53 protein-coding genes and 1 pseudogene (2 of these 54 cut by a window edge) are annotated in these 57213 nt (G+C 60.3%); 29 read left to right on the top strand and 25 right to left on the bottom strand.

Going from position 1 to position 57213, the window contains the following annotated elements; genetic code table 11:
* The 5 genes in view from FHT97_RS09985 to FHT97_RS10005 are tightly spaced (at most 13 nt apart) and all read left to right on the top strand, a layout consistent with a single transcriptional unit that may run on beyond the window.
* Nucleotides 1-446, top strand: the 3' end of a protein-coding gene (locus FHT97_RS09985) for a carnitine 3-dehydrogenase (RefSeq protein WP_183861781.1). 1060 nt of this gene lie to the left of the window's left edge; the window shows 446 of its 1506 coding nt (coding positions 1061-1506); the start codon falls outside the window, past its left edge; the stop codon is at nucleotides 444-446.
* An 11-nt stretch (nucleotides 447-457) separates the two neighbouring features.
* Nucleotides 458-1414 carry an ABC transporter permease gene (locus FHT97_RS09990; protein ID WP_183755463.1) on the top strand — a complete coding sequence of 319 codons (957 nt, stop codon included), beginning with the start codon at nucleotides 458-460 and terminating at the stop codon, nucleotides 1412-1414.
* 13 nt (nucleotides 1415-1427) lie between these two features.
* Nucleotides 1428-2261: an ABC transporter permease gene (locus FHT97_RS09995; RefSeq protein WP_183861783.1), complete on the top strand. Its 834-nt coding sequence runs from the start codon at nucleotides 1428-1430 to the stop codon at nucleotides 2259-2261.
* 3 nt (nucleotides 2262-2264) lie between these two features.
* A complete protein-coding gene (locus FHT97_RS10000; protein ID WP_183861785.1) occupies nucleotides 2265-3890 on the top strand; it encodes an ABC transporter ATP-binding protein in 1626 nt (541 codons plus the stop codon).
* On the top strand, nucleotides 3887-4825 hold the full coding sequence (locus tag FHT97_RS10005) for an alpha/beta hydrolase (RefSeq protein ID WP_183861787.1): 939 nt from the start codon (nucleotides 3887-3889) through the stop codon (nucleotides 4823-4825). Before FHT97_RS10000 ends, FHT97_RS10005 begins: the two co-directional genes overlap by 4 nt.
* Before the next feature lie 30 nt (nucleotides 4826-4855).
* Here FHT97_RS10005 and FHT97_RS10010 read toward each other — a convergent pair whose 3' ends face one another.
* The 7 genes from FHT97_RS10010 to FHT97_RS10040 form a co-directional block, all read right to left on the bottom strand.
* Nucleotides 4856-6079 (bottom strand): cyanate transporter, encoded by a 1224-nt coding sequence (locus FHT97_RS10010; protein ID WP_183861789.1) that lies wholly within the window; start codon nucleotides 6077-6079, stop codon nucleotides 4856-4858.
* A gap of 27 nt (nucleotides 6080-6106) precedes the next feature.
* Nucleotides 6107-6826 (bottom strand): aspartate/glutamate racemase family protein, encoded by a 720-nt coding sequence (locus tag FHT97_RS10015; RefSeq protein ID WP_183861791.1) that lies wholly within the window; start codon nucleotides 6824-6826, stop codon nucleotides 6107-6109.
* A 71-nt stretch (nucleotides 6827-6897) separates the two neighbouring features.
* The gene (locus FHT97_RS10020) at nucleotides 6898-8340 is read right to left on the bottom strand and encodes an amidohydrolase family protein (protein WP_183861793.1); all 1443 of its coding nucleotides are present in this window, start codon (nucleotides 8338-8340) and stop codon (nucleotides 6898-6900) included.
* A 12-nt stretch (nucleotides 8341-8352) separates the two neighbouring features.
* Nucleotides 8353-10077 (bottom strand): ABC transporter ATP-binding protein, encoded by a 1725-nt coding sequence (locus tag FHT97_RS10025; RefSeq protein ID WP_183861795.1) that lies wholly within the window; start codon nucleotides 10075-10077, stop codon nucleotides 8353-8355.
* The gene (locus FHT97_RS10030) at nucleotides 10077-10976 is read right to left on the bottom strand and encodes an ABC transporter permease (RefSeq protein ID WP_183861797.1); all 900 of its coding nucleotides are present in this window, start codon (nucleotides 10974-10976) and stop codon (nucleotides 10077-10079) included. The genes FHT97_RS10025 and FHT97_RS10030 overlap by 1 nt, the downstream gene beginning before the upstream one ends.
* Nucleotides 10976-11941: an ABC transporter permease gene (locus FHT97_RS10035; RefSeq protein WP_183861799.1), complete on the bottom strand. Its 966-nt coding sequence runs from the start codon at nucleotides 11939-11941 to the stop codon at nucleotides 10976-10978. Before FHT97_RS10035 ends, FHT97_RS10030 begins: the two co-directional genes overlap by 1 nt.
* Before the next feature lie 204 nt (nucleotides 11942-12145).
* Nucleotides 12146-13717, bottom strand: a complete 1572-nt coding sequence (locus FHT97_RS10040) for an ABC transporter substrate-binding protein (protein WP_183861801.1) — start codon at nucleotides 13715-13717, stop codon at nucleotides 12146-12148.
* Between the two features lie 159 nt (nucleotides 13718-13876).
* Here FHT97_RS10040 and FHT97_RS10045 point away from each other — a divergent pair, with 159 nt between their 5' ends.
* The 4 genes from FHT97_RS10045 to FHT97_RS10060 all read left to right on the top strand — a co-directional run bounded on the left by FHT97_RS10045 (nucleotide 13877) and on the right by FHT97_RS10060 (nucleotide 18811).
* A complete protein-coding gene (locus tag FHT97_RS10045; RefSeq protein ID WP_183861803.1) occupies nucleotides 13877-15241 on the top strand; it encodes an amidohydrolase family protein in 1365 nt (454 codons plus the stop codon).
* A 48-nt stretch (nucleotides 15242-15289) separates the two neighbouring features.
* On the top strand, nucleotides 15290-16486 hold the full coding sequence (locus FHT97_RS10050; RefSeq protein WP_183861805.1) for an amidohydrolase: 1197 nt from the start codon (nucleotides 15290-15292) through the stop codon (nucleotides 16484-16486).
* Nucleotides 16476-17948 carry an amidohydrolase family protein gene (locus FHT97_RS10055; protein ID WP_183861807.1) on the top strand — a complete coding sequence of 491 codons (1473 nt, stop codon included), beginning with the start codon at nucleotides 16476-16478 and terminating at the stop codon, nucleotides 17946-17948. The genes FHT97_RS10050 and FHT97_RS10055 overlap by 11 nt, the downstream gene beginning before the upstream one ends.
* 146 nt (nucleotides 17949-18094) lie before the next feature.
* Nucleotides 18095-18811: a GntR family transcriptional regulator gene (locus FHT97_RS10060; RefSeq protein WP_183755450.1), complete on the top strand. Its 717-nt coding sequence runs from the start codon at nucleotides 18095-18097 to the stop codon at nucleotides 18809-18811.
* 73 nt (nucleotides 18812-18884) lie between these two features.
* On the opposite strand, the gene FHT97_RS10065 is transcribed toward FHT97_RS10060, so the two are convergent.
* The 6 genes and pseudogenes from FHT97_RS10065 to FHT97_RS10090 all read right to left on the bottom strand — a co-directional run bounded on the left by FHT97_RS10065 (nucleotide 18885) and on the right by FHT97_RS10090 (nucleotide 24698).
* Nucleotides 18885-19769 carry a DUF2971 domain-containing protein gene (locus FHT97_RS10065; protein WP_183861809.1) on the bottom strand — a complete coding sequence of 295 codons (885 nt, stop codon included), beginning with the start codon at nucleotides 19767-19769 and terminating at the stop codon, nucleotides 18885-18887.
* A 136-nt stretch (nucleotides 19770-19905) separates the two neighbouring features.
* Nucleotides 19906-20952, bottom strand: coding sequence for an AI-2E family transporter (locus tag FHT97_RS10070; RefSeq protein ID WP_183755448.1), 1047 nt, complete (start codon nucleotides 20950-20952; stop codon nucleotides 19906-19908).
* 14 nt (nucleotides 20953-20966) lie between these two features.
* Nucleotides 20967-22408 (bottom strand): annotated as a pseudogene (locus FHT97_RS10075) (amidohydrolase family protein).
* 200 nt (nucleotides 22409-22608) lie between these two features.
* Complete coding sequence (locus FHT97_RS10080) at nucleotides 22609-23088, bottom strand: BON domain-containing protein (RefSeq protein ID WP_183861811.1); 480 nt, start codon at nucleotides 23086-23088, stop codon at nucleotides 22609-22611.
* Nucleotides 23089-23151: 63 nt separating this feature from the next.
* The gene (locus FHT97_RS10085; RefSeq protein WP_246712590.1) at nucleotides 23152-23955 is read right to left on the bottom strand and encodes an anti-sigma factor; all 804 of its coding nucleotides are present in this window, start codon (nucleotides 23953-23955) and stop codon (nucleotides 23152-23154) included.
* Entirely contained in the window at nucleotides 23952-24698 is a 747-nt protein-coding gene (locus FHT97_RS10090) for a sigma-70 family RNA polymerase sigma factor (protein ID WP_183862019.1), read from the bottom strand. Before FHT97_RS10090 ends, FHT97_RS10085 begins: the two co-directional genes overlap by 4 nt.
* A 304-nt stretch (nucleotides 24699-25002) precedes the next feature.
* Here FHT97_RS10090 and FHT97_RS10095 point away from each other — a divergent pair, with 304 nt between their 5' ends.
* On the top strand, nucleotides 25003-25977 hold the full coding sequence (locus FHT97_RS10095) for an MBL fold metallo-hydrolase (protein ID WP_183861813.1): 975 nt from the start codon (nucleotides 25003-25005) through the stop codon (nucleotides 25975-25977).
* Nucleotides 25978-26005: 28 nt separating this feature from the next.
* Nucleotides 26006-26449 carry a tetratricopeptide repeat protein gene (locus FHT97_RS10100; protein WP_246712602.1) on the top strand — a complete coding sequence of 148 codons (444 nt, stop codon included), beginning with the start codon at nucleotides 26006-26008 and terminating at the stop codon, nucleotides 26447-26449.
* A gap of 92 nt (nucleotides 26450-26541) precedes the next feature.
* Here FHT97_RS10100 and FHT97_RS10105 read toward each other — a convergent pair whose 3' ends face one another.
* From FHT97_RS10105 to FHT97_RS10115, 3 genes are read right to left on the bottom strand one after another with little or no spacing between them, the layout of a single operon-like run.
* Nucleotides 26542-27477, bottom strand: coding sequence for a DUF2950 domain-containing protein (locus tag FHT97_RS10105; RefSeq protein WP_183861817.1), 936 nt, complete (start codon nucleotides 27475-27477; stop codon nucleotides 26542-26544).
* Nucleotides 27478-27511: 34 nt separating this feature from the next.
* Nucleotides 27512-28978, bottom strand: coding sequence for a DUF3300 domain-containing protein (locus FHT97_RS10110; RefSeq protein ID WP_183862021.1), 1467 nt, complete (start codon nucleotides 28976-28978; stop codon nucleotides 27512-27514).
* A gap of 46 nt (nucleotides 28979-29024) precedes the next feature.
* Nucleotides 29025-29339 (bottom strand): hypothetical protein, encoded by a 315-nt coding sequence (locus tag FHT97_RS10115; RefSeq protein ID WP_183861819.1) that lies wholly within the window; start codon nucleotides 29337-29339, stop codon nucleotides 29025-29027.
* Between the two features lie 293 nt (nucleotides 29340-29632).
* On the opposite strand from FHT97_RS10115, the gene FHT97_RS10120 reads away from it, so the two are divergent.
* From FHT97_RS10120 to FHT97_RS10145, 6 genes are all read left to right on the top strand, one after another.
* Nucleotides 29633-29974, top strand: coding sequence for a DUF3302 domain-containing protein (locus FHT97_RS10120; RefSeq protein WP_183861821.1), 342 nt, complete (start codon nucleotides 29633-29635; stop codon nucleotides 29972-29974).
* Complete coding sequence (locus tag FHT97_RS10125; RefSeq protein WP_183755441.1) at nucleotides 29974-31131, top strand: HlyD family secretion protein; 1158 nt, start codon at nucleotides 29974-29976, stop codon at nucleotides 31129-31131. Before FHT97_RS10120 ends, FHT97_RS10125 begins: the two co-directional genes overlap by 1 nt.
* Before the next feature lie 100 nt (nucleotides 31132-31231).
* Entirely contained in the window at nucleotides 31232-32902 is a 1671-nt protein-coding gene (locus FHT97_RS10130) for a SulP family inorganic anion transporter (protein ID WP_210296665.1), read from the top strand.
* Nucleotides 32903-32936: 34 nt separating this feature from the next.
* A complete protein-coding gene (ppk2, locus tag FHT97_RS10135) occupies nucleotides 32937-33773 on the top strand; it encodes a polyphosphate kinase 2 (RefSeq protein ID WP_183861825.1) in 837 nt (278 codons plus the stop codon).
* Between the two features lie 53 nt (nucleotides 33774-33826).
* Nucleotides 33827-34966 carry an AI-2E family transporter gene (locus tag FHT97_RS10140; RefSeq protein WP_183755438.1) on the top strand — a complete coding sequence of 380 codons (1140 nt, stop codon included), beginning with the start codon at nucleotides 33827-33829 and terminating at the stop codon, nucleotides 34964-34966.
* Between the two features lie 210 nt (nucleotides 34967-35176).
* Nucleotides 35177-36955, top strand: coding sequence for a hypothetical protein (locus FHT97_RS10145; RefSeq protein WP_183861827.1), 1779 nt, complete (start codon nucleotides 35177-35179; stop codon nucleotides 36953-36955).
* 55 nt (nucleotides 36956-37010) lie between these two features.
* On the opposite strand, the gene FHT97_RS10150 is transcribed toward FHT97_RS10145, so the two are convergent.
* The 5 genes from FHT97_RS10150 to FHT97_RS10170 form a co-directional block, all read right to left on the bottom strand.
* Nucleotides 37011-37943 (bottom strand): hypothetical protein, encoded by a 933-nt coding sequence (locus tag FHT97_RS10150; RefSeq protein WP_183861829.1) that lies wholly within the window; start codon nucleotides 37941-37943, stop codon nucleotides 37011-37013.
* A gap of 188 nt (nucleotides 37944-38131) precedes the next feature.
* Nucleotides 38132-38914 (bottom strand): enoyl-ACP reductase FabI, encoded by a 783-nt coding sequence (gene fabI / locus FHT97_RS10155; RefSeq protein WP_183861831.1) that lies wholly within the window; start codon nucleotides 38912-38914, stop codon nucleotides 38132-38134.
* A 33-nt stretch (nucleotides 38915-38947) separates the two neighbouring features.
* A complete protein-coding gene (locus FHT97_RS10160) occupies nucleotides 38948-40120 on the bottom strand; it encodes an acetate/propionate family kinase (RefSeq protein ID WP_183861833.1) in 1173 nt (390 codons plus the stop codon).
* 4 nt (nucleotides 40121-40124) lie between these two features.
* The gene (locus FHT97_RS10165; RefSeq protein ID WP_183861835.1) at nucleotides 40125-41093 is read right to left on the bottom strand and encodes a phosphate acetyltransferase; all 969 of its coding nucleotides are present in this window, start codon (nucleotides 41091-41093) and stop codon (nucleotides 40125-40127) included.
* Between the two features lie 56 nt (nucleotides 41094-41149).
* A complete protein-coding gene (locus FHT97_RS10170; protein WP_183861837.1) occupies nucleotides 41150-43399 on the bottom strand; it encodes a DUF3141 domain-containing protein in 2250 nt (749 codons plus the stop codon).
* A gap of 469 nt (nucleotides 43400-43868) precedes the next feature.
* Between FHT97_RS10170 and FHT97_RS10175 the strand changes: the two genes are divergently transcribed.
* Complete coding sequence (locus FHT97_RS10175; RefSeq protein WP_183861839.1) at nucleotides 43869-45494, top strand: bifunctional aspartate transaminase/aspartate 4-decarboxylase; 1626 nt, start codon at nucleotides 43869-43871, stop codon at nucleotides 45492-45494.
* A 50-nt stretch (nucleotides 45495-45544) separates the two neighbouring features.
* The gene (gene aspT / locus FHT97_RS10180) at nucleotides 45545-47236 is read left to right on the top strand and encodes an aspartate-alanine antiporter (RefSeq protein WP_183755430.1); all 1692 of its coding nucleotides are present in this window, start codon (nucleotides 45545-45547) and stop codon (nucleotides 47234-47236) included.
* A 61-nt stretch (nucleotides 47237-47297) separates the two neighbouring features.
* Here aspT and FHT97_RS10185 read toward each other — a convergent pair whose 3' ends face one another.
* Both FHT97_RS10185 and FHT97_RS31545 read right to left on the bottom strand, forming a co-directional pair.
* Entirely contained in the window at nucleotides 47298-48335 is a 1038-nt protein-coding gene (locus tag FHT97_RS10185) for a hypothetical protein (RefSeq protein ID WP_183861841.1), read from the bottom strand.
* Nucleotides 48336-48339: 4 nt separating this feature from the next.
* Nucleotides 48340-48837, bottom strand: coding sequence for a DUF982 domain-containing protein (locus tag FHT97_RS31545; RefSeq protein ID WP_348649617.1), 498 nt, complete (start codon nucleotides 48835-48837; stop codon nucleotides 48340-48342).
* Between FHT97_RS31545 and FHT97_RS10195 the strand changes: the two genes are divergently transcribed.
* A complete protein-coding gene (locus FHT97_RS10195; protein ID WP_183861845.1) occupies nucleotides 48829-48996 on the top strand; it encodes a hypothetical protein in 168 nt (55 codons plus the stop codon). The two genes, FHT97_RS31545 and FHT97_RS10195, sit on opposite strands and share 9 nt — an antisense overlap.
* Complete coding sequence (locus tag FHT97_RS10200) at nucleotides 48996-49190, top strand: hypothetical protein (protein ID WP_016555129.1); 195 nt, start codon at nucleotides 48996-48998, stop codon at nucleotides 49188-49190. Before FHT97_RS10195 ends, FHT97_RS10200 begins: the two co-directional genes overlap by 1 nt.
* Before the next feature lie 61 nt (nucleotides 49191-49251).
* Here FHT97_RS10200 and FHT97_RS10205 read toward each other — a convergent pair whose 3' ends face one another.
* Nucleotides 49252-50619: a GAF domain-containing protein gene (locus tag FHT97_RS10205; RefSeq protein WP_183861847.1), complete on the bottom strand. Its 1368-nt coding sequence runs from the start codon at nucleotides 50617-50619 to the stop codon at nucleotides 49252-49254.
* The gene (locus FHT97_RS10210) at nucleotides 50616-51101 is read right to left on the bottom strand and encodes a pyridoxamine 5'-phosphate oxidase family protein (protein WP_183861849.1); all 486 of its coding nucleotides are present in this window, start codon (nucleotides 51099-51101) and stop codon (nucleotides 50616-50618) included. Before FHT97_RS10210 ends, FHT97_RS10205 begins: the two co-directional genes overlap by 4 nt.
* A gap of 288 nt (nucleotides 51102-51389) precedes the next feature.
* On the opposite strand from FHT97_RS10210, the gene FHT97_RS10215 reads away from it, so the two are divergent.
* The 8 genes from FHT97_RS10215 to alkB form a co-directional block, all read left to right on the top strand.
* The gene (locus tag FHT97_RS10215; RefSeq protein ID WP_183861851.1) at nucleotides 51390-51851 is read left to right on the top strand and encodes a cupin domain-containing protein; all 462 of its coding nucleotides are present in this window, start codon (nucleotides 51390-51392) and stop codon (nucleotides 51849-51851) included.
* A 56-nt stretch (nucleotides 51852-51907) separates the two neighbouring features.
* Nucleotides 51908-52753, top strand: coding sequence for an arylamine N-acetyltransferase (locus FHT97_RS10220; protein WP_183861853.1), 846 nt, complete (start codon nucleotides 51908-51910; stop codon nucleotides 52751-52753).
* 39 nt (nucleotides 52754-52792) lie between these two features.
* A complete protein-coding gene (locus FHT97_RS10225; RefSeq protein ID WP_183861855.1) occupies nucleotides 52793-53407 on the top strand; it encodes a YceI family protein in 615 nt (204 codons plus the stop codon).
* A gap of 204 nt (nucleotides 53408-53611) precedes the next feature.
* Nucleotides 53612-54061, top strand: a complete 450-nt coding sequence (locus FHT97_RS10230; protein WP_183861858.1) for an ester cyclase — start codon at nucleotides 53612-53614, stop codon at nucleotides 54059-54061.
* Between the two features lie 228 nt (nucleotides 54062-54289).
* Complete coding sequence (ada, locus tag FHT97_RS10235) at nucleotides 54290-55387, top strand: bifunctional DNA-binding transcriptional regulator/O6-methylguanine-DNA methyltransferase Ada (RefSeq protein WP_246712592.1); 1098 nt, start codon at nucleotides 54290-54292, stop codon at nucleotides 55385-55387.
* Between the two features lie 16 nt (nucleotides 55388-55403).
* Nucleotides 55404-55916 (top strand): DNA-3-methyladenine glycosylase 2 family protein, encoded by a 513-nt coding sequence (locus FHT97_RS10240; RefSeq protein WP_210296666.1) that lies wholly within the window; start codon nucleotides 55404-55406, stop codon nucleotides 55914-55916.
* 149 nt (nucleotides 55917-56065) lie between these two features.
* Entirely contained in the window at nucleotides 56066-56689 is a 624-nt protein-coding gene (locus tag FHT97_RS10245; RefSeq protein ID WP_183861860.1) for a hypothetical protein, read from the top strand.
* An 8-nt stretch (nucleotides 56690-56697) separates the two neighbouring features.
* Nucleotides 56698-57213, top strand: partial view of a DNA oxidative demethylase AlkB gene (gene alkB / locus FHT97_RS10250; protein WP_183861862.1) — the 5' portion only. Its footprint extends 135 nt past the window's final position; the window shows 516 of its 651 coding nt (coding positions 1-516); the start codon lies at nucleotides 56698-56700; the stop codon falls past the right edge of the window.

Consider the following 57213-nt stretch of genomic DNA (forward strand, 5'->3'; position numbering starts at 1 on the left):
GGGTGGATTACAACGGCCACATGACCGAAAGCCGCTATCTGCAGGTCTTCGGGGACGCAACCGATGCCTTCCTGCACTTTATCGGCATGAACAAGCATTATCTGGCCAGCGGCCGTTCGCTCTACACGGTCGAGACGCACATCAGGCACCTGCGCGAGGTGAAGATGGGAGCTCCGCTGCGTGTGGAAACGCTGTTGCTCGGTTTCGACCAAAAGAGAGTAAGAATCGTGCACGAACTCTACGGTGGACCCCAGGACGAACTCCTGGCGACGGGCGAGCATATGCTGCTGCACGTCGACACCGCAAAGTCGGCTGCTTCGCCGATCGACCTCGCACTATCGATCAAATTGGGAGAGGTGTGGAAACACCATCGGCATCTGGAGGCTCCGGCCTATGCAGGCAAGCCGGTGCGTGAAATCATGATGGAATCCGCCGCCGCCAGCTAAGGGATATCGCAATGGGGCCCATACCGAAGCTGATACTCAAGAGGTTTTCGACCGGTCTGCTGACGCTCTTCCTGGTATCGATCATCATTTTCTTCGCGATCGAACTTCTTCCGGGCGATGCCGCTCAGCAGCTGCTCGGCCAGAGCGCAACGCCAGAAACGCTTGCGGCCCTGCGCGAACAGCTCGGATTGAACCAGCCAGTGGTCATGCGCTATGTGCACTGGCTAGGCGGCGTCGCCACCGGCGACTTTGGCATGTCTCTTGCCAACAACCGCCCGGTGGGGGAACTGATCGCCGGGCGGCTTGGCAACACGCTGTTTCTCGCCGCCTATGCTGCAGCACTTGCCATTCCCCTGTCACTGACGTTGGGACTTCTGGCCGCCCTCTGGCGCAACAGCCTGTTCGACCGCCTCTCGAGCCTCCTGACGTTGACCTCGATCTCCTTTCCGGAGTTCTTCGTCGCCTATATCCTCATCCTGTTTCTGGCTGTGCGAACGAGCCTATTCCCATCGCTCGCCACCGTGGACGCCACGACCTCGCTCATTGAGCGGCTTTACATCTGTTTCCTGCCGGCCATTACCCTCACCCTTGTCATCGCCGCACACATGATGCGGATGACACGAGCGTCGATCATTAACCTGCTCGCCAGCCCCTATATCGAGACTGCGCGGCTGAAAGGACAATCGCGCTTCAAGGTGATAAGCCGTCACGCCCTGCCCAACGCGCTCGCCCCGATCGTCACGGTCGTTACGCTCAACCTCGCCTATCTCGTAACGGGCGTTTTGGTGGTCGAGGTCGTCTTTGTCTATCCGGGCCTCGGACAATTGCTCGTCGATTCCGCTGCCAAACGCGATCTCGCGGTCGTTCAGGGCTGCTGTCTGATCTTCGCTGCGATCTACATTTTCCTCAACATGTTTGCGGACATCATCGCGATCGCGACCAATCCGCGCTTGCTGCATCCGCGATGAGGAGAGAGCACGCATGACTGCCATTGTAAAATCGCTCCGCCTCTCGACCGTCCCATGGTCGGCGCGTCTCGGCCTTCTTATCATCGCCTTCTACATCGTCGTCGCGGTCTTTGCGCCGTGGCTTGCTCCCTACGGCGAAGCTGAAGTTGCCGGCGGCGAGTTTGAACCATGGAGTTCCATGTTTGTGCTCGGAACCGACGGCCTGGGGCGCGATATGCTCTCCCGGCTGATCTTCGGTGCCCGCAATACGATCGGCGTGGCTTTCGTGACCACCGTCCTTGCCTTCCTGATCGGCGGCGCAGGCGGAATGCTGGCCGCGACTCTGGGAGGCTGGACGGATGAGGTGTTGTCGCGCATCGTCGATGTGATCATGGCGATACCGCGGGTGATCTTTGCGTTGTTGTTGCTGACCATTTTCGGCACCGGAATGGTCAATCTGATATTCATCATCGCCATTCTCGACTCGACCAGCGTCTTTCGTCTGACACGTGCCGTTTCGATGAACGTGGTCGTCATGGAATTCGTCGAAGCGGCGAATCTGCGAGGCGAGAGCCTATGGTGGATCATCCGTCGTGAGATTTTGCCCAACATCCTTCCGCCGCTTATCTCGGAATTCGGCCTGCGTTTCTGCTTCGTCTTCCTGAGCATTTCTGCCCTGTCCTTCCTCGGACTCGGGTTGCAGCCACCGACTGCGGACTGGGGCAGCATGGTCAAGGAAACGGCCTCCCTGATCAGCTTCGGCGACATCACGCCGCTGTTGCCGGCCGGGGCCATCGCGCTGCTCACAGTCGGGGTCAACTTTGTCGTCGATTGGATGCTGCATCGCTCCAGCGGCTTGAAGGACTAGACGATGGGCAACGCAAAACCGCTTTTGGAAATTCGCGGCCTGAAGATGGAAGCACAGATCGACGGTGCGTGGACCGAGATCGTCCATGGTGTCGATATCGATCTGAGGCGAGGCGAAGTGCTGGGCCTGATTGGCGAATCCGGCGCCGGTAAGTCGACGATCGGACTTGCGGCCATGGGCTATGCCCGCAACGGCTGTCGTATCAGCGCCGGCTCGGTCTGTTTCGATGGAGAGGAACTCGTCGGCCGCAGCGAAGCTTTTCTGCGCAAGCTTCGGGGCCGGCGCATCGCCTATGTTGCGCAGTCGGCGGCAGCGAGCTTCAACCCGGCGCATCGCCTCATCGATCAATATGCCGAAGCGCCGGTGACACATGGCCTTCTGACCAGGCATGATGCGGAACGGCAGGCCGTCGACCTCTATCGCCGCATGCGTTTGCCCGAACCCGACATCATCGGCTGGCGCTACCCGCATCAGGTTTCCGGTGGCCAGTTGCAGCGCGCCATGACCGCGATGGCGATGGCCTGCAAGCCTGATCTCATCATCTTCGACGAGCCCACAACGGCGCTCGACGTGACCACGCAGATCGAAGTGTTGGCCGCGATCCGCGATGCAGTCCGCCAGTTCGGTACGGCTGCGATTTATATCACCCACGATCTGGCCGTTGTGGCGCAAATGGCGGATCGAATTAAAGTGCTTTTGCACGGACGCGAGGTGGAAGACCAATCCACACGCGACATGCTCACGGAGCCGAAGGAAGCCTATACCAAGAGCCTGTGGTCAGTCCGCTCGATGGAGGCGGAAGATAAACCTTCGCCGGCAATCGACGTCCAGCCGTTGTTGAAGATCGACTCCGTCACAGCATCCTACGGCAGATTGAAGGTACTGCAGGATGTTAGCCTCGAACTCCATCGCGGTCGCACGCTTGCACTCGTTGGCGAATCCGGATCAGGCAAATCCACCACTGCTCGCGTCGTGGCTGGCCTTCTGGAGCCTAACAGCGGCCAGGTGTTGCTGGACGGGCAACCTCTTCCCCCGAGCTTCAAGCAACGCAGCCGGGATATGTTGCGGCAAATCCAGATCATCTATCAGAACGCCGACACCGCGCTCAATCCGCGCCAACGGGTCCGTGATATCATCGGCCGGCCGATCGAATTCTATCTCGGCCTCACGGGCGCCGCGCGCAACCACAAGGTCGATGAGCTGATGCACCGGATGGAGCTCGACCCCGCCAAGTTCGCGGATCGCCTTCCGTCAGAGCTATCAGGAGGGCAGAAGCAGCGCATCGGCATTGCGCGCTCCTTGGCGGCCGAACCCAAGATCATCATCTGCGATGAAGTGACGTCGGCACTGGATCAGCTCGTCGCCGAAGGCATACTGCGGCTGTTGAGAGAGATCCAGGAAGTGACCGGCGTCTCCTACCTGTTCATCACTCACGATCTGGCGGCGGTTCGCGCCATTTCGCACGACTGCGCCGTCATGCAAGGCGGACGGGTTGTCGAACAGGGGAAGGTCAGGGATGTGCTGCAACGGCCGGCGCAAACCTACACAAAGACCTTGCTGGCCTCGGTGCCGGACATGGATCCGGATTGGCTGACCCGCCGCCTGGAAGCAGGAGCATCTCCGAAATGATCGACGACCCTGAAATCCTGGCCTTCATCGCCAAGACGGAAGCATCCTATCCCGCGGATTCGAATGTCGCTTCGGCCGCGGACAACCGCCGCCATTATGATGCGATGTGTGCTGTCTTTCGCCAGCCTCGTCCCACGGATATCAGCGTCATCGACACTGCCGTCAATCATGTCCCGGTGCGGCACTACATACCGGCTCATGCCAGCGATGGCCGGCCTTCAATTCTCTATTGTCATGGCGGCGGATTCGTCGTCGGTTCCCTGGAAAGCCACGACGACGTTTGTGCCGAAATCGCAAGCAGCACCGGCATGCATCTGACCGCCGTCGACTACCGTCTTGCGCCGGAGCACCGCTATCCCGCTCCGATCGATGACGTTGAAACGGTCTGGCGTCATCTTGCGGTGAAAACGCCGCGACTGATTACGGTCGGCGACAGCGCCGGCGCCAATCTCTGCGCGGCGCTCGCCCTGCGCATGCGGCGCCTCACCGGCCCGATGCCGATAGCGCAGCTCTTGATCTATCCCGGCCTCGGAGGAGACCACTCCTGGCCGTCCTACATAGAGAACGCGGAAGCACCCTTGCTGCGCACTTCCGATCTCGCCGGCTATCGCGTCGCCTATTCCGGCTCCGAGCAGCCATCGGATCAGGAGTTGGAGGAAGTATCGCCTCTCAAGGCCAAGGACTTCTCGGGCCTGCCCCCAACACGGGTATTCACCGCTGATGTCGATCCGCTGCGCGACGACGGGAAGGTCTATGTCGAGCGCCTGATAGCCGCAGGCGTCGATGCCGATTGGCGCAACCACGAGCAACTCGTGCACGGCTATTTGCGCGGCCGCATCATGAGCCGCCGAATTCGCGTTGCATTCGAGGAAATCTGCCGCGCGCTACAAGAGATGGCAAAGAACGTTTCCCTCACGCCCGACTTTGCCGGTTAGGCGAGGCTCGTTGCGAGCACACCTTCGGTCCTATGCCGAGCCAATGCTGGCATGGGCCGGAAAAGTCAGGCCGATGGCGTCCTCGTAGCTCCGGGGACTGAAGCGTACGTAGAGAGCAAATACGACCACGAGGCACGCCAGGTGCATGATCCACCCGCTGGCAAAGCTGCCGGTCATGCCGTGGAGGAAGGATGTGGCAAAGGGTCCAAGCGATGCAATCAGAAAGCCACCTCCTTGCATCAGGGAGACGAGAACGCCGGCCTGCTCCGGCCGTGGCAGATGATCCAGCGCCGTGACAATGGCAAGGGAGAAACTTCCCCCGAGCCCAGCGCCGCAAATCGCCACCCACAGGACCGGCAGCATTCCCGAAAGAAATGCCAGCCCCGCAAAACCGATGGCCTGCATCAGAAGGGTCACCAGCAACCAGCCGCGGCGATCGATGCTGCGGCGCGCCAGGTTGGGCAGAAGAAGGGCTGAGACGGCCTGGCTGACCGCCATGATCGCGACCAGATTGCCGCTCTCAGCGTTCGACCAGCCGTGCGCTTGATAGTAGGGCGCGAGCCAAGCGACCATCGACGAATACCCGCTGTTTACCAGACCAAACGCGATCATCAATGTCCAGGTGCGCGGACGGCGCAGCAACAGACCTGTCAGATCCTTGTCGGGTTTGGACGCCTTGGAGTCCGACAGCACAAGGAATGCCACACAAAATGCGATCGCAGCGGGTACCGCCAGCCAGGCAAGCGCGGTCCGCCAATCGTATCCATTGTTGACGAGGGCCGGCGTCAGCCGCGCACCGACCGCGCCACCGCCCATGAGCATACCCGAATAGAGGCCGGTGACAGCAGGCACGCTGCCCGGGAATTTTGCCTTGATGATGCCGGGGAACGCTGCCTGAATGAATGCCACCCCGACGCCGCAGAGCGCCGCCGTCAGGATGAACGAAAGGCCCCCGGGTGCGACGAGCCTCAGCAGAGAGCCTACCGTCAACAACGCGAGGGCGGCAAGGATGCCGCGGCGTGTGCCGATCGCAGCTTGGATGCCAGGCGCCACGAATGCGCCGACGCCCATCAGCAACATCGGCAACAAGGTCAGCATCGCAAGCATGCTGTAGCCCATTGCCGTGTCGGCCACGATATTCGCAACGACCGGCGCCGGCGCGGTGAGGAATGGCCGCAGGTTCACTGCAATCAACATGACAAGGAGTAGCATCGGCCAATGCCGATCGCCGGCAGCCTGGGTGACCTTCAGCATTTGATGTTCCAATATTGCAAAGACGCTTTACCTCGGGCCGACATCGTGACTGCAATGTGGGGTAGCGCCGTGTGGAGTCGCTCGCGGCTGCAATTCAAGGCTTGTCAGCAGCTCCGCGAGTCGGACCGCCGCGGATACGCCTTCTACCACCGGGACCGAATGACGGTCGGATAGTTGCTGCGCCATGTCGGCCATACCGGCACATCCCAGAACGATCGCACCGGAGCGGTCCACGCGAAGCGCATCACGGATCCCCTCGCCTATGGTCGAGAGTGCCGCACTCGGATCCGCCTCCAGTCCCAGTACCGGAATGCCGCACGCCCGTACTGTCCCAACCGATGCAAGGCCGTAGCGAACGAGGTTGTCTTCAAGCACAGGGATCGAGACCGGCAGCGTCGTGATGATGGTGAAGCGCCTGGAAATCATCGCGGCGATCCGCGCGGCAGCCTCGCCGATGCCAATGACCGGCTTGCGGGTGAGCATGCGCGCGGCATCAAGGCCGGTGTCGTCAAAACAGGCGATGATATAGGCATCCATCGCGCCGCTGCGTTCGGCCCGTTCAATGCAATCGAGAAGGCCGGGGACAGCCCTCGCCCCATCGACGGCGCCTTCGATGGAAGCCGGGCCCCGATCGTTCTGCATAGCAATGATTTCAGTCGTCTTATGCGCGGCCCTCAAGGCCGCAGCGCCGATTGCGGTCGTCATGGACGATGTCGAGTTGGGATTGATAATGCCGATGCGTGTCATGAGAGAATTCCTGATGTCGCTCAAGCCAGAGACTGCCGTCGCCAACCCGTCGAACGGACTGCCGAGGCGCCCTATTCGATGAGGCTAGTATCGCGGCTGTGGCGCCAGAACATGTCAGGTGTCACCAAGAGATCCCGCAGCCCCAACCGGTCGATCAACATCTCTGTCTCGCGCTGCGCGGCATCGAGAACAGCATCCTGGTCAATGCCTACGGGGTTGCGGTCGCGGAGCAGCACGCGACCGCCAACCAGAACGGTGTGGACATCGTTGCCGTTGGCAAAATAGGTCACCCGGAACTCCGGCATGTTCGCCGGATAGAGGTGTGGGCGCCGCAGATCGACGAGAATGATATCCGCCTTCTTGCCGGGCTCCAGCGATCCGATCTCATGGTCGAGACCAAGAACGCGTGCCGCATCGATCGTGCACATTTCCAGGACCTTGCCCGGCGGTAGCCAGCTCGGATCGTGGAAATGGGTCCGATGGTAATGCATGCATTGCTGCATGTGCCGGAACATGTCCGCAGAACGATCAGGCGCCGTCGCATCGGAGCCTATTGCAACGACGACACCGGCATCGAGAAGCTCGGGAACCGGACAGCGCGCCAGGATAGAAGCAACCGCGCTTGGATTGTGAACGATGCGCGTCTCTGTCTCTGCGCAGATTGCGATTTCGCCGTCATCAACTCCTGTGGCGTGAGAGAGAAGCGTGCGCGGCCCGAGAATCCCGATCTCGCGTGCGATGCGAACGCTGCCTCTGGTATGACCGTCCTGGGTGAAGAGCAAACCGCGCTCGTCGGCCAGGCGCTTGACCTTGCGCGATTGCGCGATCGCATCCTCGGCGCCGCGAGCATCGAGGTGTTCCTGATGCAGCGTTGGCGTCAGCAGCGCGACATGCAGACGATCCTCGTGAGTGCGATGCCAGCGATCAACGAGGGTTTGGCACGTTGAAAGCTGCTGTTCGAACGAGACAGCATGGTCGAAGCGAACGGAGTCTTCCCAGCGCGCATAAGTCAGAGGTTGCGGCGGCCTTGTCGTGCCGACGGCAACGACCGAGCGCGTGCCGACGCCAAGCACGCCCTCCATATGGGCGTCGCCATAGACCGGCTCATCGGTGCGCATGACAGAATCGCCGCCGCCGAGCAAAGAAACGCCCGTCGTCACACCGAAGCGCAAGCGCTCCAAGGCCGCAAGCTGCGCCTCGGCAAACCAGAATTCCGGCGTCGAACCGACCGTGTAGGCGCCCTGGCATGCGCGATACCAGAGGTCGCTTCGCCCGCCGCCCATCGTCTTGATGAGGCCATGCCCGGCATGCGCATGGCTGTCGACCAGCCCGGGCATGATTGCCATACCACCGGCATCGATCGTTTCCCGCGCCGGATGATCCCTTGCAACCTCCTCCGAGGGGCCGACAGCGACGATGCGGTCGCCCTCGATGGCCACGGCCCCATCGGGAATGATCCGCCGCTCGTTGTCGATGGCGATCACGGCGCCGTTTCTAATCAGAATGTCTGCCATTGTTTCAAATTCTCACAGACTGGCGACGGCATTCTCTTTGGAGAGAATGCGATCAAGGGAAGGAGCCAGGCGCAAAAGTTCGCGCGTGTAGTCGTGTCGCGGTGCCGAAAACAGGGTCTCCGTATCGGCCAACTCGACGATCTCTCCCGCCTTCATCACGGCGACGCGGTCGCACATCTGGCGGATCACCGCCAGATCGTGACTGATGAACAGCATAGAGAGGCCGGCGAGATCACGCAGATCCTTGAGGAGATTGAGGATCTGCGCCTGGACCGAGACGTCGAGTGCCGAGGTTGGTTCGTCGCAGATCAGCATGGATGGCAACGGCCCCAACGCTCTTGCGATGGCTATGCGTTGCCGCTGGCCTCCCGAAAAGGCATGCGAGAACCGGGCACCGGCGTCTCCCGGCAAACCGACCGCTTGCAGCAGAGTCTTCGCGTCAAGGCGCGCTTCCTCCGCCGTCGAGGCGAGCTTGTAGAACAGGATCGGCTCAGCGATGGCCGCATTGATCCGCAGCCGCGGATTGAGCGCCGAGTACGGATCCTGAAACACCATCTGCAGCGACTGGCGAACCGACTTGTCACGGCGCGCGCCAAGCTCGGTGCCCTGGAACTCGATCTTGCCCGAGGTTTGCGTGACGAGCCCGGCGATCGTGTTCGCGACGGTGGTCTTGCCACAGCCGGATTCGCCAACGAGGCCAAATATCTCGCCCCGGCGAACATCGAATGAGACGTCCTTGACCGCACGGAAGACGGACGACTTGCTGCCAGGCATAAAGGAACGGCTGCCATATTCGACGCACAGGTTACGAACGTCGAGAACGACGTCTGTCTGCTTGGCGCCGCCGCGGCTTGTGCTCTTCGTGCGGACCGCCTCGCGGGCCTGGAGCGTGGTTTCGGTCTCCTCGCTCGGAACCGGCAGACGCTTCAGCCGCGTGTCGATCGGCGGTACGGCCGATATCAGCGTGCGAGCATAGGGTGCCTTCGGCGATGTGAGCACATCGCGCGCTGGTCCGCTTTCGATGATATGGCCGTTCTGCATGATCGTGACGCGATCGGCGATCTCTGCAACCACGCCCATATTGTGCGTGACCAGCAGAATACCCACCCGACGCACGTCGGCGAGATCGCGGATCAGCCTAAGGATTTGAGCCTGCACAGAGACATCGAGCGCCGTCGTCGGCTCGTCGGCAACGATCAGTTGCGGATCGCAGGCGAGCGCCGTGGCGATGACCACACGCTGCCGCTGGCCACCCGACAGCTGATGCGGATAGCTGCCGAGCCGGCGCTCCGGCTCCGGAATGCCAACGGCCTTCATGAGGCCGAGGGCCTTGGCGCGTGCCTCTCGCCGGCCGATTTTCAGATGTGTCAGCATGCCCTCGCACAGCTGGCTCTCGACCGTGAAGAGCGGGTTGAGGCTCGTCATCGGATCCTGGAAGATCGCGCCGACATCGCGGCCGGGAATGATGCCCGCGGTACGACCGGTACGAACATCGATCGGCTTGCCGGCGATGGCGATCGAGCCGGATGCGATCCTGCCGGGAGCCTGCAGGAGGCCCATCAGCGCGTTGCCGACGGTCGTCTTGCCGGCGCCGGATTCACCGACCAAGGCGTGAATTTCGCCGGGCTCGATCGTCAGATTGACGTCGTTGACGGCTGCGAGGGTCTCACCGTTGGCGAGCGGATATTCGACCCGCAGGTTCCTGATCTCCAGGACAGGTTGCGTAGCGTTTCTCATCAGCGTGCCATCAGTTTGGGATTGAAGCGATCTCGCAGGTAGTCACCGATGATGTTGACTGCCAGAACGAGAATTACGAGGACAGTGGCCGGCATCACGGCGATCCACCACAGGCCGGAAAACAGGAACTGGTTGCCGATGCGGATCAGCGTGCCGAGCGACGGATAGGTCGGCGGCATGCCGGCGCCGAGAAACGACAATGTCGCCTCCGTCAGGATCGCGCCGGCGAGATTGATCGTCGCAATGACCATCACCGAGCTCATCACGTTGGGCAGGATATGGCGCAGCATGATACGGCGTGGCGGCAGGCCGATGACCTTGGCAGCGCGGACATAGTCCCTCGATATCTCGACCATGCTGGAGGCGCGCACTGTGCGGGCATATTGAACCCACTCGTTGATCGCGATCGCGACGATCAGGATGAGCGGCGCCCAGGTCAGAACGGTATCTGCGTCCAGCTGTGCGCGTGCGATACCGCTGATCAGAAGCGCCACCAGGATCGTCGGGAAGCTGACGAGAATATCGGCGATGCGCATTACGATGCCGTCGACCAGGCCGCCGAAGAAGCCTGCGATGAGGCCGAGCGCGACGCCGACGGCAGCAGCGAACAACACCGCCCCGATACCAATGAGGATCGAGATCCGCAGGCCGAAGAGGATGACGGAAACCAGGTCGCGGCCCTGGTTGTCAGTACCGAGCAAGAAGCGAGGGTCGCCGCCCTCCATGAAGATCGGGGGGATTTCCATGTCCATCAGCGAGTAGGACGAGACATCGCGGGGATCCATTGGCGCGATCATCGGCGCGAAGATCACAAGCACCAGCATGATCGCCAGAACGAGGCAGGCAATCATCACGGAAACCGGCGGGAGCCTATGCAGTAGACGAGCTTGCGTGGCCATTATCGTGTCCTCAAGCGGGGGTCGATGAAGGTGTAGAGAATGTCGACGATCATGTTGATCAGCACGAACAGGAAGCCGACAAACAGCAGGTAGGCCGAAAGAACGGGAATGTCCGGATAGCCAACGGCATTAGTGAACAACAGGCCCATGCCGGGCCACTGGAACACCGTTTCCGTGACGATCGCGAAGGCGATGAGCTGGCCGATCTGCAGGCCAGTCACTGTGACGACAGGCATCAGCGCGTTGCGCAGCGCCAGACGCCCATAGATGTAAGAGCGCGGTAGTCCGCGCGCGAAGGCGAAACGAATGTAGTCCGACGAGAGCACGTCGATCATCTCGGAGCGGACGAGACGCATGATCAGGGTCAACTGGAACAGGGCGAGCGTGATCGACGGCAGGATCAGGGACTTCAAGCCGGAGATCGTCAGGAAGCCGGTTTGCCAGAAGCCGAGATCGACGAGATCGCCGCGCCCCGATGAGGGCAGCCAGCGCAGATTGACCGCGAAGATGAGAATGAGCAGCAACCCGGTGACGAAGGTCGGCATGGAAATGCCCACAAGCGTCAGCGATTGGGTCAGCCGCGACCAGAAGCCGTTCGGCTTCAGCGCACAGACGACACCGAGGGGGATGCCGACCGCAAGCGACATGACGGTGGCGACAAGCACGAGTTCCAGCGTCGCCGGAAGCCTGCTCAGCAGCAGGACGCCAACCGGTTGTTGGTAGCGGAAGCTCGTGCCGAAGTCACCTTGCAGCACCCGACCGACAAACTCGATGAATTGCACGACGAGCGGCTTGTCGAGGCCGAGGGTGGCGCGAAGCGCGTCCTTCTCGGCCTGGGTTGCGCCTTCCCGAACCATCGCGGCGACAGGATCGCCGACGAACCGGAACATGATGAAAGCAATGGCCGTGACGGCCACCATCACCAGAATGGCCTGAAGCAGCCTTACCGATAGAATCCTGAACATCAGAAAGTACCTTGCAGGAGCGCGCTCGGCCGATCGGCTAAACTGCGCTGCTTTGCGTATTCCGTTCCCTCGTCCGAACGCGGAACGGATCGAACCGGCCTGACGAACGCCATCGTGCGTCGTCCCATTGGATAGGGCTTATCACCCAATTCAACGCGTGATCCCGAGGTCCTTGCGTCACTCGGGATCACGGAAGCGGCTGGTTTACTTCAGCTGTGCGAACCAGGGGCGCACGTACTCATCAGCGAACTGCGGAATCTCCACCTTGTCGCTCATCGCCCAGGCAACCGGCTGCTGGTGCAGCGGCAGGTAAAACGCCTGGTCATGGGCGATCTGGAAGGCGGTCTTCAGCATACCGACGCGCTTGCCTTCATCGAGCTCGACAGACGCTGACTTGGTCAGGGCATCGATCTTTGCGTCGGAAAGGCCGTTCGGGTTGCTGCCGCCGTAGTTGCCGTCGTTGGTCGCCAGGAGCGCCTGCAGGACGCTATAGCCGTCCATCGGAGGCAGGGAGGCCCAGCCGAGCATGTAGACGTCGAGATCGCCCTTATCCATACGCGGAAAATACGTTGTCTTGCTTTCGACAGCGACATCCGCCTGCACGCCGACCTTGGCCCACATGGACGCGATCGCCAGGCAGATCTGCTCGTCGGCGATGTAGCGGTCGTTCGGGCAGGCCAGGCCAACCTTGAAGCCGTCAGGATATCCCGCTTCCGCGAGCAGAGCCTTCGCTTTCTTGGCATCATAGGGCAAGGGCACGTCGATCGACTGATCGTAACCGGTGACTTCGGGGGCGACGAGCATGCCGGAGACGCGTGACTTGCCACGCATCAATCGCTTCTGGATCGCATTGACGTCGACCGCGTGCCAGAGGGCCTGTCGGACCTTCACGTCGAGCAGCGGATTGGGCTTGCCGGGTGCGGCATGCAGTTCCGGCCGGAAATTGAAGCCAAGGAAGATCTCGCGAAGCGACGGGTTCTCGACGACCTTCAGACCCGGGGTGCTACCGATCCGGTCGATGTCCTGCAAAGGAACCGGCGCGATCATGTCAAGTTCGCCGGAAAGCAGAGCGGCCACGCGGGTTGCGTCCGACGCGATGGGGCGGAACTCGACGCCGGTCAGGTTATGCTGCGGCTTGTCCCACCAGTTTTCGTTGACGGCAAAGACGGAACGAGAATCAGGCTCGTAGGTCACCAGCTTGAAGGCGCCGGTGCCGTTGGCATGGTTGCTGGCATAGGTCGTGACGCCAGTGGAGGCATTGCCGGGCTTCAGCGCCTGATGTTCTTCCATCCACGGCTTGCTCATGATGTAGATTGCCGCAAGATCGTTAAGCAGAAGCGGATATGGGCCGCGCAGGATCAGGTCGACCGTGTAGTCATCGACTTTCTCGACGCCGACGACGGCGGAGAGGTTCTCGCGGTTGCGCGCGCCGGGATCAATCTGGCGCTGGATCGTCGCAACGACATCGTCAGCATTGAAGGGCTGCCCTTCGTGGAACTTCACGCCCTGGCGAAGGTGGAAGCGCCAGCGTGTTGGCTCGACGACTTCCCATGACGTTGCGAGCGCGGGCTCGAGCACGAGATCCTTGTTACGGCGCACCAGCGGATCGAACACCATGTGGTGCACGCTCTGCGTGAAGCTGTCGACCTGTGCGTTCGGATCATACGAGATGACATCGCCGGCCGACGACCAACGCAGGGTCTTTGCAAGCGACGGCGTCGCCAATGGCACCAGGATTACCAACCCTGCCAGGAGGGTCTTCAGATAGTCTTTCACATCAGTCTCCCATTTTTGGTATACATATTTGTCATCTTATTGGATACGATTGTTCCCGAGCATTAAAGTACATATGATGTGCACAATATCAAGCGCAATATTCGATTTTGCTTGATTGTGTACAAAATGCTCGCAAATATTCTTGAGGGAGGAGCCGCAATGGCGAAGGTTTTGCTGATCGAGAACGGTGTCGTCATCACCATGAACCCGGAACGGCGTGTCCTGGAAAAGGCACATCTGCTGATCGAAGACGGACGAATCTCGGCCATATCGGACGGCGCGATTGCCGCGCCCGCAGACGCTGAACGCATGGACGCCACGGGCATGGTGGTCATGCCAGGCCTCATCGACACGCATGCGCATGCCGGCCACACCTTGACCAAAGGGCTGGGCGATGGCTCTGAACAATGGATGGATACGACCGGACGCGTCTACGCGCAGGCGACGGATACCGAATTCTGGGCCGCCGAGGCGGCGTTATCGGCCCTGGAGCGGATAAAATGCGGGACCACCACGGCCGCGCTCCTCTTCGGCGGCGGCCCGGATATCATGCGCACGGAGGCGCCCGAAGCCGCCCGTGCTCATCTTGCCACGATCCTCGACATGGGTGTGCGCGAGGTCCTCGCCATCGGGCCAAACCGACCGCAACGGCACGTCTATCGCACATACACCGGAGATGCGTTCGTTGAGACCCCGGTCTCTACCGAGGCGCAATTGGCCGTATGTGCGGAGCTAGCCGAGGAGTGGGCAAAACGCGACGATCGCATTCGGATTGCAATGTCCCTTCCCGTCTTCGATGCCAGCGAGTTGCAGAATCAAACTGTATACAATCTATCAAGACAGTTGCGAGATCTTGCACGCGAGAAGAGTACACTGCTCGTTCAAGACGGTCATCGCTCCGGCTCCATTGCTGCCAATGCAGCTGCGCTAGAGCTTTTCGATGAACGCTCGCTTCTTGCCCACTGCATCGACCTGACAGAGGAAGACATCGCCGTCTTGAAGCAGAGCGGCGCGAAGGTGGCCCACAATCCGAGCGCACTGATGTCTGTATCCGGTCGCTGCCCTGCCCCGGAGTTGATCGAGCAGGGGATCACCGTGTCGCTGGGTACGGATGCCGCCGCCCCCGACCGTTCGTTCGATATGTTCCGGAATATGTTTCAGGCTCATCGCTACCATGCACGGCACTTCCGGGACGACCGTGTCCTGCCACCGATGCAGCTGCTGGAAATGGCAACGATCGAGGGCGCGCGAGCACTATCGATGGAACACGAAATCGGTTCACTTGAGCCCGGCAAGCGCGCCGACATCATCCTCGTCAACATGCGTCAACCACACCTCTGGCCACCTGCGCATCCCGTGCAGAGGATCGCACGCTTCGCAAACGGCGCTGACGTGGACACAACGATCGTTGGTGGTCGCGTTCTGATGCGCTCACGCAAGCTCGTCGATCATGACGAGGACGCGATCCTCCATCGTGCAGGTAGGGCTTTCCGGACGATGATGGGACGAGCGCAGCTTGCCTGACGGCGAAGAGGCAATATCGGCAATGGCAGGCAGACCAGGGAGACGACCGTGACTGCAGACATTCTTATCCGCAACGTCAGCCCACTCGGTGGCGCACCGGCTGACCTCTATATCCGTGACGGTTGGCTTGCGCAGAACCCCGCGCAGAAGCCGGCAATTGAAATTGACGGGAGCGGCCACATCGCGCTGCCCGGTCTAGTCGAGGCGCACACCCACCTCGACAAGACGCTGATCGGCATGGACTGGTTCGAGAACAGCGTCGGCCCGACCCGCAACGACCGGATTCTGGTCGACCGGTGTGCCAAGCGGGAGCTCGGCATTGATGCACGCCGCCAGTCTGCACGCCAGATCATGCAGACTTTGGCGTTCGGGGTCATGCACATCCGCAGCCATGTCGACGTGGACACGGAAATCGGCATCGCCAACATCGAGGGCGTCATCGAAACCCGCGACAGGCTCAAGGACCTTGTCGATGTACAGATTGTCGCCTTCCCGCAAAGCGGCATGCTGGTTCGCGAGGGCACGCTTGCTCTGATGGAAGAGGCGCTGAAAGCCGGTGCCGACGTCGTCGGCGGGATCGATCCGGCAAGCATCGACCGCGATCCCGTGCGCCATCTCGACGCGATCTTTGCCCTTGCCGAACGCTATCAGAAGCCAGTCGACATTCATTTGCATGAACCGGGAGACCTGGGCGCCTTTTGCCTCGAACTGATTCTGGAGCGCACGCGCGCACTTTCCCTGCAGGGCCGGGTAATGGTGAGCCACGCCTATTGCCTCGGCATGCTCGACGGCCGGCGGCAGCGTTCGCTCATCGATGCGTTGGAAGCGGAGCGTATAGCGGTGATGACAGTCGGAAGCCCGTCGGCGCCGGCGTTGCCACTCCGCATCCTGCGCCAGTCCGGCGTTGTCATCGCCTCCGGCTCCGACGGTATCCAGGGCACCTGGGAGCCGTGGGGCAACGGCGACATGCTGGAGCGCGCCAAATATCTTGCACAACGCAACGGCATGACCAACGACGCGGACCTCAGGGACACGGCGAGCATCTGCACTTTCGGTGGCGCCGAAGGCATTGGATTAACGGATTACGGCCTCTCTGCGGGCTGCCGGGGTGACCTTGTGCTCGTTCGAGCCCGAACGCTCGCCGAAGCGGTCGCACTGACGCCGCAGAAGCGCACAGTCATCCGTCGCGGACGGGTCGTCGTACGTGACGGCGTGATGAGCGAGGAACTGCCGAATGTCAAATGACGCATGGAGGACCAAAGAGGCCGGCCCGACGCTTTTGAGTGCACGCTGGGTCGTCGGACATCAGAACGGCCGCCATGTCCTTTTCGAGAACGGCGAAGTCGTCTACGAGAGTGGCCGGATCGTCTTTGTCGGCCATCACTACAAAGGCCCGGTCGCGCGCCGCATCGACCACGGCATGGCCCTTATCGGTCCGGGTTTTATCGACCTGGACGCGCTTTCGGATCTCGACACCGGCGTGCTCGGCCTCGATCATCAGCCCGGCTGGAAGAAGGGACGCGTCTGGCCGCGCGATTATGTCGATGCGGGGCCAGTCGAGATGCTCGACCCCGAAGAGTTGGCGTTTCAGAAGCGGTATGCTTTCGCCCAACTGATCCGGAACGGCATCACCACCGCGCTTCCCATCGCCTCGCTCTTCTATCGCGAGTGGAACGAGACCCCGGAAGAATTCGCTTCCGCGGCCGAGGCGGCGGAATCCCTCGGACTTCGCGTCTATCTCGGGCCGGCCTTTCGGGCAGGTCATTCCGTCGTCGAACCCGATGGCAGTATCGTCGTCGAGATAGACGAACTTCGCGGCGTCGAAGGGCTCAAGACAGCAATCGAGTTCTGTGCCACGCACGAAAACCGCAGCGGCGGGCTCGTCCGCACGATGCTATCTCCCGACCGGATCGAGTTCTGGACAGCCGACCTCCTGAGGAGAACGGCAGAAGCAGCACGCGATCTTGATGTGCCGGTTCGCCTCCATTGCTGCCAGTCATCATTCGAGGTCGAGACAATCCGGCGTCGCTTCGGCATGACGAGTGCCGGCTGGCTCCAGCAGATCGGATTTCTCTCCGAACGAGCGCTGCTGCCGCATGGGACCCACGCCGATCGCAATGATCTCGACATCATCGCCGGAGCCGGCGCAACGCTGGTCCACTGTCCCCTGGTGATGGCAAGACATGGAGCCGCCCTCGATCATCTTTCCCGTCTCCGCGGGAGCGGCTTGCGGATCGGCATGGGCACCGATACCTGGCCACCCGACATGATCTTGAACATGCAGCTCGGCCTGATGCTCGGTCGTGTAATGGCAGGCGAAATCGACACTCCGAGGTCGGCCGACCTCTACGATGCAGCGACAATCGGCGGCGCCGACGCACTTCACCGCCCTGACCTTGGACGGCTGCAACCGGGAGCCGCGGCGGACATCGTCGTCGTTGACCTGTCGAACGATCGGCTCGGAGAGATCATCGACCCCATCGCCTGCCTCATGACGTCCGCATGCGGGCGCGACGTTCACTCCGTCATCATCAACGGGCGCACAGTGATGGCGGAAGGCCGAATCCCGGGCTTCGATTTCGAGGCGGCACATCAGCGTGCGCAGGCGCAATTTGAGCGCCTCGTGGCACGCTATCCCGAGAGAACCTGGCGTCATCCTGCGATCGACGAGATCTTTCCTCCCACGTATCAGAGGCTCACAGCATGAAAAACGTTGGGATCATCGGGATGGGCGAAGGCAATCCTGCCGTTCCACGCCTTTACGTGCTCAACGACGCAGTGGTAGCGTCGCCATTCTCTGGGTCTGCACACACTTTACGTCATTGCACGCTTGGATTTTAGATTAGGACGGTCATGGCCTCGACACTTCGCGATAAGAATCAGAAATCGGCGGTATCCAAGTCCGATGCCGTGTACCGCACCTTGAAGCGTGCGATCCTCGATCAGGCGCTTGCGGCCGGCACAAAGCTGCCAGAGGACTCGATCGGCGAGCGGCTCGGTGTAAGCCGCACCATCGTCAGGCAAGCGCTCGCCCGGCTGAACGGCGAAGGCCTGATCGAGTTGCGCCCCCACAAGGGCGCGTGCGTCGCGCAGCCCAGTCTCGAGGACGCTCGCCATATCTTTGCCGTCCGCCAGGCACTCGAAACGCTGGTTGTCGACACGTTGATCGGGACGTTGACCCCGCAGCAGATCCGACAGCTCGAAGCCCATGTGGATGCGGAGGACGCGGCACGCACCAACAACACGTCGGCGTCCATCCAGCTGGCGGGCGAATTTCACGTGCTGCTGGCCAAGCTGACGGAAAACGATGTGCTCCTGCGCTACGTCACCGAACTGGTTTCGCGCTCATCGCTGATCCTGTCGCTATACGGACGCCCGCATTCGCCTGACTGCGCGGTGTCTGAACATCGGGAACTGATCGCCGCCCTCGACAAGGGCGAGCGGGAACAGGCCTGCTCGCTGATGCGGCATCATATCGATGCCATCACCACTCGGGCGCTACTCAAGGGCAACTCGGAGAAGGATTTCCCCGATTTGCTTGCGGCGTATGCGAGGGAAGAGGGATTGTAAGGCAGGCAAGGCGCCAGTGCGGAAGGGTTCAAAAGCCGTCACCGCCCGCGATCATATCCAGAAGAAAGTGCGATTACAGCGAACGGTATGGAATCTCTGACGGCCTTGAAGCCTCAATGGTCAAGTGCTTGGTGGCGATCGAAGCCGCCTGGAGAATTCGCTCCTTCTGCAGGCTCGGGCCGGCAATCAAGGTGTCAATTCCGATGTTCGTTCGTCCGCGATCATCTTGCCCCAGATCGAGGTCGACCTCGAAGTACGGCACCAGCATCGTTGCCGTCCCGCGGACTTTCACGGATTCGTGGTCAACCGGCACAAACTTGGAAATAATGCGCCATTCACACTCCTCGCGAAACGAAGGATCCTTGAACGCACAGGCGAGTTGTTGGTAGCGGGTGACGATCTGGTTTGCCAACTCTTCGACCCGCTCATTGCCCAAGGCAGTGGTGGCATCGATCGCCGTTAAGGAGTGATCTATGAACTCCTTGGCGAGCGCAGCCTTCTGGCTCTGCTCATAGATGCATTTGATGAGGCGGAAGCCCGACCGCTCCGCAATCTTTTGCAGGTCGCGGACCAAAAATCCCAGACATAGGCCTCCTCCAACACCATATCCCCTCCACTGGCTGAGCAGATCGTCGTCTTCCGCAAAGGATGCCGTGTAGACATATCCCTGCTTGAAGTAGTCAACGAGAGAGGCGACCCGAAGCAATACGGCCTGATGTCCAGCGGACGCGTCCTTTGCGCGGGTCTCGGCTTCCGTTTTCAGGTAGCCAAGGCCGTAGACGAACTCCTCTGAATCATTGAGGTAATGAATATTTGTCGCCCACATCATTTTCGAGCCGACAATACCGAGAAAGCCCTGAAGCGTTGTGTAGTGGAAGAGACGCGGCTGCAAAGTTGCTGTGGCCCTCCCGGTGGATTCCGGCAAAAGGGCAAGGTGACTTTCGATCAGGTTGGGCATAGGTCGAGCTCCGTTAAGGCATAACCACGCTACTCGTCTACAATACAGATAGGCATCCGCCTATCACCAGCGAACCCACCGGTTGATCTTCCAGAGACAATCAAGACACCTAAAGACAGGATCGCCAAATCTTGCCCTACGGCGGTCGCGGGTTACCGTCGCGGCCCGTTCCGAACAGCTCAACGACCCACCGACTTGAGGGATGGTGACGACAAAACGTCAGCAAGGCGATCGAGATCGGCACGCCAATGAACGCGCCGAATACTCCCCAGAGATAGCCCCAGGCGAATACTGAAAACAACACGATAACAGGAGAAAGCGACAGCGCACTGCCTGAGACGCGTGGCTCGATGTAGCTACCGACGGCGAACTGTATGAGATTCAGCCCGATGAAGACCGCCAATACCGACTGCCAACTGTCGAATTGGATGAGGGCAAACATCGTGGGAAACAACGTTGCCACGAGCGGACCAACAAACGGGATGTAGTTGAGCGCGAACGCTATGATACCCCATTCTTCGGCGAGGGGCAGACCGAGTGCGCGTGTGAAGATCCAGACAAGCAGACCAGTTGCGATGCTCATCACCGTCCTGATTGACATGTAGCGGCGAAGTTTCTGTGCTGTTTCCCGGCTCCCGTTCAGTAGGAGCTCTCTCGCCGACTGGCTTCGCATCGCGGCAATCCTGCGGGCAAAATCCTCGACCTCCATCATCCCAAGCACAACGTACGTCAGCGCGATGAGCCAGAAGCTCAAGGCGCTGTTGACGTGGCTGCTCACGGTCTGAACAGCGCGTAGAATGGAGGTCGTTGAAAAGCTGTCGACCGAGAGCACCGCAACGGCTATGCCCTTGTCCTCTAGCCAGGCACGGATTTCTTCATAGTGCTGCTGGAAGCGGGAGGCATCGGCAATGACCCACCGCCCCGCCTGCCCAAAGGACCAGGCCACAATCCACGCGAACACCACAAAGGCCAATACGACAACAAGCAGGCTCACAAGGAGCGCAACGTAGCGTGGAACGATCCGTTGCATCCTCTGCTGTACAGGCCAGAGAAGAGCAATCACCAAGAGGGCAAACGTCAGCGGAGCAAGGACAGTCCTTGCCATCGGCAGCATTGCAAGGACGAGAAGTACCGCAATCAGGACCCAGGTTGCGGAAACCGCCCTCTCGCCACTTTCCCGCATCGCTTCCTCGTAGCCTAGAGTGTGTTCTTGAATATCCGTCCGTCCTTGATGACGACACTCAGATTCTTTTGCGGATCTTCGATCATCTGCAGGTCATCAAGCGGATTGCCGTCCCAAACCAGGATATCGGCAAACGCCCCTTCTTCGATAACGCCGAGTTTGCCGCCATACGGCGTCCGCAGACTTGAAAGCGCCAGAAGGTCCGCATTACCGGACGTCGCCATGCGCAACGCCTCGGCATTGGTATACCAGTTGGCAAGATGGGTCAGCATGGTATTCTGGCGGGGCGTCAGTGCCGGAGAAAAGAGCACATCGGAACCCCAGGCGGTCCTGATGCCATGTTTCTTCGCAAACTCGTAGATCTTAGGGGTTCCGGCAAATAGCTGCTTGATACGCTCCGCACCCGGGCCAGTTGTGAGGCCGCATCGTCCATGGTCAGGAAAGGCTGGGTGCTCAGCCAGACGTTCTTATCCACGAACATCCTTGCTGTGTCTTCATCCATCAGATGCGCATGCTCGACACACGCCGCTCCGCCGACGAGGGCACGCTGCACTGTCTTCGGTGCGTAAGCGTGAACGGTGACGTAAGTATTCCAGTCCCGCGCCACATCGACTGCCGCCCGAATTTCGTCCTCGCTGAAAGTGGTCATGTCTAGCGGACTGCGGGGCGACGAAACGCCTCCCCCTCCGACGAGCTTGATCTGTGAGGCGCCCTGGAGAAGCTGTTCACGCACGCGTCGTTTCAGGTCGCCTACATCGTCGACGATAGCCGAGCTACCCATCATTTCACTGAGGCTGAGTTGACCATCTCGTGCAGGTATTTCGAATGGCTTGCGCAGGTCGGCGTGACCGCCGGACGTTGTAATCATCGCCCCTGAGGGGAAAATTCGAGGTCCCGGAATAGTGCCTTCATCGATTGCCTGCTTGAAGGTAAAGACGGGTCCGCCCAGGTCCCGCACGGTCGTGAAGCCTCGCATCAAGGTGCGCTCTGCTTCGGCTGTTGAAGACGCAAAAATGATGCCTGGATCCCCGACCATCAATGTTTGCAGCGGCACCGCGGCATATATCGTATGCCAGTGCGCATCGATCATACCTGGCATCAGAACGCGGTCACCGCATTCCATGATCGTTACATCAGAAGGCGGTGCACTGTTGGTTTTATCGATGGCAGAGATCTTGTTGCCTTCGACCAGCACCTGAACGCCCGTCTGCAGTGTATCCGACTTGCCATCGAACAGCCGCACCTGAGTAAGAAGTAGCCGGGACAGTGGCGCTGGCGTCTGTGCGCTACCCACGCCGGGAAGCATCCCGGCAACCGTGGCCGATCCGATCCCGGCCAGAAAGGTTCGTCGCGAATAGTCGCTGAGATAGCCAGATCGTCGCTGCAGAAGCGGATTTGCGCAGCCGCAACCGGCGTCATGAACAAGGTGTCGATACTTTCTGCCCAATCGGAACATTCGCATTCCTCCTAACCAGCGGCACCCCGACTATGGCTAGGAACCTAACATTGTATATGAGCGGACGCTACACGTGAGTGGCGCAGTCTGGTCTCGAAGATGCCCGCGATATCTTGCAGCCAACTGATGTACGCCTGGTGAAAGGCGTCCATTCGAGTGACTGACAAGGGCAAGCGATCACAAGCCCAACTGCCGTTGTGTCAATCGTCAGTGGGAATATGCGAGTCGACCCCGGTTGTTTCGATCTTGTTACGGACATGATGCACGCCATCGACCGCAAGCGCTGCGAGCTCGACTTTCCGGGCCATTCCGATTGTTTCGACCTCTCCTTCGAGGGTTACGACATGGCCATCTGCATGAACCTCAATGCCGCCGACATCAACGTCGGGGATGTTCTCTAGGTTTTCCGCCACTTTCGCTTCCAGCTCATCGCTGTCGTCGCGGTCGATGAGCCCGGGGCGTAGCGAGTCCCTGAAAGGATTCTCGTTGCCATCCTCATCGACGCCATCCACCCGGAAGCCGCTGCTGGGTTCTCGCCTAGAGGCTTCGCCATAGGCACCGTTTTCCGAATCGGCGCCCGTCTGTCCCTTGTCGGCATAAGGCCAGCCGTCGTCGATATTGCGCTCCTCAAAATCGCGATAATCTTCTTCACGCGACAGTTCTTTATCCTTCCCAGGCATGATGATCTCCGCCGGTTGCTTCTGGGAGAAACTCATCGGCCTGGAAATGGTTCAGGGATGGTGTCACTCCGTACCGACGTGCGTCGACGCCCTAAACAGTTTCTCGAACTCGGCGAGATCGCTGGACGCGACGTCGGAAATCGCCCAGAAGGCGAGACCGCCGTCCGACCACAGAGCCATGTTGTATCCATCAAGCACATCCGCGGCCTGCGTGGACGACACAGCCGGCCAGATGAAGAGGTTGATGACGTGCCCATGACGTCGGAAAACAAGGGCAGCGACGGCTCGACCGCCAATGTAGTCGACACGCCCCCCGACCAACGGGAAGCCGTCCTTTGAAAGATCGGTGACCGGTGGCGAAAAATCGATCTTGCCGTTGAACCAAGGCTTGACCGTGTGCTGGTCTGACGTCTGCACGTCGGTCAGATGATCGGCCATCATCGAGCGAACATGGCTTGCCAAAATCTGATCCTGCAAGAGCAAGGTCGGGGACGGTACGCTCGCAAAGATTATCAGACTTGCTGCAAGTGCGGCCAGCGATGGGACCAAACTCCATAACCGCAGGAAATCGAGAGCCTGACGCCAGCCCGACCGCCGTCCTAGCGGCAGACTGGATAACGCCCCATGCTCGAAGGACAGCATCGACATGACCTGCGAGTGCAATCCCTCCGGTGGTCGCCATTTGACGCCGTCCTGATCGATGATCTGTCTCACAGCCCGGACCCTTTCAATCTCCGCTTTGCAATCCGAGCAGGTGGCCAGATGTTCCTCGAACCGCGCCGCACGATCGGAATCAAGCTCGCCATCGGCAAAGCCGTGCAGCATGGTGCGCCATTCGCAGTCCTTCTGATCGGCTTCGTCGCTCATCTGACTACCCCGGCTTTATTGCATTCGTCCCATGCCTCGCCAAATTCGCGCCGCGCTCTAGCAATCCGAGACATGACGGTCCCAACGGGCGCATCGATAACGTCGGCGATCTGCCGGTAGGACAGATCTTCCAGTTCGCGCAGAACAAGGACTTCCCGCATTGCCTCAGGGAGGCCGTTGATGACATCACGCACGCGCTGCTGCTCGCTACGACGGATCGTCGCCGTTTCCGGCGTGTCCTCCTCCGAGGCGATCTCGTTCTCTCCGATGTCGTCGGCGTCCGCGCCGCCGCCATCGCTTAGCTGCCGCTCGAACCGCGCTTTGCGCCGATCCTGCTGGCGCCAAGCGTGACAGCAGTTCCTGACGATGGCAAAGAGCCAGGAACGCGGGTCGCCGCCGCGATATCCGCCGAAGCTGCGGTAAGCGCGCAGGAACGCCTCCTGAACGATATCCTGTGCTGCATCCGCGTCGCGGCTTAGAAAGCGAGCGAAATTGTAGGCCGCGTCAAGATGGGGAAGGATCGTCTGCTGGAAGCGCTGCATGAGTTCGTGCTGCGCACTCGCTTCGGCGTTGGATGCGTCCTGCTCTGCACCCACCCTTGCCGGAGCCATCAGGTGAAAGAGCTGCATTGCAGCTTTATGAAGCACCGCAAATGGTGACAATCGCGTCTGAGACCGCCGAAGGGCCAACCATCCCAACACGTCGTCTGATTCCGATGAATAGGCGGTCTGGGCGTCGGTCATCATTTTCCAGCCTCAGCAGCAAGGGATTCTAAGCGCGACACCCACATCCACGCAATGCGGCCATCTGCCATCAAGACCTTCCGCCGCACGCGTTTATTCCACCGCTGCACCGATTTTATTTGCCCGTGGAAGGACATCAGCCGCGGGCGGCAGAAACTTCTCAACATTTCCAGACACTTGAGAAACCACAGTCCAGTACCGGGAATAAGCACCGAGGAGAGCCGATCTAGTTCGTTAGCGATGGGCAGCACTTTGCCTGCGGCCTTCGCTACCCGAAATGCCATCAACAAGAGGAGGCATGCTCATGCTCACCATGTCACGTCGCGCTGTCCTGGGATCGGCAGCCGCCGCTGCGGCCTTCGGCCTCTCGTCGAAGCTCGAATTCGTACTGCCGGCACTCGCCGCAACGCCGCTGGAGCCAACAGTCGGCTTTTACAAATACAAGGTCGGCGATGTTGAGGTCACGGCGATCTATGACGGTATCTGGAAAAAACCGCACGATCCGAAGTTCATCAAGAATGCCTCGATCGACGATACCAAACAGGCGCTCTCAAACGCGGGGCTTACCACCGAATTCATGCCGATTCCGTTGACCGTCGTCGTCCTGAAGCTCGGTAATCATCTGGTCATGATGGATGCCGGCTCCGGCGTCGGCCAATGGCAAAGCAACGCCACGCACCTGCCGGCAAACATGGCTGCCGCCGGCATCGATTACAAGAAGATCGATACGATCATGCTCTCACATTTCCACCCCGATCACGTCTGGGGCCTGATGGAAAAGGAAACCAATTCGCCAGTCTTCCCGAACGCCGAGATCGTGGTCAATGCTGTGGAATACAACTGGTGGACAGAGCCTGGTCGGGTCGAAAAACTCGCCGAAGGCCGCAAGCCGGCAGGCAAGCGTATCGCCGATGTCTTTCCCAAATGGAAAAATTGGAAACTCGTTGACGACGGAGCGGAGGTTGCGCCCGGCGTCCGGCTTCTCGCGGCGCCGGGTCACACGCCAGGCCATTCCACTTACCTTGTTGCCTCCGGCGACAAGCAACTGCTCGTTTCCGCCGACATAATGTACGTGCCGGCGCTGCTCGCTCCCCATCCCGAATGGCAGGGCAGCTACGATCAGGACGGGCCGATGGCAATCGATACGCGCCGTCGCCTCATCGACCGCATCATCGCCGACGACATCGCCATTTGCGGATCGCACTTCCCCTTCCCTGGCTCAGGCACCTTCGTCAAGGACGGAAGCGCCTACGGCTTTACTCCGACAATCCATGCCTAAAGGCTCAAAGGAGACTAACATGAAACGCATGCTCTCAGGCTTCGCCCACTTCTGCGCTGCAGCCGTCTACCTTACGACATTCCCGGCCTTTGCTGTCGACAACATCGAATCCACGACGGCTCCTGACCTGACCTCGGTACGTGCCAAGATTGAAGCCAGGAACTATGCTGGCGCCCTCGCCGAGCTTCGCGACCTCGCCGACAACAACCAGCAGGCCGATGTTTACAATCTGATGGGATTCACGCTTCGCAAGACTGGCGACTACAGGACATCGCTGACCTACTATACGAAGGCACTGGAGCTGCAGCCCGACCACAAGGCGGCACGCGAATATCTCGGCGAGCTCTATGTCGAAACAGGCGACCTACCCAAAGCCGAGGAGCAGGTGGCATTGTTGAAACAACTCTGCCCTGGCGGTTGCGAGGAGCTCGAAGACCTACAAAAGGCGATCAGTATGAAGAACGCTAACTGACCTATCAAACGAGCATGAGAGCGGGCGGACAAGCCGCCTGCTTTCAGGATTGCGAGGGGGGGACGGGCGCGTGCTCCGTAGTTCTGCGCGTTTCAGTCCCGCACGACCGTCCAGTTATCGTCGGGGTTGAACTCCTTGATCGCCGCGGCGCGCTGCTCGGTCTCCGGTCCGAGATCGCGCTGGTAGACGATGTTGGCACCGTTGACGATGAAGGTCTGAACCCCGGTCACACGATACGTGACTGGCCAGGCAATCAACGCAAAGCCGCCCGTCATGTTGCCGTTGACGATGTAGCTCTGCTTTCCGCCGATCACGTTGGGGCCCTGGGCGGTCAGGATGCGATAGCGGTAGCCGTAATAGCCTTCGCCACGCTTCGCCTTGCTGAAGGCGGCGGTTTCTATCAGCGGCCCGGCCGGGCTTTCTTCGTCAAAGGCACCGGGCTCCCAGTAGAGGCCGTCACGTTGTCCCGGAGTGCTGATCAGCTTCTGTGCGAATTCGAAGAGACCGTCCTCGTCCTCGTCGATCTGCGCGTAGGCGTACTGGGCATTCACATAGTCATGCATGGTCTGGATCGTCGAGAGTTCATTCTGGCCGACGCGCCGATTGACGATCTCCTGCAGGCCGACTTCCGTATCGAATGCCCATTTGCCGTCCTTGTTCTTCGACAGAGGAAATGGCAGCGGCCACAGGATGTCACCAATCAGAACAACTTTTCGATCGCCGAGGTCCTGCAATTTCAGTTGTCGTGCAGCACCCTCGCGGATCGTTGCGTAGCTTATCATCGCCTCGTTGCTGGCCTGCAACTTGGCCGCATCCAGCCCGAGAAGTTTAGCCAAGCCATCAACGTTATTGGCGCCCAACACGGTCTTGAGCTGTTCGAGCGCCGCTGCTGGGTCATCGAAAGCCGGCGGCGTGCCGGCCTCGAATTCCTGAAGATTCGTCTGACCCTGGGACATCGATGGGGCCGCCCAGGCCAGGGAGAGAGCCGTTCCGAGCAACAGCGGGATCAATTTCAACTGTAGTCTCATGGTTTATCTCCGGAAATCTGAATAGCTAGACACCCTATCGCCGACCGCCGCCGCCGCGACCGCCGCCCCCACGACCACCACCACCACGGCCGCCGCCGCCATGGGGAATCGGGCGCGAGCGTTGGGCAGAGGGACGTGGACCACCGCGCTGCCCGCCGCCCATGCTCTGTCCGCCTCGCTTGGAAGCCACCGCCTCACGCCGGCCGGATTGGACATTGCCGAGGGCGCTCGATTGGCGCGAACGGTTGTCGGGCCGCGCCGCCATCTTCGGCGCACTTGACCTGTTCTTGGCTGCCGGCCTTGACGGACGGTTGGCAGCGTTACCCGGCCGATTGGCCGCATTCCCCGGACGTGCATCCACACGATTGGCCACGTTGCCGGGGCGAGCATCGGGACGCGCCGCGCCTGGCCGGTTGGCGGCACGATCTCCCGCACCGGGTCGCTGCTTCAGGCCCTCCGCCGTGCTTTTGCGGATGTCGTCTGCGCGAGCGCTGACATTTCTGGTTCCCTGTCCACGATTTGCCTGCCGGTCGCTGACCTTGTTCTTTAGCTGGTTGCGGTTATCGGACTGCAGGCTGGATTTGATCGCCGAGCGGTCGATATTCGCAAGTTGATTTCTATCGATGTTCAGCTTGCTGCGATCGACCTTGGTCCAGTCGACGTCGTTCCAGTTGACCTTGCCGCTAAAATTCCGGTCGTTGAAGCAATTGTTGCAGTCGATATCGAGGTCGCCGCCCCAATTGCCGCCCCATACTCCCCAATCATCCCAGTTGACGATGGCCCCCCACGCAATGCCCGTAACGGCTGCAGCGAAGAACGCTGCGCCTGGATAATAATAGTTGTCATACGAGTTCGGATAATAGGAGATCGGCTCGACCGCATAGCCCGGCTCGTAGAGCATTTCTGGCGGATATTGCGGAATATAGATTTTCTCCGGATTGGTCGGCCGAATGACGACGTTCTCGTTCTCTGTCACCACCGTGATCTTGTCGTCCGATTTGATGACATTTTTCGCCACCGCTTCGTCACGAAGCTGCTGGATGGCGATCAGCACATCCTTCTGCTGGTTGGTGATCGCATCCCCCAGCGATTGCGTCCAATCGAGGTCTTCGCTCATCATCTTGACGATATCAGGGTAGTTCAGAAGCGATATGACGCTTCCGTCCCAGTCGTCCTTCGGCTTGAGGTTGGTGTCCTTCTTCTTCGCCTCGAGGAAACGCTGCGCCTCGATAATCTCCAGCGGAAACAGCGAGGCAGCCGAGATCGCGGCTACCAGCTCATCCGGATAAAGCGCGATGCGAGCCACAAGCACTTCCATTTCGTCCTCGGAGAGGAGATCCGTCTCCGGCTCCGGCTGAGGCTGCGCGGGCGCGGTCGTCTCTGCCGCCGCAGGCTTCGGCGTGGGCGTCGCAGTCTGTGAATAGACCGGCGGCACCGCCTGCATCGAGATGATCGCCAGGGCAGAAAGCCCCGCAAGCAGCTTGAAGGATCTTGCTTTCATCACGCATTGACCTCCTTGCATGAAACCTTCGATTGAATGTTCAGACCTATCGCAGCTTGGGCCTTGCCAGGCCCCATCGACTGAGCGTCACGATTTTCGATTGGGACAGCGCCTCGCCGATCTCGGCGACAAGCGCCTCGACAAGGCTCGCATATTCCTGGCGCCGAGCTTCCCTCACGTCATCCGGAAGACCGTCCACATTCGCCAATGTCTCGGCAGCGGCGGCCAGGTCTTCACACATGCTGCGAAAGGTTTCGCTTGCGCGAAACAACTGCCGCACCCGCTCGACCTGCCCTGAAAAATGCGCCTCGGCGATCGCGAGCGCGGACAGTTCTGCCGAATTGCTTTCTCCCGACGTCATGCCGCCCCCCGCTGTCATAGTCGCGTCAAGCAGATGGCGGCATCATATAACGATTGCCGGGAGCGTAAGCGTAACTTACGCGATCCTACGGCGTGATGGCCTTCGACCTGGAGGGACATTTTCTGCCCCGCAGCCAAGCATGACAGCCGCCCGAGAACCGTCTTCAGCAGCGGTGAACCTACGGATTCGATAGAGGTTACGCGATGCTACGGGCCTTTACCCCAAAGTACGTCTAGTATTCCGTCCTCGGCTGTGACCGGATGGGCGCTGCAAACAGCCGAAAAGGAGGGACCGTGTTTCTCGACTACTTTGCACTGGGAGTGTTGGTCTTCATGGTGGTCACCCTCTTCTATGCGGTGATTGCCATCCACGATATTCCGCATCTAATCGCCAAGGCCAGAAACCATCCGCACCAGGACGCCATCCATGTTGCCGGTTGGGTGAGCCTGTTCACGTTGCACGCAATCTGGCCCTTCCTGTTCATCTGGGCCACGCTCTACCGCGAAGATCGCGGCTGGGGGATCCGGACGGATGGCAAGTTGTCCCCTGAGGCCGAAGCCAATGCCGAAATTGCCCGCCTTCATGCACGGATCGCGGAACTCGAGGCGCAGTCGCCGGAGAAGGAGAACGCCTGATGGATCTGCTCCTCATACTCACTTATGCCGCAATCTGTTGGGTGATCTTCAAGGTCTTCCGCATTCCCGTGAACCAGTGGACGCTTGCAACGGCAGTTCTCGGCGGAATCTTCCTGATTTCCACCCTGTTGCTGCTCATGAGCTACAACCACCCCTATTCCAGCGATGGGCGTATCTATTTTACCTCCGCTCCGGTCATTCCGACGGTCGGCGGTCAGGTCGTGGAAGTACCCGTCACGCCAAACGCTCCGCTGAAGAAGGGCGACGTCCTCTTCAGGATCGATCCTCGCCCCTACCAATATACCGTCGATCAGAAAAAGGCGTCGCTTGCTGAAGCCAAGCAAACTGTCCTGCAACTGAAGGCGGCTCTCGACGCCGCCAACTCGGCCGTAACTGGTGCGGAAGCATCAAGAGACAGGTCGTTGCAGGCGTTTGAGAAATTCCAGGCCTCGAACGAAAACGCGAAGTCGAGCGGTAGGGGCGCCGTGTACTCTGAACTGGAAGTCGAGAACCGGCGCGGCATCTACCTGACGGCCGAGGCCGCCGTCGATACGGCGCGCGCACAGGCGGCACAAGCCCAACTTGCTTATGAATCGGAGATCAACGGCACAAACCCCACTGTGGCGCGACTGCAGGCCGAGTTGCTCAACGCCGAATACGACCTCGACCAGACCACCGTCCGGGCACCAAGCGACGGTTATGTGACGCAGGTCTTTCTCCGGCCCGGCATGATGGCAAATCCCCTGCCCTTGCGGCCGGTGATGGTCTTCATCAACAGCGAGGATCGAATGCTGGCAGCCGCCTTCATCCAGAACTCGCTCCAGCGCGTACGCGTCGGCGACGATGCCGAGGTGGCCTTCAAAGCGGTACCCGGCAAGATCTTCAAGGCGCGCGTCCAGGAGGTCATCGACGTTATGGCGCAGGGCCAGTTGCAGCCGAGCGGCGCCTTGATCGATCCGCAATCACCCGAACGAGTTTCACCGGGACAAACGCTGGCGCGCATCGAACTCCTGGAAAGCACCGACGGGTACCAACTGCCCGGAGGCGTCGTCGCCGAAGTTGCCGTCTACACACATTACTGGCACCACGTTGCCGTCTTGCGCAAGGTCCTGCTGCGCATGAGCAGCTGGATGAACTACGTCTTCCTCGAGCACTAATACGCATCAACTTTTCCGGTCGCCGCTCGAGTGTGGCGGCCGGCCAGACTCTCGGAGACTACAAAAAACAAAGGAGCCCGAGGTGATAGGCAGCCTACCAATGTTGCGCGGCTTAGCCGGCTTCAACAAGGACTGGCTTCGTAGCGATATCCCAGCTGGGCTGTCGATCGCTGCCGTGGGCTTGCCGAGCGCCATCGCCTATCCCGCGATTGCCGGCCTGCCGCCGGAGACAGGCATCTATGCCAGCATCGTTGCTCCGATCGCCTATGCAATCTTCGGTCCCTCAAAGCTTCTGATCGTTGGCCCTGATGCCGCCACGATGACGGTGCTTGCCGCGGCGATGGCAGCGATCATCGCAGCCGAGCCTGCGGCCGCCAGCGTCGACCGCGTCGCTATCGCCTCGGCCCTCGCCCTTGGCGTCGGCGTGTTCTGCATCTTGGCAAAGCTGCTGCGGCTCGGCGTCCTCGCGAGTTTCCTGTCGCGTCCAATCTTGGTCGGCTTCTTTGCAGGGGTGTCGCTGTCTATCCTTGTCGGACAAATCAGCCGCTTCACCGGAGTAAAGATCGAATCCGACGGTCTCCTTGCACCGATCGTCGAGATTCTCAGCAAGGCCGCCTTGGTCCACTGGCCGTCACTTCTATTCGGACTCGCTATGTTCGCGCTGCTCTGGATCGTGAAGGCTTTGGACCTCAAGATCCCGGGTCCTGTTCTCGTGGTTGTTATTTCCGTCTTGCTCTCCGCGCTCTTCGACTTCCGCGGACACGGCATGGCCGTCGTCGGCGATATTCCAAGTGGCTTCCCGAGCTTCTCCCTGCCGGCAGTCCATCAGATGCCGCTTAGTCAGCTCGTTCTTGGTTCGGCTGTGATCTTTCTCGTGAGCTTCGGTGCAGGCATCGTAACCGCGCGAAGCTTCGGATCGCGCACCGGCGAAGAAGTCGATGCGAACCAGGAACTGATAGGCCTCGGCGCAGCCAACATTGCACCCGGTCTGTTCGGTTCATTTCCCATCAGCATGTCGGACTCGAGAACCGCCATAAATCTGTCGACCGGCGGCGTTTCCCAACTGGCGGGACTGGTCTCCGCCGCCACTCTGGTTGCGGCTCTTGTATTCCTCCACAGCGCCCTGCGGATCCTGCCGATCCCCGCACTCGCTGCCATCCTTGCAACCGCAGCCATCAGCCTGATCGACGTTCAGGAACTCAAGAAGATCTGGCACATCAGTCGCATGGAGTTCGTCTTTGCGCTGATCGCCATGTGGGGCGCGATCAGCTTCGGCGTCCTCAACGGCGTGGTCGTCGCCGTGGCCGCTACCTTCGTCTACCTCCTGCGCAAGACGATGTTCCCGCGCGACGGCCTCCTTGGCCACATTGAAGGTCGACACGGTTTTTTTGACCTCACTCGCTTCCCGGATGCTCGCCCTGTCGAAGGCGCTGCCGTCTTCGCGATCCAAGGCAACATCCTGTTCTATAACGCCGACTACGTACGTACGCGCTTGACGACGGTTGCCAAGGAGCTCGCCGCCGGAACCAAGTGCTTCGTTCTCGACGCCAGTGCCATCACGCACGTGGATAGCACCGGCGCCGTCGCACTCGATGCCGTGGCGGATGCCTTGGCGGAACGGAACATCGTCTTTGCCATCGCCGATCTCAGCCAGGAAAGCCGCGGCGTCCTTGAGCGTGCCGGAGTCATCAAGAAGATCGGCACCCACAATCTTTTCAATGGTCGGGAAGAGGCGTTGCGCGCGCTGATAGGCAATTCTGCAGAACAGTGAAAGTGCACAGCGACATAGAACAATGGAGGGAACGATGGACGAAGCATACGATGTGAAACAAGAGGCTTCAACGGAACGCAAAGGCAAACACAAGAAGGCCAAGTCCTGGGACTACGACAAGGAGATCAAGCGGCTGCAGATTGAACTGTCGCATCTGCAGGCGTGGGTAAAGAAGTCGGGCGCCCGCATCGTCATTATCTTCGAGGGCCGTGACGCCGCCGGCAAGGGTGGCATGATCAAGAGGATCACCGAGAAGGTCAGTCCACGCGTATTCCGCGTCGTCGCCTTGCCCGCACCCACCGATCGCGAGAAATCCCAGATCTACATGCAGCGTTATATTGCGCACCTGCCGGCAGCCGGCGAGATCGTGATCTTCGACCGCAGCTGGTACAACCGAGCCGGTGTTGATCGCGTGATGGGCTTCGCCAGCGAGAAGAAAGCGCAGCGCTTCCTCGAACTGGCGCCCCGTTTCGAGGCGGCCATTGTCGAAAGCGGCGTCATTCTGCTGAAGTACTTCTTGACCGTCAGCGAGGAAGAACAGGAACGCCGCTTCAAGCGTCGCATCGATGATCCGGTCAGACAGTGGAAGCTCAGCCCAATGGACGTGGAGTCCTACCAGCGTTGGTGGGACTATACGCGGGCGTACGACGAGATGCTGCGGATGACGGACAGCAACCACGCGCCATGGTGGATCGTGCCTTCCGACGACAAGGAGCGCGCCCGGATCAACTGCATCTCGCACATCCTGCAGTCGATCCCTTACGAGCGGGTAAAGTTCCAAGCACCGGATCTCGGCAAACGGCAGAAGCGGCCGTCGAATTACATGGAGGATCAGAGTCTTAGAAACATCGTACCGGAGACGACGCGATGACGCCTGATCCATTCAGCCACGTCCTGTCGAAACTCTTGGGATAGGCACACACGATGGAGCAACAGACGAGCGGGACCGCGATTGGAGCCAGTCCCGCGCAGATTTCAGTGGAAGCCCGGGTCAGCGACCTGGTTCGGATCGGCATCATTGGGCTCTTCGCCTATTGGAGCCTGCAACTGATTGCGCCATTCGCGCTGATCGTCATCTGGTCGGCGATCCTTGCGGTGGCGCTCTTTCCCTTGTTCAACGGCCTGTCCAAGCTGCTCGGGGATCGGCCCGTGCTTTCGGCCACGGTTATCGTTATCGCTTGCCTTGTGCTGATCATCGCACCGCTGGCGCTGGTCGCCGTCAATTTCGCTGACGCGACGCAGGACCTCGTGGCTCAATTGAAGTCCGACAATTTCACGCTACCCGCAGCGCCGGAAGCAATACGCGGTTGGCCTGTGGTCGGCGAGCGCCTTTATGCCGGCTGGAACCAGGTGGCAGGCAATCTCGCTGAGGCGATCATGAAGTTCCAGGCGCCTCTTCGCGAAGTGATGGGTGTTATCCTCGCCAAGCTTGCGTCGATCGGCGGTGGAGTGTTGAGTTTCGTTGCTTCCATCATTCTCTCCGGCATCTTCCTCACCATGTCTCCCCGCCTCGCCTCAACCATTCAGGTACTAGCCGGCCGCATTGGCGGTGAGAGGGGTGTGGGCTTCGCGCGGCTGGCGGGATCAACCGTTCGCAACGTCTCGCGCGGAGTCATCGGTGTTGCACTGCTTCAGACACTCCTCTGCGGCCTGTGTTTCGCGTTTTTCGATATCCCGGCACGCGGAGCCCTGACCTTTCTCGTGTTCATGCTTTGCCTGATGCAACTTGGCCCGGGTCTTGTCCTTATCCCGGCCATCGTCTGGGCATGGTTCTCCTGGCCGACGTCGATCGCGTTTGCCTTTACCGTCGTGGCGATCCCGATCACGGTGGTCGACAACGTCTTGAAGCCGATCCTGATGTCTCGGGGACTATCGACCCCAATGCCGGTAATCCTCATCGGTGTCATCGGCGGAACCCTTTCCCATGGCCTGCTCGGCCTGTTCTTAGGACCGATCGTCCTCAGCGTCTTCTATGAGTTGCTGCGTGCCTGGGCTTGGCCTTCGGAGGCGCCAGATGCAGCGATGAGTTCTCCAACAGTCCCGGAGCGCGCGAAGGTAGATTGACACCTGCCAGCACAGCGCCGCGCGGCTCGGTGCACCATTCTCTGCAAAACGCCGAGAAGCCTGCAGCGCTACGTGTCGGCTTGTTGTATCCCGTGCTATCGGCAGGCAACCATTTCAGGATGGGTCTGACGCAGCGGTTGCAGCCTTCGGTAGTTATGCGCTAGTATCAGATGTAGCTAAATATTTGCGTGATCTCGTTAGGGCGTCATCATGAGCAGCGCAATAATCAAGCCAATGAGGCCGACGGCCGAGGAAGTCTACCAGCAACTTGAACGAATACTCTCGAGCGAAGAGTTCCACTCGCCGGAGCGAGGTCGGAGGTTTCTGGAATTCATCATAAACGAGACCTTGGAGGGACGATCGGAGTTCCTGAAGGCCTTCACGATTGCCAACGAGGTTTTCGGGCGCCAAGTCAACTTCGACGCCCAAAACGATCCCGTTGTCAGGATCGAAGCTGGTCGCGTTCGACGCGCCCTCGAACGCTACTACCTCGTCGCCGGACAGATGGACAGCGTAACGATCACCATACCGAAGGGCGGATACAGGCCGTATTTCGAGTATGCTGATTGCCCGCCAACCCCGACGTTGCCGACGGCGCCTGTAGGTTCGGCGCCATCTACGGAACAGGACGAGACTGAGCGGTCGCTTCCCCGGGTCGGACGCCCCATCCGTCAACAATTGATGGGCCTGACGCTGGGCGCTGCTTTGCTGGTCGGAGCCACCTCGCTTCATGTCTTCCTCACGCCGACATTTTCGCTGTTCGGCAATGATCCGTCTGGAACATCGCCAATAATACCATCCGAACCGCGAATCATTGTCGAGACGTTCGACGGCGGCGGCCTTTCAAGCACCGCCGCCAATCTCGCGCATGGCCTGCGAGACGAAATCATCGGCAAGCTCGCGAAGTTCGATGACATCGTCGTGATTGCGGATTCGTCAAAGACCGAAGAGCGAAGCCAGACCGCTTATGGCTTAGAGGGCAATGTCCAGCTCGACGGGGACAGGCTGCGGCTCGCCGCTCGGCTGGTACGTCAGTCAGACGGGGTTGTAATCTGGGCCAACAACTACGATGCGGATGTTCGCGTGCAGGGCAAACTCGAGATTCAGGCTTACGCTGCCGAACAGATCGCCAGCGCCGTCGCTGAGCCGTACGGTGCGGTCTTTAGGGCCGACACCGACACAATCGTTCAGCAACCCCAGGCTGGAAGTGCTGATGCCTATGCCTGCAGACTAGCCTACTACAGCTATCGTCGGTCGATGGATGCTCAGAGTCACCAAGCGGCGCGCGATTGCCTCCAGCGAGCGACGGAAATGTTTCCAAAGAGTGCCGCTTCCTGGGCACTGCTGTCTCTGACCTATCTGGATGAAATGCGGTTTCGCTACAAGCTCGGCACGTCGCCCACACCCCAAACATTGGAACTCGCCACTGCCGCCGCGGAGACAGCAGCATCGCTCGCCCCCAACGACGCGCGCGTCCTTCAGGCTCTCATGCTGGTAAGTTTCTTCAGAAACGACATCGACAAGGCGCTGCAGGCGGGCGCAGCCGCCTACGCCGTGAACCCCAACGACACGGAAGTCGCGGGCGAATACGGTCTGCGACTGGCGATGTCCGGGAAATGGGCATCGGGCTGCGAGCTGATTTCGAACGTTGTCAACCGGGGTGTGGGACCGAAGGGATACTATGAAATCGGCATGGCATTGTGCGCCCTCATGAGAAACGACATCCAGGCGGCAGAACTTTGGTCTCGCATGTCCGACCTGGAATACAATCCCATGCATCATCTCGTGCTGCTTTCGATCCTCGGCGCAGCCGGGAAAACAGCCGACGCCAAGCAGGAAGAGAATTGGCTGAGTGCCCACGCACCAGGATTGATGAAGGACATTCGCCGGGAGGTCTCCTTGCGCCTGCAACGGCCGGAGGATCAGGAGAGATTTTTCAGGGGCCTACGAGCCGTGGGTATCGCAGTTGAACCTGCGGGGCAAGGTTGACGGCGGACACGTTTTGGACGCCCTCCGGCAGGGGCCTGCCGTCCCCGCCTTCTGATTACTGCCGCATGGATATCGCATCGGCAACCTTCCGTGCGATCTCATCCTGGATGTCGAGGATGCCGCCTTCGCGAAGAGTGTTGTCATAAGCGCCTGTCCAGACCACGGCCCCGTCGGCTCGATCAACCAACCGAATTTGGACGTGCAGCCGGCCATTCTCTGTCTCTAGGCTACCTTGCAAAAAGAGTTGCCCTTGATCTGCAGCGAGAGAGGCTTCTGTCCCTAACGCCTTAACCGCGATTGAGTTGACCTTTGTCAGCTGCACGATAATTCCGTCGGTCAACCCCTTGGCAATATCCGCGTCGCCATCGCCCCGACCTATGCCGACCAAAGGCTCGACGACGATCTGCGGTCGCAATACATCTCGATCAGGCGAAGTCGCGACGAATATGGGGCGAAGCGAAGCGAACAATCCTTCGATTGGACGGATCAGCGCGAAGACGCCTACTGCAAAAACGACAACCAGCAACCCAATCGGCAGCACCAGTTCGCGATACGCAAGGCGGCGTTTCTCTTGCGCCGCCGAGGGCTCATCATCGGCTCGCATCGAACGGGTTTCCGGTCCGACGTCCAGCTGGCCCGAAATGAAACTCGGTACGTATCCGCCCTTGGGAATGGTAATCTGGATGGGATCACTTTGCCCGGCCACCAGATAGTAACGCTCCAGCGCGCGGCGAATACGCCCGGTCTCGATACGAACCACCGGGTCGTTTTGCGCATCAAAGGAGGCATCACGGCCGAAGACAGCCTGGGCAATGGCATAGGCTCTCAGATTCTCCAGCCGCCCCGCCAAGGCTTCGTCGACGATGTACGCTAGAAACCTTCGGCTGCGATCCGGAACCTGGAACTCTGCGCTCGACAAGATGCGGTCGAGTTGATCCCGGACCCTTGCGGGTTCGGGTGAGAGATTTTGTCCACCCGGCGAACTCATTGCCTCCTCCCGCAAGCAACTGCAAGTACGCTGCATCTAACCAGTTTGGAACGCATGGTATCCGAGCAAGCGGCAACAATCTGGCAACGTCCACTCAGTAGCTCCGCATAGTTGAAGTCGATTCACGGGAGGCCCGCAAGGACCAAGCAGCAACTCCCAGTACAATTCCTGAGATTCACCTCGGCCGGTCAATCGATAATGTGGTAGCCGCCGTCGATGTAGATGGTATCGCCAGTGATCAGGCGCGCGGCGTCATGGGCCAGGAAGGCCGTTGCCATGCCGACATCGTCGATCGAGACGAGGCTGCGCGTTGGGGCCGTTTCCTGGGCCTTGTTCAACAGCTCGTCAAATTCCGGGATACCGGAGGCTGCCCTCGTCGCCAAGGGACCTGGCGAGATGGCATGAACACGAATGCCCTTCGGTCCAAGTTCGGCGGCGACGTAGCGCACGGCGCTTTCCAGCGCCGCCTTGGCGACACCCATGACGTTGTAGTTCTTCACCACCATCTGGCTGCCGTAGTAGGTCATGGTGAACAGCGTGCCGCCGCGTTTCATCAATGGCTCGGCAAGATGAGCCATGCGGATGAACGACCAGCAGGAGATATCCATCGTCTTCAAGAAGCCATCCTGCGGCACATCAACGACGCGTCCCTGCAGCGTATCCTTCGGCGAGAATGCAATCGAATGCACGACGAAATCGAGTTCACCCCATTGCTCCGAGATACGGTCGAAGACGGCCTCGAGCTGTCCCGGCACACCAACATCCAGCGGCATGACGATGGGCGCGTCCAGTGCCTCGGCCAGCGGCACGACATGAGGCTTGGCCTTGTCGTTCAGATAGGTTACCGCCAGTTCCGCACCCAGGGCGCGAAATGCTCGGGCGCAGCCCCAGGCGATCGACTGATCGTTGGCGATACCGACCACCAACCCGCGTTTTCCTTCGAGAAGCTTGGCCTTTACCTCTGGAATCATATCAACCCCTCTCTTTCTAAACGTGTGCGCCGCCTACGCCGCGATCAGCGCAAGCGTGTGCCGCGCGATCATCAGTTCCTCGTCCGTTGGCACGACATAGATGGCGACCTTGCTGTCGTCGCGCGAGACAAGCAGCTCGCCGGCCTCATTCCGCACCGGGTCGAGCAAAGCGCCAAGCCAACCGAGTTTCGTAGCAATCCTTGCGCGCATCATCGGCGAATTTTCACCGACGCCCGCCGTGAACACAAAGGCGTCCACGCCCCCGAGTGCGGCAGCCAGCGCGCCGGCATTGAGGCCGATGCGGTGGACGAAATGGTCAAGCGCGAGCTTTGCGCCCGCCTCGTCGCTGGCAAGCAGGTCACGCACGTCATTGCTGACACCGGAAAGTCCCTTGAGGCCTGACTCCTTGTAGAGAAGGTCCTGCAGTTGCCGCGCCGTCATGCCATGCTGCTGGAGGAGGTAAAGCAACACACCAGGATCGATCTGTCCGCATCGCGTGCCCATCGGCAGGCCATCGAGCGCGGTAAATCCAAGCGTGCTTTCGACGCTCACGCCTTGATGCAAGGCGCACATCGATGCGCCGGATCCTAGATGCGCAACGATAACGCGTCGCTTGCCGATGGAGGGTGCAATTTCCGCCAGCTTTCCGGCGACATATTCATACGACAGCCCGTGAAAACCGTAGCGCCGAACACCCTCCTCGAAATAATGCGCCGGAATAGCATAGTGATCCGTCATCGGGTCGTGGCCTCGATGAAAGGCCGTGTCGAAGCAAGCGACCTGCCGAAGCTCGGGTTGCCGTTCCAAAAGCACGCGGATAGGCGCGAGGTTGTTGGGCTGATGCAACGGTGCCAGCGGCGCATACTGCTCCAGTTCGCGAAGCAACGTCGCGTCGATGCGCACAGGGCCTGAATGGTTCGGACCGCCATGCACAACGCGGTGGCCGACGGCGATCAGTCGCCCCTCCTGCCGCTGCCGTAGCCATTCCCCTACCAGACGCATCGCCGCCGGCAGATCGGGAACATCCTCGCGCGGATAGTTTTCGTTCGCCAACCGCTCGCCGCCGGCGCTCTTGATGGTCAGGTGAGGTGCGCTTCCGATCCCTTCCATCTGACCCTTGATCAGCCGCACCAGCGAACTCGCAACCGAAAACACTTCGAATTTCAGGCTCGACGAACCGGCATTCACGACGAGGATGGTATCCATGGCATCAACTACCCTGTATCGGTGCCGTGCGGCGACGTGCATCGGCAAGCAGGACTGCGACGGCACAGGAGGCAAGACGCGCCCTGACGGAATCCGCGCGGGATGTCAGGATGATCGGCACACGGGCGCCGAGAACAATGCCCGCAGCGTCCGCCCTTGCGAGGAAGGTCAAGTTCTTCGCCAGCATATTGCCTGCCTCGAGATTGGGCACGACCAGGATCTGCGCGCGGCCGGCGACCGGCGACTGGATGCCCTTTATCCTCGCCGCCTCCGGGTCTATCGCGTTGTCGAAAGCAAGCGGTCCGTCGAGAATGCCATCGGTGATTTGCCCGCGCTCGGCCATCTTGCAAAGAGCGGCCGCGTCGATGGTCGAAGGGATTTTCGACGTCACTGTTTCGACAGCCGAAAGGATTGCCACTCGCGGCACTCCGAGGCCGATCTGAGTGAAGAGATCGATCGCGTTCTGAATGATGTCCCGCTTGGCATCGAGATCCGGCGCGATATTGATTGCCGCGTCGGTAATGAACAAGGTCTCCGAGTAGTGCGGAACATCCATGACAAAGACGTGGCTGATCCGGCGTGCCGTCCGTAGCCCGGTGGTGGATGGGGCCACCGCCCGCATGAGCTCATCCGTGTGCAGGCTTCCCTTCATCAGGAGGTCGGCGCCACCTTCCCGGATAATCTCCACCGACTTCGCCGCCGCTGCGTCGCTATGCGGTGTGTCGACCAGTTCGAATGGCGAGATATCGAGGTTGTGTGACTGGGCGACCGCTTGCACCTTCTCTGCTGGCCCGACAAGGATCGGGCGCATCAACCCGACCTCGGCCGCCTCGACCGCTCCACGCAGCGATGTCTCGTCGCAAGGATGGGCGACAACCGTCTGCATCTGCGGCACCTGCTTTGCCTTTGCGACCAGCCGTTCATATTTCTCGTGACGCCCGGCTTCTTCCCCGATGTTGTCCAGATCCGACATCTGCACATGCTCCATGTTGAAGGACGAGTACAAGCTCGACGGTAGTTGGCTCTCGTTCAGTTCGCGCGCCTCACTGCCTTGAGGGGCGTCGGCTTCCGCGGCTCCGATGCGGGTCCGGCAAGCGGCTCGCCGGAGAGGTCGAAGAGCCCGATAACTCTCTGCCAGCGCCGCTCGGCTTCTTCCGAAAGAGGCCCACGCGCGTTCAAGACCCGCTGCAGAGACGACAAGGCTTCGCGGCGAATGTCTTCCTCTGCAGGAAGCAGGCAAGGTATCGCACTAACGGCAGCTTCCTCATCGATCACCAGCATGAGGAATTGATCGCGGATCAACGCCTTGAACTCGGCCAGCGTCATTGCCGGCATTCCGTCCTCGGCGTTGCGCATCCGACGGATCGCAGCAAACCCACGCTCGTCGGCTGCGCCGCTTGCCATGGCGACGTAGAGCAGACTGCGCGCCAGGCCTTCGCGAAGGCCACCATTGCCGATCTGCGCTTTGAGTTCGTCGACTCTTGTCTGGAGGACCTGACGATGAAAGCCGGTCTTGCTCGCACGTCGATGCGGCTTTGTGTCGGACGGATCGATCCCGACGGCTGCCTGCAAAAGCGGAGAGCCATAGACGGAGAGGAACGTCGCTTCGCTTAGCGCCTCCATTCCTTCACGCCATGCCTCCAGCCCCGCAACAATCTGCTGGGAGAATGCCTGCTCCAACGCCAGGAAGGGATTCCCCGCGGCAACCGGACGCCGTTCGTCCTCTACGTCGACGGCAAGGTCCGCAATCGGCGCCATCAATGGATTGACGTCAGAAAACAGTTCGTATTGCAGCCGGAGCGGGTGCGCGCCGCGCAATTGGTTCGCCGTCCATTCGGTCACCATCGCGCGGACCACAGGCTGGAGGAAAGTACGATAGAGCGAGAGGTTGATATCCGACACCTTTGCAACAGTCGCGAAACGGCGATCGTCCTCGGCGTCATTGCAACCAAGCGCACGGATGTCGTCGAGCGTTCTTGTCTCGCAGCGCATGATCCAATCGCCTTCAACGAGATCCCCGCCGATGGTCTCATCGGTCCTTGGCTCGAAGATCGCCTGATAAAGACCGGGCGGCAGCGCATCGATCAGGTCGATATTGCTGGAGAACTCCCCGTGTTCCTTGCGTGCGACGCTCGCCGACACGAAGATGCCGAGATGGCCGACTGTTTCATGGACGGTGTAAACGATCGTCTGCCCGTGCGCCCGGATCTCGTTCACATCGTCATAAAGGTCCAAGATCCAGCCCAGCGCTTGTGCGGGCGGCGTGATGTTGTCCCCCTTCGAGCAGAAGACGACGATCGGGGCGCGAATGTTGCGAAGATCTAGGGCCTCCCCCTTCGATGTCTCGATGCGACCGGCGGCGAGATTGTTGCCGACGAAGAGTTCGTCGACGATGAACTGGATCTCCTCCGCGTTCAGGCTAACATGTCCGCCCCACCACTCCTCGAAGCCGAGATAGCGCGGCGCCTCGGTGTCGATTTTCGAGTAGAGGTTATATTGCTTGGTCCAGAGCGTGTTGGCCGGGTTCTGGTTTTCGAAATTCTGTACCAGCCAGGCGCCGTCAAAGGTTCCGTGGCCGAGGTCGCTCGTGAGCGCGGTGAGCCAGGTACCACCCAACAGCCCGCCGGTGTAGCGCATCGGGTATTTGCCGCGCTCACCCGCCCAATAAGACAGCGGCGCCCCGGCAATGATGATCGAGCCGAACAACTCAGGCCGCATGGCGGCCAGCATCATGACCGCCCACCCTGCCTGACAATTTCCGATCACACAGGGTTTGGCGTCGGCCTGCGGATGCAAAGAGATGACTTTCTCCAGAAACACGGCTTCGGCAAGCGCAATGTCTTCTATCGTCTGCCCCGTGACAGGCTCCGGAAGGAAGCCGATGAAATAGCAGGGATGCCCGGCTCGCAGCGCGACACCGATTTCGCTGTCCGCCTTGAACCCGCCAATGCCCGGCCCGTGTCCGGCCCTCGGATCCACGACCACGAACGGCCGGCGCTTCTCGTCGACCTCGATCCCGCTGGGCGAGATGATCCGAACCAGTGCGTAGTTGACGGGTTTCTCGAGGGAGCGCCCATCGAGGACAATCTCGGGCGTGAAGCTCAGTACGTGCGGAGCCGTCGCTTCGGCATGGGTCCGATACTGATTGCCGCGCTTTCGCATCACATCCCAGAACAGCACGCTACGCTGGGCAGCATCCAAGGCGTAATCGAAGAAGAAGCCGGCAGGACCGAATTGAGCGGCGAAATCGGCTTTCGGAAGATAGGAAGGATACCGCATGCCAAATCTCCTCATTCACGCTCTCAGCGAGAGACCAAAGATCTATGCTTGAATGATATTCTCGATCTGCGTCCGCTCTGTGAAGGAACTGCCCGGCGGCCAGCCACCTGTTTGTTAGCAGTTGCAGCATAACAGCGCCCGACGGCTGCACCTACGTATCTTACGGTAGTATACGCTGTTGGTGAGCAGATATCACCGGAGCGGCGGGCGCCTTCATCCGGAACGAAGTGTCGATCGGCCGCCAGCGCTGTCGGACGCACGTTCGTGACACGTCAATCCTGCTTCTCGCACCCATTCATAATGGGCTTATGAAAAAGGGGTGAAGTGTGCGTAGATTACAGGATTCTACTCTTCCTTGCGGCGTAACTTACTTCCATGTCAGGAGAGTTCGGCCGATTATCCCCGGAACGTAAGCACAACGGCGGCGTCCACGCAATTGGCGAGCGCTGCGTGACGGGGAGGAATGGTCATGCCAGACGCTGGTATTTACGCCAAGTTCGAGGACCTTAGCCCGTTTGAGATCAAGGACGAATTGATCCGCCTGGCGCAGGCCGACAAGGCAGGGCGCGTTTATCTCAACGCCGGGCGAGGCAATCCGAACTGGATCGCAACGCGGGCGCGCGAGGCGTTCTTCCTGCTCGGGCAGTTCGCGCTCACCGAGGCCAAGCGGGTCTCTTATGACGAAGCAGCCGGTCTCGCGGGCATGCCTCCGACGGATGGCTGCTACGGCCGCCTGAAAGCCTGGGTGCAGAAACGCAAGGGCGACCCCGATACTCCCGGCGCCGAGACGCTCGAGGCGGTTGTCGATTTTGCCGTCAAGAAATTCGCCTTCGAGCCGGATAAATTCGTCAATGAATTGACGGATTCAATCATCGGAGACCACTACCCCGTCCCCGACCGTGCGCTTGTCCACAACGAAGCGATCACGCACGAATACCTGATGTGGGCCATGTGCGCCGGCCATCGTCCGAGCGCGAAATTCGACCTATACCCGGTCGAGGGTGGTACCGCGGCCATGTGCTATATCTTCAAGGCCCTGAAAAACGCCCGGCTGCTGAATTCCGGCGACACGATCGCGCTGGTCACGCCGATCTTTACGCCATATCTGGAAATGCCACACCTCGAAGATTACGCGCTGAAGCAAGTTCATGTTTCGGCGGAGGCTGAGGACCGTTTCCAGCTCACCGATGAAGACCTGAAAGCGCTCGAGGACAAGTCGGTCAAGGCGCTGTTCATCGTCAATCCCGGCAATCCGTCGGCTGTTGCGCTTGATCCCGAGTCGATGGGACGTCTGGTGAAATTCGTGAAGACGAAACGCCCGGATCTGATGATCCTGACGGATGACGTCTACGGAACCTTCGTGCCGAACTTCGAGTCGGTGATGGGTCATCTGCCGCACAACACGATCGGCGTCTATTCTTACTCCAAGTATTTCGGCTGCACCGGCTGGCGCCTAGGCGTCGTCGCCGTCGCCCAGGACAACATCTTCGACAAGGCGATCCGCGCGCTGCCGGAATCTGCCCAGAAGCTGATGGACGCCCGCTACAAGGCACTCACTCCGCATCCGCGAGAGATCAAATTCATCGATCGCATCGTCGCTGACAGCCGCGATGTAGCGTTGAACCACACCGCCGGCCTGTCGCTGCCGCAGCAGGTGATGATGTCGCTGTTCGGCCTCGTCGAGATGATGGACGAGGACAAGATCTATCAAAAGGCCTGCATGGCCATCTGCCAACGGCGCTTCGACAAACTGATGAACGGGATGGGGATTGAGTTTCACGCCCGCCCCTATTTCGACCGCTACTACGGCATCATCGACTACGAATTCTGGGCGCGGAAGTATGTCGGCGACGAGGTGACCGACTGGGTCAAGCAGAACGTCCATCCGCTCGACATCGCCTTCAAGCTCGCCGAAGACCACGGCATCGTGGTTCTGAACGGATCGGGCTTCGATGCCCCCAACTGGTCGGTGCGCGTATCGTTCGCCAACCTACCCGACGAGGCTTACGACTCGATCGGGCGCGCAATACGAGCGGTTGCGCGCGGCTATCTACAGGCCTATCGCGCGTCAAAGGGCGAATTGGCGCAGCCCTAGCGGGCGACGAACACTCCGTCGCATAGTTCTACTCAGGAGATCACGCCGTCATGTTCGAATGGTTCGCCGAAACGCTTCGAAAATATCCCGAGATCGCGATCTTCCTATCGCTTGCGATCGGCTACTTCGTCGGAAAGTTCACCTATAAGGGTCTCGGCCTTGGGGCCGTCACCTCGACCTTGCTTGCGGCCGTGGTCATTGGTCAGCTCGGAATTACCGTGTCGCCGAACGTAAAATCGGTATTCTTTCTCATGTTCCTTTTTGCGGTAGGATACGGCGTCGGCCCGCAATTTGTGCGTGGCATCGCAACCGATGGCCTGCCGCAGGCTGCCTTTTCGGTGATCGTCTGCATCTACTGCCTTGCCGTTCCGGTGATCCTTGCGATGTTGGCGGGTTATGATATCGGTTCCGCGGCCGGTCTTTATGCCGGGTCTCAGACGATCTCGGCCTCCATGGGCCTAGCGACGGACGCGATAAACCGCGCCGGCCTACCGCCCGACCAAGTAACTGCGACGCTCAACGCGATGCCCATCGCCTATGCGGTGACCTACATCTTCGGCACGGCGGGATCGGCAGTCATTCTCGCGCTTGTCGGTCCAAGACTTCTTGGAATCGACCTCGTCGCCGCCTGCAAGGACTATGAAACCCGCCACAGCGCCGCGGCAGAACTTGGTGGGGCAGGTTCGGCCTGGCACCGTTTCGAACTGCGCGCATACCGGATCAAGCCCGGTGGGCCCGTGGTTGGCCTGACGGCCGCGAAGGCTGAGGCGCTTATCCCAAACGCACGGGTTTTCGTAGAGCGCATCCGTCGGGACGGCGTGATCCAGGAGGCGACGGCCGATACGGTTCTGCAAGCTGGCGATGTCGTTGCCGTGGTTGGTCCTACCGATGTGCTGGTCAACGTGCTTGGTCACGAAGCGGAGGAAGTCAACGATCCCGAACTGCAGAATGTCCCAGCTGAAGGCGTCGACGTATTCGTTACCAGCAAGGAGATCGATGGCAAGAAGCTCTCCGAGATTGCCAAGTCGCCAGCCGCGCGTGGTGTATTCCTGCGCAAGATTGTGCGCGGAGCTACCGCGGTCGTCATCCCCATCCTGCCCGACACCGTCCTACACCGCGGCGACATCCTGACACTCGTCGGCCGCTCAAAGGACATTGCGGCCGCCACCAAACACATCGGCTATGCCGACCGAGCCACCGACGTCGCCGATGTCGCCTTCATCGGCGCTGCAATCGTATTGGGCGGGCTCGTCGGCGCGTTCGTCCTGAATGTTGCGGGCATACCGCTGACCCTCTCGACCGCCGGCGGCGCATTGATCTCGGGCCTTGTCTTCGGCTGGCTGCGATCGGTGCACCCCACATTCGGTCGGATTCCATCGTCGACCGTGTGGTTCATGAATTCGGTGGGCCTGAACGTCTTCATCGCGGTCGTCGGCCTTACCGCCGGGCCCGGCTTCGTCGCAGGTCTCAAGGAGCTCGGCGTCAGCCTGTTCCTCTGGGGCGTCGTCGCGACCACCATCCCCTTGATCCTCGCGATGTACACCGGGAAATATCTGTTCAAGTTTGACCCGGCCATCCTGTTCGGCGCCTGCGCTGGCGCCCGGACCACGACCGCGGCCCTTGGCATGATTACCGACGCTGCGAAAAGCCAGGTTCCGGCCCTCGGCTATACCGTAACATACGCCATCGGCAACACGCTGCTGACGATCTGGGGCATGGTTGTCGTTATGCTGCTTGGCTAGTTGGCGACCCGCGCGGTATCCGAGCTAGTCGGCATAGCGGACCCATGCGGTGAGCAACTTCTTACGGCCTCAGGCATTTGCAAACGATGGTCGAACCGCGTACCGAACATGACGGGTCGTTCACCGGTGTCCACTGCGCCAGTTCTCCTGAGAAGGTGGATTTCACGAAGTCCCGAATTTCGTCCTGAACCGGACTGATCTCGCGTGGGAGGCTGAAGCAACTCCCAGTTTGACCAGATGTGAAGTCTAGATAGTCGAACGTGGTCCAGCCACCGGCCTTTTGTAGAAGTGTGTCTCCCTTAAACCCCGGCGAATGGGCAGCAATTTCAATCTTCCTCAACCTGGCAGGATCCTCGTTGCAAAACCAAACAGGATCGTCTTGCTGCCAGCTCTCCACCGTGCAACTGGCCCCAGCGTAAACGCCCATAATGGTATTTCCCCACGCATCGGCCTCATTCACATCAATGATTTTAAGAAGATACGGCCAGGTGGTCTCAACGCCAGTATCGAAAACTCGCACCATTTTGAGCGTCCCGTTACGAAACTCACCCTTCAGGTCAATTCCATCGGCGGACAGCTCGTCAACAATGGAGACGAAATCTGGATAGGGAAGCCCATTAATCGAAAGGAGGCTGATGTTCTCCTTTACACCACGAATATGCTCGAAGTTTTTGCTTCTTAGCGCCTTGATGATCCGAACCGTCGAATCAGCACCGCGCCTTTTGACACCCCCGACGGCCACCACGTAAGCGCCTGAGGCGCGACCTGCGAAATAGTCCCATCCCTTCTGGTCCGCGCCGTTCTCCAGCAATAGGTCGACCATACGGTCATCAGCCTGCGCCTGTAGAGCTTCCTTTACAAAACTTCGTTTGAAACGCCCATCGGCAAATCCATTTCCGTCGATATTCCCGCGGCGTAAGATGTTGCGAGCGCTAAGAAAATCGTTCGCCCGTATCGCTGCTATCAAAGCGCGACCATCATCGGTAACGGGATCTGCGAAGGTAACTTTTGGCAATCCGCAGGTAAAAAAGAACAGCACTAGCGTCACTGCGATGAAGGGCGGCCGCCATCGCGTGTACCGTCGGGGAGCGGCAATCATCTGTTTACCTTGGGCCGTCCTCTAAAGGGCGGACCTTCCCCCCGGCGTGCGCTCTGGGGCGCTGCTCATCATTTCTTGGGTAGTTCTTTTGCGATTTTTCTCCGTCGTCCGGAAGAACGCGAAGCCCCGCTTCGTGCGCCGCAATTACGAAAGCTGCCCGAGCTGTCGCTGCGTCAGTGTAAAATTCCATCGCCTCCAGGGACGCCATCAGAGCGCTGTGAAACGACGGACGACTTTTCGGCCATTTGCTGCTTAGGAGCATGGCGGCGAGATCTGCGACTGTATCAGCATGTCGATATCGGCCGTTGCCTTCAATTTCGACGTCCATCGGACTGATAAAGACGGGGATTTCGCCAACCATGCCCCTAACTCCCTTGACTTTTCCGTATTGATAAATGGAGGCCGATTCGCTTTCGTCCAGAGCACTGAGCCCGCACGTCCTTGACTTTTCATTGAATGAGAACAAAATAAGAACATTCCCATGGAGGCTCCTATGACCCATACAGAGCAAGTCATTGCAAATGCCCTGGCAGCCGTAGCCGCGAGTAAGGCTGAGCGCGAACGCGATGCCGAACGCCGCAAGCGCGTATTTGGCAACATCGAGATCGGTCGCCCCCTGCCCGTTCTGAAAGGCCAGCAACTGAGCTTGGATTTACACTGATGCTGCCCGTGGCCAAGGAAGACGTCGATTTCGAAGTGCAGGCAGCCCTCGCCTGGCATGACGACGACGTGAATGCGACGATTGCCACACTGCTCGAGGACATCAGGCACTTGCGGCAGCAACTGTCACTGGCCAAGAGCGCCATGAGCCGGGGCATAACGCGCGGTTGGGCTCCTCAGTTTGAACGCAAATGAGCATGCAAAGTTTGTCAACTGAGATCGACCTACGCCTTGAAAGGATTAGACTACCGACCGGCTAGAGCCTCTCGAAGGTCGTCTCGTCGGAGGCGGTGACCTCGAGGATGAGCGGTCCTTCCGCCTTCAGCCTGACGCGGCCTCTGCTGACGCGGACGAGGCGTACGGGCGCCTGCTTTTCGTCGAGTCGGCGACGCAGCAGCAGAAGCCGGGTTTCAAGATTGTCCTTGATCTCCGGCATCCGGGAACCGACCGCAAGCCGCATTTCTCTGTTCGTGAATTCGGTCCTGCCGTCGCTCAGATGCCAATCGAGCATCAGGCGCAGCAAGGTCCCGGCAACGCCCTTCACTATGTAGGTTCCGTCGACGAACACACTGTCGTCGAAGCGGTGATGGACGACGCGGACTTCCCGCCCGGCGATAACAGACTCGGGCATGCCGACCGCCGGCTTCAATTCGGCCGCCGCCGCTTCCCGCTCGCTGGCCCTGAGGGCGCTGGCCGCCTGTCCAACCAGAATTTCGAGAGCAGCCTCGTCCTCTTCGCGGAAGGCGAGCCGCTCGGTGCTCTCGATGAAGAGTACACCTGTCACCGTTCCTTGGGCGGTCATGGGAATGGCGATCTGGCTCATGGCCGTCGACAATTGCGGGAAAGCGACAGTACGCGTGGCATTTTCGGTCCGTTCTGCCTCCAGACCGATCGCCTCTCCGAACCGGCGCACGCGGCTCATGTCGCTAACCTTGATCGTCTGGCCGCTCGTCGCAGCTGCGCCGATCAATCCCTCGCTGCCGGCGATTTCCGATCCGAGACCCGAGCGCTCGTAGCCTATGCTACCGGTGGTGATGAGGCAGCCACGATGGCTGTCGTGGATGAGCACGAGCGCATGATCGTATCCGAGGACGCGCTGGACGCCGCCGAGCAGACTGTCGATGATCTCATCGGCTTCCGCCTGTCGCTCGATGACCTTGATCGCCTCAGAAAGGGCGGGAAGGCTGACGGGCGCGCGGCCCGTCGCGGGTGAGCCTGTTTCCGCCGGCGATGGAACCTTTTCTATTCCGTGCACTCGGAAAATATCGGCGCTTCTGAGCCGCATGACATCGGACATGCCGACCTGCGCGCTACTCGCCTTGAGCTGGCGGGCGATCCTGTCGAACAGTGTACCGGTATCAACGGAACGAACAAAACCGATGTCGAGCAGGAACTGATCGCCGGTGAAGCCGTCGACCACGATCAGTGTGACCTTGGGATTGGCGCGTACATTCGCCGCCGTCTTGGCGAAGAACTGGTTGGAAAGCGCGACATGCTCTTCATCGACCCGCACCACATGCGAGAGATAGGAGATGTTCGGCATGCCATCGGCCGACGCCGTGGCGATGATGGACGGAATGACGCCCTCGAAGCAGGCGGAAAGATCGGAAAGCCGCAGGTTCATTGAGACCTCGCACCAGTCTGCGTGCCTGCCAACATGCCCGCGAGCGGGCCGGGCGTCTGTATGTAGATTTCACTGATCATGAGCCGAGCGACGCGCGCCTCTCGTGCCGTCAACCATGGAGCGATAAGGCGCCGCGGCACGCCGAGGGATTCCAGCTCGTCGGTCGCTGCCATTATAAAGTGGTCGGCGCGATCGAGGTCGGGTGTTTCCGTCTCCCGCATCTCGGCGGACCCCTTCAGTTGAAAACTGACATAATCCGACGGGCTGACGAAGGTGACAGCGAGCCGCCCGGTCTGCCGGATACAAGCTTCGAGCCGTGGCCACTGCCAAGCGGAAAAGATGACGTCGACTGTCTCGCGGTCTTCCAGGGGATGGAAGCCGACACCGCGTCCCGCCGAAGGACGGCCGGTCTCGTCAGCCGCGGCGATAATGCACATCAGCGGCCGATTGAAAAAATCGAGAAGCCTGTCGTCGAACCTCACTGCCGTCCCCCATTGCGCGCATCCCCGATCTTCTTAGCAAACTTTTAGGATATTCGGCATGGCTTGCACATTCATTTAGGAACGCCGGTTTTCGCGGTGCGCTATAGAAATGCCGTACCGGCTGGACGGCCCGGACAATTGTCATCTGCACGCCATCGGCGGCCTCGTGCGGCCGGGCAAAAGACATTGGCACCGCGCCCCGGTAGTCGGAGCGCGGTTCGGATTTCTGCGTCCTGCCGCAACAGTGAAAGCATCGACGATCGATGCATTCCGAACCTGGAGAGCAAGATGAAAAAGTTTACCTATGCGGCGGTTTCGCCGCCGAGGCATGGGACGCGAGCAATGGCGTTCGGTAAGCATGTGATCCGCATGATGGCGGACAATACTGGCGGTTCCCTCGGCATGTACGAGGCCTATTTGCAGGCCGGCGAAGGCTCGCCACTGCATATACACGAGCGCGAGGACGAGTTCTTTCGCGTCCTTAGCGGGCGCTTCGGCTTCTGGTGCGGCGGCGACTATATCGAACTTGCCGAAGGCGGCTGCATCGCACTGCCGCGCGGCGTGCCGCACCGCTTTCGCAATGTCGGGAAGACGGAGGGCCGCCTCATGGGCGTCGTCACACCGGGCGGGTTCGAAAGCTTCTTTCCGATCGTCGAGCTCTGCAAACCCGAAACGCCCGAGCAGATCGCCTCGGTCGCCAAGGACTTCGGTCTGGCCTTCCCGCCCGAGGACGACCGCGAGGTCGCCTGAACCACCCCAGCACAACACCGGAACTGAACAACGGTCCATTGAAAGGAGATCGAAGGATGACACACGTGCCTTCGAACGAAAACGCTATGCCCCTGACAGCCACGCAGCTCGATGCCTATCTGACCCGGATCGCGGTCGAGCGGCCGTCGCGTCTTGACATCCGAAGCCTATCGCAGCTGCACCGCGCGCATCTCATGAGCTTTACATGGGAGGCGGTCGATGCCTTCATGGGATGGCCCTCAACGATCACCCCGGCTGGGGCCTTCGCCAAGATGGTCGAACGGCGGCGCGGCGGCTGGTGTTACGAAATGAACGGCCTCTTCGGTGCCGCCCTTGCCGCACTTGGCTTCCGCGTGACCCGCCTGTGCGGCGGCGTCGACCGGGAAAGGCTCGGCGACATCGCCATCGGCAACCATCTGACGCTGCGTATCGACCTCGATCGGCCCTATCTTGCCGAAGTCGGCGTGGCGGACGCCATCATCGAGCCGGTGCCACTCGCCTCAGGACCATTCAGCCAGCGCGGCTTCGACTTCTCGATCATGCCAACGGACGACGGCTGGCTCCGCTTCAACAACCATGTGCACGGCATCGCGAAAAGCTTCGATTTCCAGGCCGACCATAGCGACGAGTCCGCAATGGTCGCAACGCATGGCTGGCTGATGCAGGATCCAGGCTCCCCCTTCACAAATGCACTCGCGGTCCTGCGTCACACGGCGGACGGTTATGTCGCACTTCAGAACGACCGTCTGAGCCATGTGACGGCGAACAGCGTCACCGAGCAGCGCATCACGAGCGCCGGACATCTTTCCGACACGTTCGAGACCGTGTTCGATCTCGATATCCCACAACCCGGCCACGTCTGGGAGCGCCTCCAGGCCATCAGCCGCGACAAGGCGGCTTGAGCCGATGCCCCGCATCATCCCACATCCGAGGAAACATCCATGCTTCGCATAACCACATTCGCCCTTGCTCTTGGTTTGAGCACGACGCTCGCCCTTGCCGCCGCCACAGATCCGGCGCCGACCGGGACCTATAAGACCGACCCCTCGCATTCGAGTCTCAGCTGGTCCTTCGACCACTCCGGCCTGTCGCACTACACCGCGCGGTTCACCAAAGTCGATGCGCGACTCGACTGGAAGCCGGAACAGCCGGAAACCTCCACGCTCTCGGTTGCGATCGATCCGCTCTCAGTCCGCACCGACTATCCCTGGCCGGAGAAGGTCGACTTCGACGCAGAAATCGGTACAGGGGAGACCTTCCTGGCAGCCAAGCCGATCACTTTCGTCTCCAGGACGATCCACGTGACCGGCGAGAACACCGGCACGGTCGAAGGCCTCCTCACCTTTCGCGGCGAGACACACCCGGCAACGCTCGACGTCACCTTCAACGGCTCGATGGCCAAGCACCCAAGGATGGGTGTCCCGAAGATCGGCTTCTCGGCAACCGGCAGGATCCGCCGCAGCGAATGGGGACTGGATTTCGCAATCCCCGAACTCGGCGACATCATCACCATCGCCATCGAAACGCAGATGGTGCCTGCTGATCACTCATTCTAGTGAAACGAATGCGATGCAGGTCCGGCCGGATCTGCATCTCTTCACTGGGCGGGCGCGCCTTTCGCCTTTGATGGGATCGCCCAGCACACCCGTTTCCAATTCGAAGATAAGAACCGGAGTTTGGTCGCCGGAAAGCTCAAATATCCGTTTCATCAGGTCATCGAGTGGTTTCGATGGTCGCACGATTTGAAGAAAGGACTTCCCATGAGCAAGGAAGAGGACAACAAGGCCGTCGTGGTTCGCTGGTTCACCGAATTCTGGGGCAAGGAGGTCAATCTTGCTGTTATCGATGACATCGCGGCACCCGACATGCTCCTGCAATATTCCCTGCATGAACCGCGCCGCGGCCGCGAGGACATCAAGGCGTTCATGACCGACTTCCGAGCCGCGTTCCCCGATCTCAACTTCTGGGGCACCGCCGACCTGATCGCCGAGGGCGACTATGTCGTCGGCCAGTGGGAAGGCGGCGGCACGCACACCGGCCCGGCCTTTGATGACTTCCTTCTCGGCGGCTTGCCGGCCGCAACCGGCCGCAAGATGCGCTTCACTGGCAAGACCGTGCTGAAGATCGTCGATGGCATGATCGTCGAAGAAAATGGTCTCGACGATGGCCTGACTGCAATGATGCAGCTCAGTCTGATCGATAAGGCCTGAAACCTGACAGCGCTAGCCCACCTGGCTGCTAATCTTGGTCAGGAGAACCAAGGCTCGCACAGCCCCTGTGCGAGCCTCATCTGCCTTCACCTCCAAGCGAACCAGGCGCTCTGTCGACAACCTGCGCAAGATCCGGGTGGTTTTTGCTTCATGTGAGAGCGAGGATCGGAGTGTGGCCCCTTGCGGATCCAAGGCACGGTCGATCTGGAACGAATTCGGGTAGAAACCATGAACATGAACATCCGCCCCGCGCCAACCCTTCGCACGTCGCACCCTTTCGTAGCGGACGATCCTCGCTGGGCGCGTATCGTCACTCGCGACAAGTCCGCGGACGGTAAGCTCTGGTACTCGGTTTCGACGACCGGCGTCTATTGTCGGCCCTCGTGCCCGTCGCGCACGGCGAACCCGAAGAATGTCACCCTGCACGACACGATCGAAAGCGCCCGCGCGACCGGCTTCCGGGCCTGCCGGCGCTGCAATCCCGACGGTCCTACACTCGAACGCGGGAAGGCCGCGCTCGTCGCGAAGGCCTGCCGGATCATCGAGGACAGCGAGGAAGAGCCCTCGCTGGAGGATCTGGCAGCTGCTGTCGATCGCAGTCCGAGCTATTTCCATCGCATGTTCAAGGCATCGACGGGGCTGACCCCGAAGGCCTATGCAGTTGGCCAGCGCGCCAAAAAAGTACGTGAAGGCCTCGAGACCGGGACGAGCGTCACCGAAGCGATGTACGACGCCGGCTTTAATTCCAGTGGCCGCTTCTATGAGAAATCGAACGGCATGCTTGGCATGACGCCGACCCAGTATCGTGACGGCGGCACCAACGAGGACATCAAGTTTGCAGTCGGCCAATCCTATCTCGGCGCGATCCTGGTGGCGTCCAGCACGAAGGGCGTGGCTTCGATCCTACTCGGCGACGACCCGGAGGCGCTGGTTCGCGATCTTCAGGATCGTTTCCCGAAGGCGCGCCTGATCGGCATGGACCGCGACTACGAGGCGCTGGTCGCCCAGGTCTGCGGCTTCGTCGAAAATCCCGGCATCGGCCTCGATCTGCCGCTCGACGTTCGCGGCACGGCGTTTCAACGCCGGGTATGGCAAGCTTTGCAGGAGGTTCCGGTCGGCGAGCGCGTGTCCTATTCGGAAATCGCCCGCCGTATCGGCGCGCCGCGCGCCACCCGGGCGGTCGCCGGTGCCTGCGCTGCAAACAGTATCGCGGTCGCCATTCCCTGCCATCGCGTGGTGCGCAACGACGGGGCGATTTCCGGTTATGCCTGGGGCGTTGATCGCAAACGAGCATTACTCGACAGGGAAGCGCCCCAAAGTGCATAAGCTGGAAATCGAATGTATGAAGGCCTTTTCGTGCTGTGACGCCTCCGTAGCCTTCCTCGCCAGCCATGACGAGGACTGGGCCAGATTGATCAAGCTGGTCGGCCCTTGCCGGCACGATGCCAAAGCCGCCCGCGAGCCCTACCAGGCGCTCGTGCGGGCGATCGCTTATCAGCAGCTGACGGACAGGGCCGGCGACGCTATCATCGGCCGTCTCAAGGGGCTATTCGAGGGTCGCGATTTCCCGACCCCGGAAGACCTGATCGCGGCCGAGGTCGACCCGCTGCGAGCCTGCGGCTTTTCCGCCAGCAAGATCGCCACCATCAAGGCGATCGCGAAAGGAACGCTGGACGGCCTGATCCCCACCCGCGACATCGCCGCCACCATGGACGACGAGGCGCTGATCGAGCGCATGACCGTCATCACGGGAATCGACCGCTGGACCGTCGAAATGCTGCTGATGTATTCGCTGGAGCGGATGGATATCCTGCCCGTCGACGATTTCGGTGTCCGCGAGGGCTATGTGTGCTGAAAACGCTGCCCGAGCAGCCGCAGCCGAAGCATTTGCGCGAGATCTCGAAGACGTTGTGGGCGCATCGTACGGTCGCTGCGTGGTATCTGTGGCGCATGCCGCGCGAATGCGGAAACGTGTTGACGTAAATACGGCCCAGGAAGAACGCCATGCCGCTTCAAAACCGCGTTACGCCTTTCGGTGAGATCGTCGCCATTTCGCAGCGAGGCCTGTTTACCGGCAATCGCGGCATCATCCATGATCCCGCAACGAAGACATTGCTGCGGCGGCGCTGGGCGACCCGGGCCTGGCTCATCTGCACCTGCGCGTTCAAGGGGCGCCGCCGCGAAGTGATGGCGGGCCGGAGTTGGACCGAGCTGTTTTTCCTCGATGAGGCTGTAGGGCTCGCCGCCGGCCACCGCCCGTGCTTCTTCTGCCGGCGCGAGGCCGCGGAACGTTTCCGGACCTGCTGGGCAGCAGCAAAGAGCGAGGCGCGGCCGACAGCCGTGCAGATGGATCGCGTGCTGCATGCCGAACGGCTGGAGCGCGGCCACAAACGCCTGCACCCGATCCCCAGCCGGTTAGCCGACCTGCCGGATGGTGCGGTCGTTGCGACCGGAGAGGCTGCTTACACGCTACAGGCCGGTCGCGGCCATCGCTGGACCGAAGCGGGTTACGACAGGCCCGAAATCCTTCACGACGCCGGCTGGCTGCTGACGCCGCCTTCGACGCTGATGGCGCTTCTTGCAGGCTATCGGCCCGTCGTTCACCCTTCCATCCATACGACGCAATAGGCCCTCACATGCCCGATCTGCTTGACATGCTTGCCCCCGCTGATCCCGCGACCGAAATTATGGCCGAGGGTGCCATGTTGCTGCGCGGTGCGGCTCGTCCCTACGAGAAGGATCTCCTCGTCGCGCTCGCAGACATCACCAGCCAGTCGCCGTTTCGGCACATGGTCACGCCGAGCGGCTTTACGATGTCGGTGGCGATGACGAATTGCGGCAGGGCCGGTTGGGTCACGGATCGCACCGGCTATCGCTACGATCGCAACGATCCGGAAACCGGCCATCCCTGGCCTTCCATGCCGGACTGCTTCTTCAACCTAGCAGTCGAGGCCGCGACGCGGGCGGGCTATCCGGACTTCCGTCCCGACGCCTGCCTGATCAACCGCTACGACCCCGGCGCCCGTCTTTCGCTGCATCAGGACAAAGACGAACGGGACTTCGCCAAACCAATCGTATCGGTTTCGCTCGGCCTGGCGGCGACCTTTCAGTTCGGCGGCCTGAAGCGGAGCGATCCCGTGAAGAAATATGCA

Origin of the sequence: Rhizobium sp. BK399 (assembly GCF_014194695.1) — a bacterium.
Lineage (GTDB): Bacteria > Pseudomonadota > Alphaproteobacteria > Rhizobiales > Rhizobiaceae > Rhizobium.

Excerpts from the sequence above, each read along its gene's own strand:
- FHT97_RS10220 (WP_183861853.1), top strand. The coding sequence starts at position 51,908 with ATGACACACGTGCCTTCGAACGAAAACGCTATGCCCCTGACAGCCACG.
- FHT97_RS10140 (WP_183755438.1), top strand. The coding sequence starts at position 33,827 with ATGGAGCAACAGACGAGCGGGACCGCGATTGGAGCCAGTCCCGCGCAG.
- FHT97_RS10025 (WP_183861795.1), bottom strand. The coding sequence starts at position 10,077 with ATGAGAAACGCTACGCAACCTGTCCTGGAGATCAGGAACCTGCGGGTC.
- FHT97_RS10200 (WP_016555129.1), top strand. The coding sequence starts at position 48,996 with ATGCTGCCCGTGGCCAAGGAAGACGTCGATTTCGAAGTGCAGGCAGCC.
- FHT97_RS10030 (WP_183861797.1), bottom strand. The coding sequence starts at position 10,976 with ATGGCCACGCAAGCTCGTCTACTGCATAGGCTCCCGCCGGTTTCCGTG.
- FHT97_RS09990 (WP_183755463.1), top strand. The coding sequence starts at position 458 with ATGGGGCCCATACCGAAGCTGATACTCAAGAGGTTTTCGACCGGTCTG.
- FHT97_RS10115 (WP_183861819.1), bottom strand. The coding sequence starts at position 29,339 with ATGACGTCGGGAGAAAGCAATTCGGCAGAACTGTCCGCGCTCGCGATC.
- FHT97_RS10205 (WP_183861847.1), bottom strand. The coding sequence starts at position 50,619 with ATGAACCTGCGGCTTTCCGATCTTTCCGCCTGCTTCGAGGGCGTCATT.
- FHT97_RS10070 (WP_183755448.1), bottom strand. The coding sequence starts at position 20,952 with ATGCGGGAAAGTGGCGAGAGGGCGGTTTCCGCAACCTGGGTCCTGATT.
- FHT97_RS09995 (WP_183861783.1), top strand. The coding sequence starts at position 1,428 with ATGACTGCCATTGTAAAATCGCTCCGCCTCTCGACCGTCCCATGGTCG.
- fabI (WP_183861831.1), bottom strand. The coding sequence starts at position 38,914 with ATGATTCCAGAGGTAAAGGCCAAGCTTCTCGAAGGAAAACGCGGGTTG.
- FHT97_RS10230 (WP_183861858.1), top strand. The coding sequence starts at position 53,612 with ATGAGCAAGGAAGAGGACAACAAGGCCGTCGTGGTTCGCTGGTTCACC.
- FHT97_RS10145 (WP_183861827.1), top strand. The coding sequence starts at position 35,177 with ATGAGCAGCGCAATAATCAAGCCAATGAGGCCGACGGCCGAGGAAGTC.
- FHT97_RS10035 (WP_183861799.1), bottom strand. The coding sequence starts at position 11,941 with ATGTTCAGGATTCTATCGGTAAGGCTGCTTCAGGCCATTCTGGTGATG.
- FHT97_RS10245 (WP_183861860.1), top strand. The coding sequence starts at position 56,066 with ATGCCGCTTCAAAACCGCGTTACGCCTTTCGGTGAGATCGTCGCCATT.
- FHT97_RS10125 (WP_183755441.1), top strand. The coding sequence starts at position 29,974 with ATGGATCTGCTCCTCATACTCACTTATGCCGCAATCTGTTGGGTGATC.
- FHT97_RS10045 (WP_183861803.1), top strand. The coding sequence starts at position 13,877 with ATGGCGAAGGTTTTGCTGATCGAGAACGGTGTCGTCATCACCATGAAC.
- FHT97_RS10085 (WP_246712590.1), bottom strand. The coding sequence starts at position 23,955 with ATGAGCGACGAAGCCGATCAGAAGGACTGCGAATGGCGCACCATGCTG.
- FHT97_RS31545 (WP_348649617.1), bottom strand. The coding sequence starts at position 48,837 with ATGGGTCATAGGAGCCTCCATGGGAATGTTCTTATTTTGTTCTCATTC.
- FHT97_RS10165 (WP_183861835.1), bottom strand. The coding sequence starts at position 41,093 with ATGTCGGATCTGGACAACATCGGGGAAGAAGCCGGGCGTCACGAGAAA.
- FHT97_RS10065 (WP_183861809.1), bottom strand. The coding sequence starts at position 19,769 with ATGCCCAACCTGATCGAAAGTCACCTTGCCCTTTTGCCGGAATCCACC.
- FHT97_RS10175 (WP_183861839.1), top strand. The coding sequence starts at position 43,869 with ATGCCAGACGCTGGTATTTACGCCAAGTTCGAGGACCTTAGCCCGTTT.
- ppk2 (WP_183861825.1), top strand. The coding sequence starts at position 32,937 with ATGGACGAAGCATACGATGTGAAACAAGAGGCTTCAACGGAACGCAAA.
- FHT97_RS10225 (WP_183861855.1), top strand. The coding sequence starts at position 52,793 with ATGCTTCGCATAACCACATTCGCCCTTGCTCTTGGTTTGAGCACGACG.
- FHT97_RS10170 (WP_183861837.1), bottom strand. The coding sequence starts at position 43,399 with ATGCGGTATCCTTCCTATCTTCCGAAAGCCGATTTCGCCGCTCAATTC.
- FHT97_RS10105 (WP_183861817.1), bottom strand. The coding sequence starts at position 27,477 with ATGAGACTACAGTTGAAATTGATCCCGCTGTTGCTCGGAACGGCTCTC.
- FHT97_RS10080 (WP_183861811.1), bottom strand. The coding sequence starts at position 23,088 with ATGCCTGGGAAGGATAAAGAACTGTCGCGTGAAGAAGATTATCGCGAT.
- FHT97_RS10110 (WP_183862021.1), bottom strand. The coding sequence starts at position 28,978 with ATGAAAGCAAGATCCTTCAAGCTGCTTGCGGGGCTTTCTGCCCTGGCG.
- FHT97_RS10130 (WP_210296665.1), top strand. The coding sequence starts at position 31,232 with ATGTTGCGCGGCTTAGCCGGCTTCAACAAGGACTGGCTTCGTAGCGAT.
- FHT97_RS10090 (WP_183862019.1), bottom strand. The coding sequence starts at position 24,698 with ATGACCGACGCCCAGACCGCCTATTCATCGGAATCAGACGACGTGTTG.
- FHT97_RS10020 (WP_183861793.1), bottom strand. The coding sequence starts at position 8,340 with ATGGCAGACATTCTGATTAGAAACGGCGCCGTGATCGCCATCGACAAC.
- FHT97_RS10060 (WP_183755450.1), top strand. The coding sequence starts at position 18,095 with ATGGCCTCGACACTTCGCGATAAGAATCAGAAATCGGCGGTATCCAAG.
- FHT97_RS10240 (WP_210296666.1), top strand. The coding sequence starts at position 55,404 with ATGAAGGCCTTTTCGTGCTGTGACGCCTCCGTAGCCTTCCTCGCCAGC.
- FHT97_RS10005 (WP_183861787.1), top strand. The coding sequence starts at position 3,887 with ATGATCGACGACCCTGAAATCCTGGCCTTCATCGCCAAGACGGAAGCA.
- FHT97_RS10055 (WP_183861807.1), top strand. The coding sequence starts at position 16,476 with ATGTCAAATGACGCATGGAGGACCAAAGAGGCCGGCCCGACGCTTTTG.
- FHT97_RS10000 (WP_183861785.1), top strand. The coding sequence starts at position 2,265 with ATGGGCAACGCAAAACCGCTTTTGGAAATTCGCGGCCTGAAGATGGAA.
- FHT97_RS10095 (WP_183861813.1), top strand. The coding sequence starts at position 25,003 with ATGCTCACCATGTCACGTCGCGCTGTCCTGGGATCGGCAGCCGCCGCT.
- ada (WP_246712592.1), top strand. The coding sequence starts at position 54,290 with ATGAACATGAACATCCGCCCCGCGCCAACCCTTCGCACGTCGCACCCT.
- FHT97_RS10150 (WP_183861829.1), bottom strand. The coding sequence starts at position 37,943 with ATGAGTTCGCCGGGTGGACAAAATCTCTCACCCGAACCCGCAAGGGTC.
- FHT97_RS10185 (WP_183861841.1), bottom strand. The coding sequence starts at position 48,335 with ATGATTGCCGCTCCCCGACGGTACACGCGATGGCGGCCGCCCTTCATC.
- FHT97_RS10215 (WP_183861851.1), top strand. The coding sequence starts at position 51,390 with ATGAAAAAGTTTACCTATGCGGCGGTTTCGCCGCCGAGGCATGGGACG.
- FHT97_RS10010 (WP_183861789.1), bottom strand. The coding sequence starts at position 6,079 with ATGCTGAAGGTCACCCAGGCTGCCGGCGATCGGCATTGGCCGATGCTA.
- FHT97_RS10160 (WP_183861833.1), bottom strand. The coding sequence starts at position 40,120 with ATGGATACCATCCTCGTCGTGAATGCCGGTTCGTCGAGCCTGAAATTC.
- FHT97_RS10195 (WP_183861845.1), top strand. The coding sequence starts at position 48,829 with ATGACCCATACAGAGCAAGTCATTGCAAATGCCCTGGCAGCCGTAGCC.
- FHT97_RS10015 (WP_183861791.1), bottom strand. The coding sequence starts at position 6,826 with ATGACACGCATCGGCATTATCAATCCCAACTCGACATCGTCCATGACG.
- FHT97_RS10100 (WP_246712602.1), top strand. The coding sequence starts at position 26,006 with ATGCTCTCAGGCTTCGCCCACTTCTGCGCTGCAGCCGTCTACCTTACG.
- aspT (WP_183755430.1), top strand. The coding sequence starts at position 45,545 with ATGTTCGAATGGTTCGCCGAAACGCTTCGAAAATATCCCGAGATCGCG.